The sequence below is a fragment of the Prevotella sp. SGI.167 genome (genome assembly GCF_050313615.1).
Taxonomy (GTDB): Bacteria; Bacteroidota; Bacteroidia; order Bacteroidales; family Bacteroidaceae; genus Prevotella.
Window position 1 is genome coordinate 115,343 of record NZ_JBNPLT010000002.1, and the last position, 57,671, is coordinate 173,013.

Here is a 57,671-nt window from a genome sequence, read left to right on the forward strand (position 1 = left end):
TAAATACTACAATGCTGCTATCATGGAGCAACTTAAAGGTAAGGATTTGCCTATGCTCAAGGTAACAGACTTCATCAGCGACATGGGCGCAGCTTACAAGGCAGCCGACCTGGTTATCAGCCGTGCCGGTGCCAGCAGCATCAGCGAGTTCTGCCTCATCGGCAAAGCCGTCATCCTGGTTCCAAGCCCTAACGTGGCAGAAGATCACCAGACCAAGAATGCCATGGCATTGGTCAACAAGGATGCTGCCATCTACGTCAAGGACGCAGACGCACCTGAGGTATTGCTGAAGAAAGCCGTTGAAACAGTGAAGGACGAAGCCAAGCTCGCTTCACTCTGTGAGAACATTAAGAAATTAGGATTAAAGAACTCAGCCGACGTCATCGCCGACGAAGTCATCAAATTAGCAACAAAGTAATGGAAATCAAAGATATTAAAGCAGTTTATTTTGTAGGAGCAGGTGGCATAGGTATGAGTGCCATTGCAAGATACTTCCTCAACAAGAAGTTGGTAGTAGCAGGATATGACAAGACTCCATCCAATCTGACTCATGAGTTGGAGAAAGAGGGAATGCTCATCCACTATGAGGAAAACGTAGACCTGATTCCTGAAGCTTGCAAGGATGCCAAGACTACATTGGTCGTCTATACACCAGCTATTCCAGCAGAACACAAGGAACTGGTTTTCTTCCATGAGAACAACTTCACCATCGAGAAGCGTGCACAGGTTTTAGGAACATTGACACGTACTCACAAAGGATTGTGCGTAGCAGGTACTCACGGCAAGACATCAACTTCTACCATGTGTGCCCATATCATGCACCAGAGTCACGTTGACTGCAATGCCTTTCTGGGAGGTATCTCAAAGAACTACGGCACCAACTACATCCTCTCCGACAAGAGCGACTACGTAGTAATCGAGGCAGATGAATTCGACCGCAGCTTCCATTGGTTACGTCCATGGATGAGCGTCATCACATCTACAGACCCTGACCACCTGGATATTTATGGCACCAAGGAGGCTTATCTTGAAAGTTTCCGCCACTATACAGAATTGATTCAGCCTGGCGGTGCGCTTATCATCCACAAGAATCTGGAAATGAAGCAGCACGTACAGAACGGCGTCAAGATATATGAATACAGTCTGGACGAAGGCGACTTCCACGCAGAAAACATCAAGATAGAGAATGGCGGAATCACATTCGATTTCATCTCTCCTATCGAGAACGTAACAGGCGTAGAACTTGGTCAGCCTGTGCCAATCAACATCACAAACGGTGTGGCTGCCATGGCTATGGCGCAGTTGAACGGCTGCACGGCTGATGAGCTTCGTTACGGCATGAAGACCTACGGTGGAGTGGATCGCCGCTTCGACTTCAAGATCAAGAACGACAAGCTTGTATTCCTCTCAGACTACGCTCATCACCCAAAGGAGATTTACCAGAGCGCCAAGAGTATTCGTGAGCTTTACAAAGATCGCAAGATTACGGCTATCTTCCAGCCACACCTCTATACCCGCACCCGTGACTTCTACAAGGACTTTGCCAATAGTTTGAGTCTTCTTGACGAAGTGATACTCTGCGATATCTATCCTGCTCGCGAACAGCCAATTCCAGGAGTAACTTCCAAGTTGATTTACGACAACTTGAAGCCTGGTGTTGAAAAGAGCATGATTCACAAGGAAGATGTACTTGACTTGGTAAAGAACAGGGATTTCGATGTACTTGTTGTATTAGGAGCTGGCGACTTAGACAACTACGTACCACAAATTACAGAGATTCTAGAAAAGAAATAAATGCATATCCATAACATAAGAAAATAAATGCATATCAATTGGAAGAAAATCACAATCATCACACTAGACCTTATCATAGGTACATATCTAGTGTTTGCCTTCACCAAGTTTAACAAACCTGATGAAGCAAACCTGGTATGCACTAAGGTGAACATCAACATACAAGACGAGATGACCAATGGTTTTCTGAATGCGAAGGAAATCAAGAAACGACTGGAGATAAACAAGCTCTATCCGCTGGCAAAACCACTGAACGACGTGAATGCCAGAAAGATAGAAGAATCGTTGAAGACCAGTCCTTTCGTAAAGACGGCAGAATGCTATAAGACCCAAGAAGGTCTGGTAGATATCTACCTCACCCAACGCATGCCAATCGTAAGAATCAAGAGCATCAACAATGAAGATTATTACATAGATGATCACTATCAGATTATGCCCAACACCAACTATACCAGCGATATCATCATCGCTACCGGGTATATCAACAAGTGGTTTGCCAAGAAATACATCTCATTACTAAGCAAGGCTCTGATGACTAGTGAATTGTGGAGAAACCAGATAGAACAGATAAATGTGCTGCCCGACAGAGGCATTGAGCTAGTGCCACGAGTGGGCAACCACATTGTATATCTAGGCTGCTTGCCGGAGACCAATCACATTGACAAGAGAGAAAAAAACATCAATGAATTCGTCAAGAAAAAGATGGATAGGTTGGAGAAATTCTACAAGTATGGCCTCTCACAAGCAGGTTGGAACAAGTACTCATATATAAACATCGAGTTCGACAACCAGATTATTTGCACAAAGCATCACAATAGCTAATTTAAAATTGAAACAGAAAAGATAATATAAGAACTATGCCAAAGGAATTTATTGTAGCTATCGAACTTGGTTCATCCAAGATGACAGGTATAGCAGGTCAGAAGAATTTAGATGGTAGCATCACCGTACTTGCTATCGTCGAGGAGAACTCATCTTCTTGCATCAGAAAGGGAGTCATCTACAACATCGACAAGACCTGCCAGTGCCTAACAAGCATCATCAAGAAATTGAAGAATATCTTGAAGCAAGATATTGCTCAAGTTTATGTGGGCGTAGGAGGACGATCAATACGAAGCATCAAGAATGTGATCGTAAAAGACTTGCCAGGCAACTCCATCATATCTCAGGAAATGATCAACGAAATCATGGACGTAAACCGCAACATGACATACCCTGATCAGGAGATTTTAGATGCAGCAACACAAGAATATAAAATAGATAACCAATTCCAGACTGACCCAGTCGGCATACAGTGCAACCATCTGGAAGGTATCTTCCTGAACATTCTTTGGCGCAAGAATTTCTACAATAACATCAATACATGCTTCGAAAATGCCAACATCCCTATCGCTGAGATGTATCTCGCACCTTTGGCTATGGCTGACAGCGTTCTCAACGACTCGGAAAAACGCGCTGGATGTATGTTGGTAGATTTAGGTGCTGACACAACAACGGTCTCTGTATATTATAAAGGTATCCTCCGTCACTTGTCTGTCATCCCATTGGGTAGCAGCAACATTACAAAGGACCTTACATGCCTGCAGGTAGAAGAGACTGATGCTGAAAACATGAAATTGAAATACGCCAAAGCATATACAGACATCAGTAATATTGACCCAACCCTCAACTATCAGATAGATCGAGACCGATACGTAGAAAGCAAGAAGTTTATCGAAATCGTAGAGGCTCGTGTTGAGGAAATTGTAGAGAACGCCTGGTTCCAGGTTCCTGTAGAGTACTCTGACAAGCTGATGGGCGGTATTATTCTGACTGGCGGCGGCAGCAACATGCCTGAAATCGATAAGGTATTCAAGACACATACCCATATCGAAAAGATTCGCATTGCTAAATTTGTCAGCCAGACCGTGAATTCAAAAGACCCAAAGATTACCAATCACAACGGTATGATGAATACTGTATTGGGATTGTTGGCTAAGGGTAACATGAATTGTGCAGGCAACGAAATTGGTACAGATCTCTTCACCTTTGCAGAGACGACACCTGTCAATGACTTGCATAAGACACCAAGAAATCCAAACGAAACTGTAGGTACGGGCGTTGTTCTAACCGCTGCAGAAAAACAGAAGGCAGAGGAAGAAGCCAAGCGCAAGAAAGAGTTGGAAGAGGAAGAAGCAAGAAAGGCTGCAGAAGAAGAAGCTGCTAAACAGGCAAAAGAAAGAAAAGAAAACAGCCTCCTCCACAAGATGATGAGAGGCATCAAGAGCTTCGTTAAGGACACCATCTCTGAGGAAGAATAAAAAAAGTGACTATTACAATAAATATTAAGATTATACAACTATGCTAGATAATAACAATTCACCACATATTCTCGACTTTGGTGAGCCAGAGAAAGAAAACAGCATCATCAAGGTGATTGGTGTTGGTGGTGGCGGCGGTAACGCTGTAAACCATATGTATCGAGAAGGCATTCACGATGTTAGTTTTGTGCTCTGTAATACAGACAATCAAGCACTCAACGATTCCCCTGTACCTGTACACCTGCAGTTAGGAAAAGAAGGACTTGGAGCCGGCAACAAGCCTGCAAAAGCCCGCCAAGCAGCAGAAGAGACATTGGAAGACATCAAGAATATGCTCAACGATGGTACTAAAATGGCATTTATCACTGCCGGAATGGGTGGTGGTACCGGTACCGGTGCTGCTCCAGTCATCGCTAGAGTAAGTAAGGAACTGGGCATTCTTACTGTAGGTATCGTTACCATTCCTTTCCGATTTGAGGGTCCTAAGAAAATCGACCAGGCTCTCGATGGCGTTGAGGAAATGTCTAAACATGTAGATGCATTGCTGGTTATCAACAACGAGCGTCTCCGCCAGATTTATCCAGACCTCGCTGTACTCGATGCATTCGGTAAAGCCGATGATACATTGAGTGTTGCTGCCAAGAGTATCGCTGAAATCATTACCGTTCACGGACTTATCAACCTTGACTTCAACGATGTGAAGACTGTATTGAAAGATGGTGGCGTTGCTATTATGAGTACAGGTTATGGTGAGGGAGAAGGTCGTGTCAAGAAGGCCATCGAAGATGCATTGAATTCACCATTGCTCAATGATAATGATGTATTCAACTCTAAGAAAATCCTTTTGAGCATAGCTTTTGCAAGCGAAAAGAAGGACAATCCTGGCTTGACAATGGACGAGATGAACGACGTCAACGATTTCATGGAGAAGTTTGGAGACGACTTCGAATTGAAATGGGGATTGGCCATCGACCCAGAATTGGGTAGCAGGGTTAAGGTTACCGTTTTGGCAACAGGATTCGGTCTCGAGGATGTAGAAGGCATGAACCGCCATCTCAAGAAACATACAGAAGAAGAATCACGTCGACTTGCTGAGGAAGAAGAAAAGAGAGCTGAAAGAGAAGACAGACGTAAGCGCTATTACGGTACTGACGGTAATACAACACAGTACAAACGCCATCCTCACATCTTCCTGTTCCGCCAGGAGGATCTTGACAACGAAGACGTTATCCTGCAGGTAGAAAATACACCTACCTATAAGCGTACACGCCAGACCCTCGAAGAAATCCGAAACATCGCTTCAGGCAATGCAGAACCTAAAGACGATAACAACGGAGATGCAGCAGCTGTACAGGGAGTCATCAGTTTTGCTTAAGCAATAACCGTTGACAACTAAGCGAACAGCTCTTTGAGAACAGAAAAACTCCTCATTTCCGGGAAACCAGGAACATGAAGTTTAAAATATTCCAGAATCACCTCTACACATCTGTTTCTTTCCATACGAGACATTGTGTAGAGGTGCATTGTTTTATACTCCAAACGAAGCAGGGCAACCAACCGCAAAGAATCCTCCCTATTTAAATAATGTACGTGCGTAGGAACATAGGGTACAAAACATCCATCAACCAAATCAAAATAATCACCGCTCATTCCACTTTCAATATTAGGCGAAAAACCTAAAAAGAAAGTCAGGCGAATCATAAAGACAATATGAAAGTTGGAAAAACTCCCCTCCACTCTATCCAGCCATTCAATACTATCCTGCATAAAGAGATATAGCGAGGCATTGGCTTGCTCATTTTTCGTGGTATAAGACAACAACTCAGCCAAGAACATGGAAATAGCCAATTTGTAAGGAGAGAAAGGAATATCAATAAAAGCATAACCGATGGAAGCCTCCCGGATACGTTGAAGATTAGACTTGGGACGATAATCAAATTCCAATTGCAATAACATCAAGGGCTGAAACAACTGACGCTTCAACCTTCCCTTAGAAGACTTGGGTATACGGACCATAAAAGACAGTCTACCCAACTTTTCTGTGAAAAAATCCACGATAAGTTGAGCATCCCCATACTTGATAGTTTGCAACACGATTGCCCGGGTTTTAACTTCCATTTTGTCAAATATACTAAAAAACAGGGCAAAATTACAAAAAAAAACGCATTTAGAGAAAATTTTCAGTAAAAAATTTGCAGGAATCAAATAAAAGTAGTAACTTTGCACCCGCAAAACAGCGATGGTCCCTTCGTCTATCGGTTAGGACGAGAGATTTTCATTCTCTAAAGAGCAGTTCGACTCTGCTAGGGACTACAAATAACAAGAATATAAAAAAATAACATAAAAAAGAAGATGGCAAATCATAAATCATCAATCAAGAGAATCCGTCAGGACAAGAAGAAGGCTTTGCACAATAAGTATTATGCAAAGACTATGCGCAATGCTGTCCGCAAGTTGCGCAACATGTCTGACAAGGAAGAGGCTGTAAAGCTCTATCCTACAGTTCAGAAGCTTTTAGACAAGTTGGCTAAGATCAACGTTATCCACGAGAACAAGGCTGCAAACTTGAAGTCTGGTCTTACACAGCACATCGCTAAGTTGGCCTAACTTATAAGTCGAAGCAAAAAATAAATAAGGCTGCAATCCTTCAAGAAGGGTGGCAGCCTTATTCTTTTTATCACCACCTTAACATTTTCACGATTCCCCATCTATTTCACCGCTCTATCTACCTATCATTTTGCTATCGTAAGCACAACGTTTTTCGCACTTTTTCCAGCTATTTCTTACACTTCTCAAAAAACTTCTGTTTTTATCTCTTTTTTCGCTATTTTTCACAAAGAAAACCTTCTGTATCTCAGCTTTTTTTAGTATCTTTGCACAGAAATAAGACAATACTAAAATGGCAGATAATCAAAACAACGCAAATAATTACTCAGCGAGTAACATTCAGGTCCTTGAAGGCTTGGAAGCTGTTCGCAAGCGCCCAGCGATGTACATTGGTGACATCTCTGAAAAAGGTCTTCACCACTTGGTCAACGAAACTGTTGACAACTCTATTGATGAAGCAATGGCTGGCTACTGTACAGACATTGAAGTTACCATCAACGAAGACAACTCTATCACTGTAGAAGATAATGGACGTGGTATCCCTGTGGATATGCACGCGAAGCTACATAAATCAGCCCTTGAAGTCGTAATGACCGTGCTCCATGCCGGTGGTAAGTTCGACAAGGGTTCATACAAAGTTTCCGGTGGTTTGCATGGTGTGGGTGTAAGTTGTGTAAACGCACTCTCTTCCCACATGCTGTCACAGGTCTTCCGTGGCGGCAAAATCTACCAGCAGGAATACGAAAAGGGTAAACCTCTTTATCCCGTCAAGGTAGTAGGTGAAACCGATAAGCGCGGTACACGCCAGCAATTCTGGCCGGATCCAACCATCTTTACCCACACAGTCTATAGATGGGACATCATTGCTAACCGTATGCGCGAGTTGGCATTCCTCAACGCAGGCATCAAGATAACCTTGAAAGATTTGCGCCCTGACGAAGAAGGCAAGACCAAGGAGGAGGTATTCCATGCCAAGGATGGTTTGAAGGAATTCGTCCGTTACGTAGACCGTCACCGCACTCACCTCTTCGATGATGTTATCTATCTGAAGACCGAGAAGCAGGGTATTCCTATCGAGATTGCTGTGATGTACAACACAGACTATTCAGAGAATATCCACTCATACGTCAATAACATCAACACCATTGAGGGTGGTACCCATCTGACTGGTTTCCGCATGGCGTTGACTCGTACTCTGAAGGCTTACGCAGAAGCCGACCCGACCATCTCTAAGCAAATAGAGAAGGCAAAGGTAGAGATTGCACCAGAGGACTTCCGCGAGGGTCTTACTGCCGTCATCTCTATCAAGGTGGCAGAACCTCAGTTTGAGGGACAGACCAAGACCAAGCTCGGTAACAGCGAGGTTCAGGGAGCCGTCCAACAGGCAGTAAATGAAGCTTTGGCTGATTACCTGGAGGAGCATCCAGACGAAGCTAAGCGCATCTGCGAGAAGGTGGTATTGGCTGCTACTGCACGTATTGCAGCCCGCAAGGCACGTGAAAGCGTACAGCGCAAGAACTTCATGACAGGTGGTGGTCTGCCTGGTAAGCTTGCAGACTGTTCCATGAAGGATCCTAAGGAATGCGAGATTTTCCTTGTCGAGGGTGATTCCGCTGGTGGTTCAGCCAAGCAGGGTCGCGACCGTTTCCGCCAGGCTATTCTCCCATTGCGTGGTAAGATTCTGAACGTAGAAAAGGTTCAGTGGCATAAAGTATTCGAAGCTGAGTCTGTCATGAACATTATCCAGAGTATCGGAGTTCGCTTCGGTGTAGACGGTGAAGACAGCAAGGAGGCAAACACAGACAAGCTGCGTTACGACAAGATTATTATCATGACCGATGCCGACGTCGATGGTTCACACATCGACACATTGATTATGACTTTGTTCTATCGCTTCATGCCAAAGGTTATCGAGGAAGGTCACTTGTACATCGCTACTCCACCTCTCTACAAGTGTACTTACCGTAACAAGGTGAGCGAGTATTGCTATACAGAGCAGCAGCGCCAGGCATTCATCGACAAGTATGGCGAGGGGTTGGAAGACAAGAATATTCACACTCAGCGATACAAAGGTTTGGGTGAGATGAACCCAGAGCAGCTTTGGGAAACCACTATGGACCCATCTACCCGCTTGCTCAAGCAGGTAACCATCGATAATGCAGCTCAGGCTGACGAGATTTTCTCTATGCTGATGGGCGATGATGTGGAGCCACGCCGCGAGTTCATTGAGCAGAACGCTACTTATGCCAATATCGACGCTTAAAGTTAACACGAACATATTGGGGGCAGACTAGGCAAGAGTCTACCCCCTTTTTTAGATAAGCTCATCCTATGGGCATCACTTCCAAGCATCATATTTTAACAACTAACAAAACAGAATTTATGAAGCATCTGCTTTTTACGCTTGCACTAACAGCCTCAGGTCTTTTGAACTGCCAGGCGGCAACTGTTAGCAAAATACCGCAACCCAACAAGTTGTGGTACAACAAACCTGCATACGCCTTCGAAGAGTCACTGCCGATAGGCAATGGCAAACTGGGTGCGCTAATTTATGGTGGAGCCAATAATGACTCTATCCAGCTCAATGACATCACCCTTTGGACGGGTGTTCCTGTAAATCCCAACGAAGGTGGCGATGCCTTCAAGTGGATTCCAAAAATCAGAGAGGCGTTGTTTAAAGAGGATTACAAGACTGCCGATTCCCTGCAGCACTATGTACAAGGTCACAACTCGGAGTTCTATCAGCCGCTGGGCATGATCAACATCAAAGACTGCAACCAGGGCGAGTTTACGGATTATTACCGCGAACTGAGCCTCGACAACTCCCTGGCTACTGTTCATTACAGGCGCAACGGCATTCAATATACCAAAGAGTATTTTGCTTCTCATCCCGACAAGATGATTGCCATCAAGCTGAGTGCCTCCCAAAAGAGAGCCATCAACAGCGACATCTCCCTCACCTCCCTCATTCCCCATCAGGTGAAAGCATCTAGAGGACAGCTCACCATGACGGGACATGTGCTCGGTGACGAAGCCAACAGCACGCATTACTGTGCCATGCTTCAGGTGAAGAACACCGACGGAAAAGTGTGGGCAAGCGATTCAGTTCTCCATCTGAAGGATGTGAGCGAGGCTATCATCTATCTCATCAACGAAACGAGTTACAATGGCTTCGACAAGCATCCCGTGAAGGAAGGTGCTCCATACATAGAGAACGTAGCCGATGATGCCTGGCATCTTGCCAACTTTACATACGATGAATTCAAGCAGCGCCACATCGCCGACTACAAGAAGCTCTTTGACAGAGTAAGCCTGAACCTGAAAGGAGCCAAATATGATGCCACCCGCCCTACCGACAGGCAGTTGCTCGCCTACAGCGACAACCACGAGAACAATCCTTATCTGGAACAGCTCTACTTCCAATATGGCAGATACCTACTCATCAGCAGCAGTAGAACCAAGGGCGTGCCAGCCAACCTGCAGGGACTCTGGGCACCAGCCCTCCGTTCGCCATGGCGTGGCAACTATACCATCAACATCAACCTGGAAGAAAATTACTGGCCGGCAGAAGTTACTAACCTACCAGAACTGGTTGCCCCGGTAAACGGATTGGTTGAAGGCATGTCGGTGACAGGCCGACACAATGCCCAGCATTTCTACGGCATCGATAAGGGATGGTGCGCTGGACACAACACAGATGCCTGGGCGATGAGCAATCCTGTGGGAACCGGAAACGAGAGTCCACAGTGGAGCAACTGGGCGATGGGTGGAGCCTGGCTCGTAGAAACCCTTTGGGATCACTACGACTATACGCGAGATACCGAATATCTTCGCAATACAGCCTATCCTTTGATGAAGGGCGCTGCCGACTTCCTGCTGGAGTGGCTTATCCCGAATCCACACAATCCAAACGAACTGATTACAGCCCCTTGCACATCGCCAGAGGCAGATTACATCACCGATAAGGGCTACCGCGGCAGCAGTTTCTATGGCGGAACCGCCGATCTCGCCATCATCCGCGAGCTCTTCAAGAACACCATCAAGGGAGCAAAAGCCCTGGGTATCGACAACGATTACCAGCAGCAGTTGCAATCGGCCCTCAATCGCCTGCGCCCTTACCACATCGGGAAGCGAGGCAATCTGATGGAGTGGTATCACGATTGGGAAGACCAGGATTGGCATCATCGCCACCAGTCACACCTGCTGGGACTCTATCCGTTCCATCAGATTTCGGTAGATAAGACTCCGGAGCTTGCTGCTGCCGCAACCAAGACTCTTGAAATCAAGGGCGATAATTCCACCGGCTGGAGTACTGGCTGGAGAATCAACCTCTGGGCGCGCCTGCATCGTGCCGACAAGGCCTACCAGATATACCGCAAGCTGCTCACCTACGTAAGCCCTGAAGTTTACAAGGATAGCAAGCACCATAGCGGTGGCACCTACCCTAACCTCTTTGATGCCCATCCACCATTCCAGATTGATGGCAACTTCGGTGGCACAGCAGGTGTATGCGAGATGCTGATGCAATGTGATGGCGAGACGATGGATTTACTCCCTGCCCTTCCTAAAGAATGGTCTGCAGGAGAGATAAAGGGTATCAAGGCTCGCGGCAATTACGAGGTTGCACTATCATGGAATAAAGGACAAGTTAAGAAAGCTATTATTACCAGCAAGAACGAAGGAAGCCTGACCGTCAACTACAACGGAAAGCAGAAAGTCCTCAACTTCAAGGCTGGAGAAACAAAATTGATCAAATAAATGAGATATATAACTTCTCTCATATTTTCATTACTATGGGTACTGAGCTCCAATGCACAAGAGTTCGGTACCCATTGGATTTCATATCCACTCCCCGATGAATCAGCAGAAGTATGGTTTAGAAAAAACTATGTCATGCCACATCGCCCACTACAGGCATTCGCAAATGTTGCCAGTACAGGCGACTACAAGATATATATAAATGAAAGAAACGTAACGGGAAGCTTAAAATTCGAAGGCATCAAGAATGATGTACTCCAATCACGCACTTTTGATATCACCCGATATCTGAAAGCCGGTGACAACGTCATTGCTGTATGGTATGCACCTCAGGGCAAGCCTAGCCATGGCAAACAGCTTTCACTGGAGATATACGGTTGGGATCAGGACAGCGTTCCTTTCCACCACCAAACTGATGGCTCCTGGCTCTGTCGACAACCCAAGGATTGCTATTCTGGAGAAAGTGAGCGTTTTGATGCCCGTACCAACATCATTGATTGGAAAACTGAAGAGTATCAACCGTATGGTTGGCATCGTCCTACAGGAAGCATGGACATTGACAGAAGTCTTCCTACAGAAGAATTCAAGGTGTGTCAATCTGAGAATAAATTAGGAAAAGTCCTCAAACCCATTCGTACCTATAACGACTCTTTAGGCTACAATATTGACTTTGGTCGTCCCTTCTATGGCACCATCCGTATTACCATCAGAGAGGCCCACAGAGGAGAAAAACTGAACATCAATGGGTTTCAATACGTTTGCAACGGAGAATTGGATGAACAGGCTTTCTTCCGCTTCAGATTTCAAAATCAAAGAATCTATACCCTCACATGGAATGGCAGATTCAAAAAAAGCAATATCGTAAATATTGAAGGATTAGAGATTTCGGAATAAGCTAGCAAGCTTTTCGAAATCTCTTTTTTATTATGCTAAAAAGACTTTGTTGCACCAAATAAAAAAGACTTTGGAAATCATATCTTCCAAAGTCTCAAACTAAACTGAATTTAATCTTCCAAATCGGCAAGCAACTGCTCTGCCACTTCGCAAAGCTCACCATACCATTCCTTACCGAACTTCTCAATCAGCGGACCTTCCAGGAACTTATAAACCGGAAGGTTCAACTCCTCTCCCTTCTTGATGGCATCCTTGCAGATGCGCCACTTGTTATAGTTGATGCCATACACCTCGTTGCCGAAATCCTTGGCACGGATTGGATACAAAGCACAGGAGATAGGCTTCTTGAACTTCGACTTTCCTTCGCGATAAGCACGCTCCAAGGCACAGAGACAACAGTTAGGAATCGTATGTCCATCGCCCAGGTCTTTCAAATCCTGATAGCAGGTAAACACACAATCCTTACCATTCACGATGCTCGTCACCAAATCGCCTTCAATATCGGTATAAGCCACGCCCTGCTTATCTATGATAGCCTGGGCAGAAGCCGAGAGATCATCCCAAACCACATCCAGCGCATCCTCAATCTCCATAATCTCCTCCAGGGTAACAGGAGCTCCCGCATCGCCTTCAATGCAGCATTCGCCCTTGCAGGCATCAAGGTCGCAACAGAATTTTTCGGTGATAATATCAGGTGAAACCAACACGTTGCCCACCTGCAGAATACGCAGTTCGTCTTTCTTCATAATGTTTTTTGAGATGAATAAATTTCTTTGAGTGTATAATAAAAATAATGATAGCTACCCATGAGTGGATAGCTATAAATTGATAGGTGTACCTACCATTGGATAGGCGCAATTCCGTTCTGCTGCAGATACGCATTGCAGCGGGAGAAATGATGATTGCCAAACCATCCGCCTCTGTTGGCTGATAATGGCGAAGGATGAACGCTTTCCAATATCAGATGCTTGCTTGTATCGATGAGCTTCGCCTTGCTCCGGGCATAACCGCCCCAAAGGATAAACACCAGGTGCTCCTTATCCTTGCTGAGCGCCTTGATGGCAGCATCGGTAAACTCCTCCCAGCCTTTGCGCTGATGACTCGCAGCCTGATGGGCACGAACGGTCAACGTGGCGTTGAGCAACAGGACTCCCTGCTTTGCCCAGCGGGTTAAATCGCCCGTGGCTGGCATCGGAGTACCGAGATCCATCTGAATCTCCTTGAATATATTAATCAATGATGGTGGAAAAGTGATTCCGTCCGGCACAGAGAAACTCAGTCCCATCGCCTGACCCGGCTCATGGTATGGATCCTGTCCGATAATCACTACCTTCACATCATCAAAAGGACAGAGATTGAAGGCATTGAAAATCAAGCGGCCAGGAGGATAACAGGGCGTACGCAGGTATTCCTCTTTCACGAAGTTGGTGAGGTCAACAAAATACTGCTTGTCGAACTCTTCTCCTATATGCTGTTTCCAACTTTCTTCTATCTTTACGTTCATGCTTAATATAAATTCAAAAGTATCTTAAGATACTTACGCAAGTATCCTAAGATACTTGGCCAAGTATCTTAGGATACTTTTTTGAGGTATATAAAATCGTTTTTACTTGTTGTCAGAAATCAAGTTCTCACCAGTCATATCAGCTGGCTGCTCCAAACCCATGATGTGGAGGATAGAAGGAGCAACGTCTGCCAAACGGCCATCCTTAACGGTAGCTGAGTTGTTGTCAGTTACGTAGATGAATGGAACTGGGTTCAAAGAGTGAGCAGTGTTTGGAGTACCGTCCTCGTTGATAGCGTGGTCTGCATTACCGTGGTCAGCGATGATGATAGCCTCATAATCGTTAGCCTTGGCAGCCTCGATAACGTCCTTTACACAGTTGTCAACAGCGTGAACAGCCTTAGCGATAGCGTTGTAGATACCTGTGTGACCTACCATATCACCATTAGCGAAGTTTACAACGATGAAGTCGTACTCCTGAGTGTTGATAGCACCAACCAACTTATCCTTTACCTCGTAAGCGCTCATCTCTGGCTTCAGGTCGTATGTAGCTACCTTTGGAGAAGGAACCAGGATACGGTCCTCGCCCTCGTATGGAGTCTCACGACCACCATTGAAGAAGAATGTTACGTGAGCATACTTCTCTGTCTCTGCAGTGTGGAGCTGCTTCTTGCCCTGTGCGCTCAAGTACTCGCCGAGAGTATTCATTACGTTCTCCTTAGGGAAGAGGATGTGAACGCCCTGGAAGCTTGCATCGTATGGAGTCATGCAGTAGTACTGCAAGTCCTTGATGGTGTGCATGCCTTCCTCTGGCATATCCTGCTGAGTCAATACCTGTGTCAACTCCTTGGCACGGTCGTTACGGTAGTTGATGAAGATAACAACATCACCCTCCTGAATAGTACCGTCAACCTTAGAGTTATTGATTGGCTTGATAAACTCGTCTGTTACGTCCTCATCATAGCTTTCCTGCATTGCCTTCACCATATCGTCAGCCTGCTTACCCTTACCCTCAACGAGCAAGTCATATGCTTCCTTCACACGGTTCCAGCGCTTGTCACGGTCCATAGCATAGAAACGACCTACGATGCTTGCGATGTGTGCACCGTTCTTGTCGCAGCAAGCCTGCACCTCCTCGATGAAGCCCTTACCGCTCTTAGGGTCTGTATCACGGCCATCCATGAAGCAGTGAACGTATGTCTCCTTCAAACCATATTCCTTACCGATCTCTATCAACTTGAAGAGGTGATCCAAAGAAGAGTGAACACCACCGGTAGAAGTCAAGCCCATCAAGTGGAGTTTCTTACCAGTCTTCTGAGCATAGCTGTAAGCGTTGATGATCTCCTGATTCTTCAAGATGTCACCGCTCTCGCAAGCCTTGTTGATCTTAACGAGGTCCTGATATACCACACGACCAGCACCGATGTTGAGGTGACCTACCTCAGAGTTACCCATCTGACCGTTAGGAAGACCTACGTCCTCGCCACAAGTCTGGAGAGTAGAATGTGCAGAAACTGCTGTCAAATAATCGAGATAAGGAGTTGGAGTCTTGTAGATAACATCACCCTTATCATGCTTACCGATTCCCCATCCGTCGAGAATCATTAAAAGAGCTTTTTTTGCCATAATTACATAAAATAATTTAAATTCGAATTTCAGTGTGCAAAGTTACAACAAAATAGGTGAAGGACAAAATAAATTAAGATAAAAAAACTTCCTTCTTTCAACAAAAAAATATATGGAGACAAGGTTATAAGGGATTTTGACTTTTTAATTGATTTTTATTTGGAACATAACATTATTTTTTGTATCTTTGCAACTGATAATATCTTATTATTATCCCAATGATTATGCAAGAAACGAACAATATATTAGCAATATTAGATAACTACCTCCACGACAATCCTGATGAGATTGCAAAGGAGATGGCAAACGACTTCAGAAAACGAAGAATAGAGAAGAATCTGACACGTGAGCAAGTGGCAGACAAGTCAGGCGTTGCAGTCAGCAACATCACCAGATTCGAACAAAAGGGTCTCATCTCCCTCAAAAATCTGATAGGTATCGCCATAGCTTTGGAATACACATCAGAAATCAAGAACGTCTTCTCGCAACCCAAGTACTCCACCATGGAGGAGTTGCAACAGATAAAAAGAAACGCTAATAAGAAAAAGGCTTACAGACAATGAAACGTATAGAAACTTTAGCCGTAAAATATCATCAGGAGAAAGTCGGCACACTGTCATTGAGTGCCGATGGAAAGGTATGCACCTTCGAGTATGCCAATCAGTGGTTAGCATCAGGCTTTAGTATATCTCCGTTGGAATTGCCACTGAAGCCTGGTCTTTTCATTGCCAAAGCCACCCCTTTCAACGGGAACTTTGGCATCTTCGAAGACAGCCTTCCCGATGGATATGGTAGATACCTATTGCATAAAACCTTGCTAAAAGAGGGAATCAACGACTTTGAGCTATCTGCTCTCGACCGACTGAGCATCGTGGGCAATGGAGGTATGGGCGCATTGACCTACGAACCTATAACTTCTGTCCAGACAGGACACGAGATAGAGGACTTTGACCTTTTACAAGCCAAAGCCTTGGAAGTATTGAAGGAGCAACAGGATAATGACGCAGGATTGCTATTATATAATAGTGGTAATAGTGGCGGTTGTCGCCCGAAAGCCATTTTCACGAATGAGGATGGTCATTGGTTGGTCAAGTTTCGCCATACCTATGACCCACAAGATATGGGAAAGCAAGAGTATCATTATAATGAGATAGCCAAGCAATGTGGCATCCAAGTACCCGAGTTCAAACTGGTAAACAACAAGTATTTTGCCTGCCGTCGCTTCGACATTTCTCCAACAGGCGAACGCATTCACGTAGCCACAGCTGGAGCCTTGCTCAACGTTTCCCTTTCCAACCCTATTCTCGATTATCTCAACCTTTTGGCGCTTACAGGTTATCTTACCCAAAGCCAAGAGGATGTGGAAGAGATGTTCCGCCGCATGGTTTTTAATTACATAATGGACAACAAGGACGACCACTGCAAGAACTTCTCTTTCTTGGTTCAGAAAGAGAGCGATGGCAAATGGCACTGGCATTTAGCTCCTGCCTACGACCTCACCCATTGCACCGAGGGATATAATGGAGAACACGCAACATCTGTAAATGGAACTGGGCATCCGACCGTAGAGGATATGATTGCCGTTGGCGTAAAGAATAAAATGAAGGAAAAGAGATGCCGCGAAATCTACGAAGAGATATCTTTACAGGTTAAGTCTGGTGAGAATATCTCTTAAGGGAAGATTTTCAATCTCTTCTTTCCCCATTTTTCGGGTGTTTCTTCTAGATTGCCTCGTTCTAGAGTATTATTCACATAGACTACTTCTGCTTCAGATAATCCAACTGACCGTCATTATTCTGTTTACCTTTTTCCTATCTCTGCGTCTTACTCGTAAATAAGCATCAAAAAATAAATAGAGAACATGAAGAAACTTACATTGATTTTCGCAGCCATCCTCGCCTTAGGCAGCCTGACCGCAAAAGCACAGATGAGATCGGGCGTGGACACACTCACCCTCGACCAAGTGAAGTATCGCATCACCTACGATACAAAACAGGTAAACGACACCACAGAAATGCCGTATATCTATCGCAAGGCACAGATGCGACTCGACATCGGTAGCAACATCACTCACTTCTATAACCAGTCCAAGGAGCAATGGAAAAAGCAAGTCTTACAAATGATGTTTTCAGGCTGTGTCATTGACCTAAGAAAAGCCGAACCGGTAAAATGCATGGACTTTGAATTCCTCAAGAACTACCCAAAGAACGGTCAGACCCTATTTCAGGAATCGTGGGCTTTGAGAACCTATCACTGCATCGAAAAGACCGAGACTCCTGATTGGCAACTCATCCCAGACAGCACTACAACCATCATCGGCTATCATTGCCAACTCGCCAAGACCAACTTCAAGGGAAGAACTTGGTTAGCTTGGTATGCTGAGGATATCCCTGTGTCAGAAGGTCCTTGGAAGCTCTGCGGTCTGCCTGGTCTCATACTCCGTGCCTACGATGCACAGCAACAATTCTATCTCAACGCCATCGGACTGGAAGACCTGAAAGGCAAGGAGACTCTCAAATACGCCAAGCCCGAAGAGGCAGAGAAAGTTTCCCAGTCTGACCTCACCAAAATCAAGCTGAGAGACGATGGAAGCGAGATGCTAAGAGATGAAAAGTGGACAGATGAGAATGGAAAACCTATCAAACCAAAAGCAAGGAAACGTGTCTTCAATCCAATCGAGCGATAGGGACATCTCAAAGGCTTTCCATTTCAGATTTTTGCGAGTTTCTACAAAAATCTGAAATAGAAAGCTTATTATCTTGTTCTTATCGACAATTTATTGTACTTTTGCAAAAAGATTTCTGAAACAACAAATGTAAAGTTGATAATTTGACGATAACAATATGATTTATACAAGCAAGAAAATCATCATATTTCTGTTCACTATCATGCAGCTAGCCATACTCGCCAATTGCATGGACTCAGGATATCGCCTATCCTTCCCTGAGATAGACGACCTTGCCGACGAATACCCTGCACAAGCCAAGGTATTCCTCTCTCGTGCTGACAGCAACGACAACAAAGGCTACTATAAGCTCTTAACAGCCAAGATAGAATATCAACTCAAGGGTTACATCTATAAAGAAAACGACATAGACGATGCCATCAACATCTTCGTGAACGAAAAGGATGAGCCCCTTCTTGCACGTTCCTTATATTATAAGGGAGCCTCGATACTCAACAACTATCGAGATACCGCAAAAGCCATCAATTGGTTCTCACAGGCCATCGCCTACGATAGCAACATGAGAGAAAAGGAGAAGCTGGATATGTACGACATATTGTGTCGCATTACCCACCAAAACATTTACACCGTAGAGTTAGAAGACGAGGCTCGCCAAACCAACAATATCCGCTACCGTGCCTGGGCACTACTCTATCGTAGCATCAACAACCAAGATCAGGAACTTGCCAACCAAGCTTTCGAAGTTGCTAATCAAATAAAAGAGAACAAGGACAGCACCTTGGGACCCATGTACTATCATTACTTCCAAGCCTTGATGGACAGGGACGATGTGCCTGATTCCATCTTGATAAGCTATACAAAGAAAGCGCAAGACAATCACGGGGTAAAATATGACAACAACATCGATTTCTATCGCTTGCTCACAAGAAACAGCAAGGAAACCCATGCCTTCGCCATGCAGCATATCAAAGAAAACTATAGCATGAATCAAGAATACATACAGCCATGGGGATCCTATTCCTTTGCTTTAGGATATAAGTATTATCTCCCCTTATATTTTCTCTCCCTACAAAAAGGAGATACGCTCATGGCAAAGCGTGTTGCCCACGAACTACGACAAGAAGCTCCCTTGCTTGCCAAAGGCGAAAACTCAGGAAAGGAAAAGCAAGTAAAACTGATGTACGAGGGTGGTAACACCCGTTATCGCTATGAAAAGGTTAAGACCTATATATTTGTAGGAATCATCATCGTGCTCATCATTCTCCTGACGATGACTTACCTCTCTATTTCCAGAATCCGAAAGGCTCACCAAACTATAAAAAACTTGCATGAGTCACTGCACCAGTTAAAAGATGTGGAGAACTCTTCGTTATCGGAACAATGCGAACGATTAAACCACGAAATAACCACCCAGCTTCGCAAACTGAAACGTCGTGACAAGGACATCGAAGAATACAAGGCTCAAATTACCGAGCTCACAGACATCAGCCAAGGCTTGGTGTATTATTCGATGACGATACAAAATCAAAACATCAGCCAGATCGGTAAGCAAGGCATCCGACAACTTCTCGCCAGCTTCAAGGTGATAGACGAGAAGTATAGCGAACGATTGGAGAACTACGACTTGAATCCATCACAAAGCCTCTTCTGCATCCTCTACCATATCGGCAAGAGCGATGAGGAAGTGATGCAAATCCTGCAATACTCTCTCTCGAATATCAGGGTAAGAAAGTCGAGAATCAAGAGTGACACTGGAGCAGAGTCATTTGACGACATCATCAGATAAGCACTCCCATAAGTTTTTCGCTTTACTTCATTAACTTATCGAAGCATTACAAAAAGCTTGTATTTTAAGTTTTTCCTAATCGTAACTCTCTCGTTATCAACATATCTGTACTCACTTGCATGTAATTCCGATTTGGCTATATCTATCATTTGTGTTACCTTTGCATCCGAAATTCTAAACATCAAACGACTATGAGAAGAATAACATTATTATTAGCAGCCATACTCACAGTATGCAGCTTGAATGCTCAGAAAGGCAACCAAAATGAGAAAGTGGTCAATATTGACAAGGTAAACTATCGCATCACCTACAATGGGAAAATGGTACCAGATACCACAACAGTTCCCTACAACTATTGGGAGAGCGAAATGCGACTGGACATCGGTAGCAAGACAACTCATTTCTATGATAGAACCAAGCAAATATCCGATTCTATCATGGATGAACAAGCTAAGACGGGGCAACATGACATGAGTAAAATACCTAGCGGTGGCAGAATCCGTTGGGAATTCTACAAGAACTATCCATCAAAGGGGCAAACAACTTTACTGGATAAAGTCCTTGGTAACTATTACCAATGTACAGAACAATTAGAGGTGCCAAACTGGCAGCTTATCCCAGATAGCACAACTACCATCATTGGCTATAGATGCCTGTTGGCAAAAGCACTCTTCAAAGGCAGGACCTGGTATGCCTGGTACTCAGAAGACATACCTATAAGCGAAGGACCTTGGAAAATTTCCGGACTGCCTGGTCTTGTTCTACTTGCTTACGACCAGAACAAACAATACATATTCAATGCTATCGGTATGAGCACATTGAATGGGACCGAAAGCATAACTTTCACGGAAAAGGCAAGAGAGAAAGTAACACAGAAAGAGTTAAGAGAGGCTAAGCATAAATTTGATGGCGCAGAAGCTCTCAAAGCAACAGCGAGAAAAACTGGAGTTACGTTTAAGAAATTACCCGAAGGTGCCATCAAGGCTCTAAACCGAAGCAACAAGGGCAACCCTATCGAGCTGGAGTAACTCCAGCTCGATTAACAGATCGTATCTACATCATAACAACAAACGGACAACATAAGAATGAAAAGATTTATATTCATCACTTGTTTGGTATTCATTGGAATCATCGGAATATCAGCCAAGAAAGAACAAACTCCCATCCATCGCTTGATACTGCAGGGCGACAGTTGCATGAACGAGCATGACTCGTTCCATGCCATCACCTATTACCAGCAATATATCAATGAGCATCCACACGATTTGAATGTTCTCAGAAAGCTCGCTTCTTGCTATCGTCTTCGTGGCGACAACAAAAACTGCATCGCCTGCATGGATAGCATTCCTAACGACAGTCTCAACCATGAAGACTTGCGCATGATGTTCTATTCCTATCTTAATCTTGGCGATAAAAAAAAGGTAGAATCATATGGCATGACTATCTATCGCAAATACCCATACGACGGGGAGGTATTTGCCACCCTACTTCAGCAATGGAACAACCATGGGAAGCCTGAAATGGTTTCAGCTTTCGCCTTGTCGTATGTAGAAAAACGTGACTCCACGAATATTCTCATCAACAAGGAGCTTGCCTATTCTCTCTATTTACAGCTTAGATACGAGCAAGCCATCCCTAGATACAAGAAGCTTATAGCCGATGGATTCGACAATTTTGAGTCTAACCTCGTCATAGGATTGTGCTATTATAACTTGGAAAAGTACCGAGAAGCCTATACCTATCTGAACAAGGCGGCAGAGATGAAGAAAGACAACCCAAATATGAACTGTCTCTTCTACTTGGGCATGACTTGCAAGAAGATTTCCGAACAGACTAAGAACGTCGTGGAAAAGGAAACCATGGCAAGACACGCCATCATCAACCTGGAACGGTCTATAACCGTGGCTTACCCTCGCAGCCGTGGACTATATGTAAACCAGCAACTTGCTGAGCTTTATTACTATAAATTGGAATACGAGAATGCAGGTCATGCCTTCGCCCAGTGCATCGAATATGATGACGAGGACGATCCTCACAACTATTATAATGCTGCGCAAATGTATATCGGAGCCAAGATGAAGCCACAGGCAAAACTCTATCTCCAGATGTTCTTGGCAAAAGCTGATAAGTTGAAGGATGAAAAGGAAAAAGCTAAACTTACAGCGAAAGTAAAGGAGCAACTAAAAGGAATGTAAAATAAAACAGATAACTTTTTAGTTTACTCTTCTCTAGTTTTATCGTCTATTAAAAAGCTATAAATAGCTACATTTTTTTTGCAGAGTGCCACAAAAAGTGTAACTTTGCAAGCAGATTAACAGATAAAGGCAGAATTATGAAGAAAATCATCTTAGCTTTAGCAACCTTGCTCTTTATGGGAAGTGTTGCAACAAAAGCACAAGTCACAAAAGTCACTGTGCGCTCTATCTCGGGAAACAGTAAGGAGGAAGTCGAGAACATCGACAACGCCAAGTATCGCATTACCTATGAGGGGAAATGGGTGAACAATCCTTCCATCAAACCCTTCATCTACACGGATAGCGAGATGCGCCTCGACATTGGTGAAAAGGCGACCAGCTTCTATGACAGAACGAAACAGGTAAAGGATTCACTCATGAACGAAAAAGCCAAGACTGGCAATTTCGACTTCTCAGATTTACCTAAAGGTGGAAGATTCCCGTTCTCCTACTACAAGAACTATCCATCTACTGGCAAATCCATCCAATTGGAATCTGTCGGCACTACAGATTACAAATGCACAGAGAACGTGGAGACACCCGACTGGCAACTCATCCCCGACAGCGCAACAACCATCATCGGCTATCATTGCCAACTAGCCAAGACCAACTTCAAGGGAAGGACTTGGTATGCATGGTACGCCGAAGACATTCCTTTTCCAGAAGGTCCTTGGAAGCTGATTGGACTGCCGGGCTTGACACTGAAAGCATACGATGAAAACAAAGAATATTCATTCACAGCCATCGGCATGAGTACGTTGACAGCACCAACACCTATCACGTTCCCCAAGGCTAAGAGAGAAGAGATCAGCCAAAAAGACCTCAGAGAATTCAAAAAGAAGTTTACGCCAGGAATGGTATTGGAAACATTAAACATCAAGAACATAAAAATACAGGACGAAAAGGGCAACCCAATTGACATGAAGAAATTCATGAATAAGAAGAATGTCTTCAATCCGATTGAACTTCAATAATAAATGAAGAGAATAATTATCAGTTTTATCGCTTTCTTTCTCTTGTTCTGCATCCCAATGGCGATGCAGAGCAAGAGAAACACTCCTATCTTACTCGATGACGACAACACTGCTACCGGGATTCATGGTTATGTAGAAGATTCATTGACCCATAACCGTCTAGCCAACGTCTCCATCACGCTGCTCCGCAATGGAAAGCCCTTGAAGTTTACACGCAGCAAGGAAGACGGAACCTTCGTGCTCCCTATCACCGAAAAGCAAGCCAACGACAAACTGCAGGCCACGTTTATGGGGTATAAAAAGACAAAAACATCGATTTCATCGGGAAAAGAAACCATTATCAGTATGGCTTCAACAGCTTTTGTCCTGAAGGAAGTACAGGTAAAAGGCTCTCGCATCACAGGGCGGGATACCATATCTTTCGACCTCACCCGCTTTGCCAACGAACGGGACAACAGTCTGAAGGATGTATTGAAAAAGCTGCCGGGCGTGGATATAGAGAAGAATGGTCGTATCAACTACAATGGTAAACCTATCAATAGATTCACCGTGGAAGGACTCGACCTGACCGGTGGCAAATATAACCAGCTGGAGGAAAACATCAAGGCGAAAGATGTGAAAAAGGCCGAAGTCATCGAGCATGACCAACCTATCAAGGCACTTCAGAACAAGACCTTTACGGATAATATCGCAATGAATATCGCTCTGAAGGATAGTGCCAGAGACAAACTGTTGCCTACCATCAAGCCCTATCTGCTGGTTGGGAGTCCTACCCACGTAGGCGGAAGCATCAATATCATGCAAATTGGCAAGAAGAAACAGATGATGTATGATGCAGAATACGACAGAACAGGCAAGAATCTCGGCTATGCACTTAACCAACTCGCATCTTACAGCAATCGTCTGGCTCCTGCCTCCCTTCCATCATGGCTATCAGTACCATCGCTTGACGCTCCTATCGACGAAGAACGCCTGCGCTTCAACACCTCGCAAAAATACTCCATCAACCATATCAAGAAGAACAAGGCCGATGCTGAGACTCGCATAGAAGCCAACTATCTTCGTACGGTAACCAGACAAGAACGAGAGAACATGAGTATCTATGACCTCGGCGGCGAAGCTCCCACAGTTACCACGGAGCACAACCACAAGACGATAATCAGCGATGCCTTCAATCTGCAATGGGAGAACAAGGTAAACAAGACTGAGCATTATGGCAACGAGAGCATCAGCCTCAGCACAGCACAAAGCGACGGTTTGTCAAACATCAACGACACGCTTACCCAACGTGTCCGCATCCCAAAGCTCGACCTCTCGGCAAGTATCTACCGCCTCTTCGTCTTCAAGAAAAGTCAACTCTCTTGGCGTAGCACTGCCGACTATCACCATGGTGTGGCGGACCTCTACGTTAACGACGAGCGCAATCGCATCCGCACCAACCTTTGGCATACTGCCCACGCCTTACAGTGGATGAAGAATCGCTTCCACTGGACACAGGAATATAGAATGAGTATCGACCTCAACAACATCTATGCGAAATATCAGGAAAGAAGCGATGAAATCGGCAAAAACAACGGATTCATCGAAAACAGTCACGATGAAATCGGTCAAAACAGTCTTAACATCACAGGGAAGTTCACCCCTTACTGGCAATACAAGACCGAGACGTTCCGTATGTCGTTCTCTCCCGATTTCATCTGGGAACGCTTCACCTATCCACAGAAAACTCTACTTACCATATCACCCTACCTTTACTTATATAAGAAATTGGATTTCCGTAGAGAGTTGACTATCTACACAGGATACAGTACCGGAACAGGCAATGCCACCAACTACGCCATGAAGCAATATCGCAAAAGTTATCGCTCTTGGTACACTTCGAGCGACATCATTCCGATAACTCGCTCTCTTTATGGGAAGTTGAGTTACGACTACAAGCGCCCTATCAAGGAAATCTTCTTCAGCGCATCGGTCAATGCCAGCAAAAACTGGATGAACACGGCATCCGACCTACGCATCGAGGATGGCAAATACTATACCTCTTTATATAAGCAGGACAGCAAGAGCAACAACATCGGAGGTTCGCTCTATATCTCCAAGGGTTTCTACAACCTTCATCTGAAGACCCGCCTGGAGGGCAGTTACAACTACAGCAAGGGTGAGCAATACAGCAGCGGCAAAGCCATCAGCTACACCGCGGACAACTATACTGTGAAGCCTAGCATCGACTTCTCGCCGTCCTGGTGTGCCTTTAGCTATGAGGGAGAATTCTCTTTTTACAACTCGAAACGTCAAAAAATGGCGAAGTCATCGTTATTTAATTGGCGTCTAAGCGTATCTGCCACCGCTACCATCAGCCATGTGGACCTCTCCTTCTCGCTCGTACATTATCGCAATGAACTGCAAGAGGGCAGCCACCTTAACACCCTCCTTGGCGATGCCTCGGCAGTATGGAGAATGAAAAAGCTCCGCCTTTCAGCAGAGCTTCGAAACCTTTTCAACAAGAAGAACTATATGGAAACCATCTATAGCGGCATCAGTACATTGACCGACAGCTATCATCTTCGCCCTCGCGAACTGATGATTTCCGCCCAGTATTCCCTTTAAACAAGAACTCCCATCTCAGAAAAGAGACGGGAGTTCTTTGCTTTTGAGGATAGGAAAATAGGTGCCGCGAAATTTATAAAGAAATAACTTTACAGACCAAATGAGGTGAAAAATCTTCCCTTAAGAGAAAATTTTCAATCTCTTCTTCCCCCATTTTCCGGGAGTTTTTTCTAGATTATCTCTTTCTAGAATATTATTTACATAGACTACTTCTGCTTCAGATAGTTCAACTGAACATTAGGAGCGCAAGCATTGCTTGTCTTCTCGGTATATTCTGCCACCTTCAATGTAGCAGTACCCTTAATGTTCTCCACATCGCTACCTACCTTGAAGAGATAGTTACCTGCATCTACCTTCCACTGGCTGTTGACCTCATCGAAGCTGGCAAGATCGCGCTTTTCGAGGGTCATCTTCAAAGTCTGGCTCTCACCTGGATTCAGCAACTTGGTCTTGCCGAAGGTCTTGAGTTCCTTGGCTGGCTTCTCATAAGCACCTTTAGGAGCGGTGACATAAACCTCAGCAACTTCCTTGCCGGCAACCTTACCGGTATTCTTGATAGTTACGCTAACCTCAATATTGTTGCCTTTAGCCTTGACTGATGGCTTGCCAAACTCGAAGGTAGTATAGCTCAAACCATAACCGAATGGATAAGCCACATTCTTCTTGAAGGTGTCGAAGTAGCGATAACCTACATAGATATCCTCCTCGTGGTTGCTATAGTCGTAACCCTTGATGTTGCCCTTGCTCCAATCCAGCAGATTCTTGTAGGTGTACATATCGTAATCCTTGGCAAAGTTGGCAGTAGATGGATGATCGGTAGCAGCGATAGGCCAGGTCATGGTCAACTTACCCGATGGATTCACCTTACCGGTCAGGATATCAGCTACAGAGTTACCGCCCTCGATACCTGGCTGCCAAGCTACGAGAATAGCATCCACACGGTCTCTCCAACTGGCTGTCTCCATCACAGAACCAGAGTTGATGATGACAATCACCTTCTTGCCCTTGGCATGGAAAGCATCAGATACACGGAAAATCATATCCTGCTCTATCTGACTGAGGTTGAACTCACCATTGATCTGGCGATCCATTCCCTCACCTGCCTGACGGCCGATGGTGATGATGGCAGCATCTGCCTTTGGCTCCTCGCCAGCTACACAGCGCTCAGTAATCTCGATTTCATCGAGCTTTGGCTGCCCCTGATCCAGGAACCACATCATCGGATTCTTGTCTGCCTTCAACTTAGCCTTGGCATACTTCACATAATTCTGATAGATTTCCGTAAGCTGAGGAGTAGTTGCCACGCCGATGTTCTTCAAACCGGTAACCATATCTACAGAATAGCCTACATTAACGGCTCCACTACCAAGACCACCCGACATGAAGTCGTAAGAGTTGACACCGAAGAGTGCCACGGTCTTCAAGCCCTGGATAGGAAGAGCTGCATCATTCTTCAGGAGCACCATACCCTCGGTAGAACTCTGACGGGTGATAGCTGCATGAGCCTTCAAGTCTGGCTCACCACTATATTTATATCCCTTGAATCGAGGAGTCTTCACGATATATTCGAGCATACGGCGAACATTGCGGTCTACATCCTTGATATCCAGCTTGCCATTCTTTACGGCATCAACAATATCCTGCACCTGTGCTGGATAACCTGGCATCATCAGGTCGTTGCCAGCCTCAACTTCCTGTTCCAGAGGAAGGTCGGCACGCTTACCTATCCAGTCGGTCTCCACGATTCCCTTATATCCCCAATCGTTGCGGAGAATATCAGTCAAGAGCCCCTTGTTGCCCTGGGCATAAACACCATTAATCTTATTATAGGCAGACATGATAGTCCAAGGATTGCTCTTGCGAACCATCATCTCGAAACCCTTCAGATACAACTCACGGAGAGCACGCTGGCTCAATCGCTCATCCACCTTGGTACGGTCAGTTTCCTGAGAGTTTACGGCAAAGTGCTTGGCACTCACGCCCACGCCCTGACTCTGCACACCCTGTACAAAGGCGGTTCCGATAAGACCTGTTACGATTGGGTCTTCTGAATAATACTCAAAGTTACGACCACAGAGCGGATTGCGATGCAGGTTCATACCCGGTCCGAGCACAACATCACAGCCATACTCCAGGGTTTCGTTACCGATAGCCTCACCCACCTTGCGTACCAAGTCAGTGTTCCAGGTAGAAGCCAGACAGGTTCCGATAGGAAAACCGGTGGCAAAGTAGCTACGGCTGTCACCTTTGCGATGAGCATCGATATGAACTCCGGCAGGACCATCACACTGAACAGTTGTAGGAATACCGAGACGAGGAATGGCTACTGTAGTACCCGCAGCACCCGGCACGAACTTCTTCTGGTGTCCGAGCATAGCGCCACTGCCCACGAATCCATCGTTACCACCACCCACTAAGATTTGGGCTTTCTCTTCCAAGGTCATCGCCTTGATTACTTCATCGATGTTGTTGGCATTCAACTGAGGTGCTGATTGCGCCATCATTGTTGTTGCCATCGCTCCAGCCGCAACGGTAAGAGCCAATTTCTTGTAGTTCATCATTTTGTCGTTTATTTAGTTAGTCATTACTATTCTGTTAGTTTTTTCTTCAGGTTCATGCAGTCATTTAGAATACTGCATTTCTTTAAAAACTTGCTGCAAATTTAATAAAATAAGGTGGAAACACCAAGCATTTCCACCTTTTTTTCTTGAATTCAACAAGATTATTCCCGGATTTAACAAAAGATATAGTAAGAGAATAACATACTATACATATCCCTAACCTAAGGCTAGTCCTGATATTTAATCTGGAAGTAATCAAGCAGACGCTTATAGAAGTCCTGTGCTGTAAGACAAGTATCCATCAGATAACCTTTAATATGATTCCATTCGTGCAATCCTCTATAATAAAACATTTTCAACTCATCTGTGATGATAAACGGAACGATACCATTGCTTAGGCACTCCTTGAACATAATCAGTCGCCCCACCCTTCCATTACCGTCTTGGAAAGGATGAATAGACTCAAAGCGCTGATGGAAATCGATAATATCTTCCAGCGTTATTTCTTTCTTGGCATTATACTCCTTCAGCAATCTTACCATCTCCTTGTGTACCATTTCCGGTTCACAAGTTTCTATTCCCCCCACTTCATTTGGAAAGCGTTTGTAATCTCCCACCATAAACCAATCTTTGGTGCTATCAGAAGTTCCTGACTTGAGAATAAGATGAAGTTTCTTGATGAAGTTTTCGGTCAACTTCTCATCAGCCTGCTCGATAATCAAATCGATACACCTGAAATGATTGGTTGTCTCAATGATATCATCCACCCTTACACTTTGGTCTGTAATACCTATCGTATTGGTTTCAAAAATAAAACGGGTCTGCTCATGCGACAACCTGCTTCCTTCTATATGATTGGAATTATAGGTTAAGTCTATTTGAGTACGATGATAAATGCCTCCTTTCAGCTTCATATTCTTCTGTTCCCGAAGGATAGAAAGAAGAGGAGAAACCTGTTGCTTCTTGGATTTACGCATAGGCAAGGTTGCATCGGCAGGAATATTCCATGTCTTTCCCACCAACACTACTCCCTCAATTTTCCCGGAAGCACAATAATTACGCGCAGTTCGTTCTGATACCCCATACTTCTGCGCAAACTCTTTCACTGATATATAATCCATATTTTATCGGCAAGTTTACGTTTGTATTTCGACTGCAAATATAACACTTTTTTTGCCGATAACGGCAAGAAAACAACGAAAAAAGCGATTATCCTCCCTCTTTTTTGCCGATAACGGCAAGAAAAGCGCCCAACTGCTGATGTGCGACCACATATCAGCAGTTGGGCGTTTTTAGATATATAATGCGATAACTTACTTCGCTGTATCCTTTGAGCTTCGCTTATCACGGCGATAACTGCGATAATCATCCAGCGGAATCTCAATATCAGGTTCCACCAGCTCGCCCTCACGTGGCAAGGCGAACTTCTGATACTTGATGTTCAAGCCACGCTCTATCCACATACTCTCATAATAGGTCTGAATAGAGAGAATCTTACGGGTTTCCTCATCGATACCCTCCTGATGATAGAGGTCCTCGGTACGGAAGAGCACAGGCAGATGGTTGCCATCCACCATATAAGTAGTATAGGTGAAGAGGAAGTTGGAGTCCGTCTTCAGATGGATGATGCCGCCATCCACGAGGAAGTGGCGATAACGGTTCATGAAGTATGTAGATGTAAGACGCTTGCGAGGATTCTTCATCTGAGGGTCAGAGAAGGTGAGCCAGATTTCCTGCACCTCATCCTCGGCAAAGAAGCGGTCGATAATCTCGATGTTGGTACGGAGGAAAGCCACGTTCTTCTGTCCTTCCTCTATCGCTTTCTTGGCACCGGTCCACATACGTGCACCCTTAATATCCACACCGATGAAGTTCATCTCAGGATAGAGCTTGGCAAGTTCCACGGTATATTCACCCTTGCCGCATCCCAACTCCAGCACGATAGGATTATCATTGTGGAAATACATCTCACGCCACTTGCCCTTCATATCGAAAGGCACGTCATCTACAACACTATATGGATACTGGAACACGTTCTCGAAACGCTCCATATCCGCAAACTTAGCTAATTTTCCTTTGCTCATTGATTCTTTTTTCTTCGTTTGGGTGCAAAGGTACAAAAATTATAAAAACTCTTATTACAATTACATTTATAATTTTTGATATTTAACCAAATCTACCGGAAATTCTTTTCAGAAACGGCAGAACTGTTGCCTCCATCATCAAAAATGAAAGAACATAGACATCAGTATTGTCCTACCTCGTAACTGATACTCCTTGCCCGTACGGGTCAACCCAGAATAAACAGTATAGCCGTAGGTGCGCTGATTGAAAAGATTAAGCGCAGTCAAACTCAACTCCATACCATTCCTGAAGCCATAACTGGTGGATGCATCGGCAAGAGTAAGATTCTTGTGCTGATGATCTGCTATCTGATTGCGATAATGCTCTCCATGCAACTTGATGAACCATGACTTCAATGGCTGGAAGTTGAAAGTGAGATTCTGGGCAAGATTGGTAGAGGAAGAATCAAAACCCAAATTCTTCAATACCATCTTATCCTTATCCCAGTTCAGCTCATAGGTGAAATTGAACCAATCCACAGGACGACCACTCCATTTTGCCGACAACATATAGTTATCAGATGAATAGGCTGAAGGAGAATCGTTCTGACGCAGGAAGCCATCAAACCTCAGATAATCAAAACCTACGCTAACGAGTCCATGCATGAATCCCAATCCCTTACTTACCTTTCCACCAGCCATCAGGTTTTCAGAACTGCTGCTGTTGGAGAAATAGGAGTTGATGATATAATCACCCACAAAATCACGAGCCACCGTAAGATGACTGTCGGACCAGCTCTTGCGGATGTAGGCATTGGCAAAGATGGTAGCAAGAGGACGCTTATAGTTGATGTTGAAGGAAACCTGCTTGCTCTTGTCGGCGGTATAATCCACAAAACCCGTATAAAGATTACGGTAATCACGCATCAGCAGACCCTGATAGAAATTCTGTTCATCCACTTCCCGCTGAGCGATTCCACCGGAAAGCGTAGCCTGCAAACGGGCTGTAAGGAAATAGCTCACGCTGAGTTGAGGAGCAACCTGTGTCTTGCTGGCATTCTCTTTCGCTCCCATCAACTTATCATTATAATAATAAGGTGTAAAGGTGATAGGCATCTGGAAACGGATATGCCAGCCACCCTGGTTATACTCTGCCTCCGGCGATGCATAGGCACGGAAGAAGGTCATGCCCAACTGATTGCGCATATTACCCAGGGAATCGGGTACTCCCTCCAGATGACTCTTCATCGTTCTGCTCAATACCTGCAAGCCTACCTTCATCATTACGGTAAAAGGCTTGAGGAAAAAGCCGAGCGAAGTATTGGTATGACTGAAGAATGCTGCCGAACGAACACTTTGATAAGCCATCCCATAGTTTATCGCCATTAGGAGAAGCCATCAGAGAATCACACTGATAAGTATAATAGCTATAGCATTTAGAACACTCCGCTCCGATTTGCAGATAGAGTAAATCTTCTCCTTTCTCATCATTCTTTATCGTATCTTTCGAATAACAATAATAATATGAGCACAAAAATTGCCCATGATCTATAACCTCATTCTTAGCTTGCAATAAAAGTGCATAAAAGAATAATACCGATATACTTATAAAAAATCTCTTAACAACCATATTAATATAACCTTTAAGTTTAAAGAGTCACCTTTGTCATTTACTGAGCCCACTTTAAAAAGTAAGGCTTGTTTAAAGAGGGCTCAGTAAATTAAAATGATCTCAGTGCAAAAATACCGAAAATTGCTCAAACCGCCAAACGTTTTACATCATTTCTCACATAATATTTGTTACCCAGTTTATTATATAAAAATGATGTAGGTTTCAAAAAGCCCCGACTACATCAAAGTAGCCGAGGCTTTCCTTCAAAATCTTCTATTTTTTATGTTTCTTCAATCTTCCAATCCCCTATCGTTCGCTTTTGGCTATCATAATTTCCATTCCTATGCGCACTTCCCTGTTAGGATAACCCAGCTGATAGCATTGCAACAGCGGATTATACTTCTTGATGGTAAGATAACCACTCTGGTAGAGCAAAGGAAGCGCTGAAGTCATCTGCTCTGGCGAAACATCAAAGTCATCAACCCCTACACTTTTCTGCTCAATATCCATCACTCCCACATGATACTTCTGCAAAGTCTTGATGAGATAACTTGGCGTACCGGAACTGAACCAATAAGCCGAAACCTTTTTGTTCTTCAAGGCCTGCACAAGACTGAAAGGATTGAATATATCTTCTGAATGATCACTGAAATGATAGCCATCATAATATGACGTAAGTTCACCTATTGTTTCTTCCAAGGTTCTGCCTAAATGCTTTGCCAACAACTCCACATCTGGCTTCATATCATTCAGAAGTTCCGTCTTACTAATACCGCAGATAGCAGAATACTGGTCGAACATGCTGATATTATCCAGGTTGTTGATTTCACTAAAGATACTTAATTGAGAGAACTTGGTAATACCAGTAATAAAGACGAATCGCAACCAAGGGTCCAAGTATTTAATAGGACTATAGAAGTTCTTCATGATCAAACGGAGTTCTACCAGATTTTCCTTCTCATGCACGACATCCAGCAATGGAGCATCATACTCATCAATGAGAATGATTACCTTCTGCCCCGTCTGCTTATAAGCACGTTTTACCAGACATTCCAAACGCTGATTAGCCTTAATAGCCCAATCTTCCGTACCATAGATTTGTTCCAACTGGCTTAGCTTACCTTCCAATTCATTGATTAAGTCAGCAGGATTCATGTGCTTTGCCGTACTCATATCAAAATGAAAAACCGGATACTTTACCCATTCCTTCTCATAATCCCCAAGGGCAAGCCCATCAAACAGATTCTTTCTTCCTTCAAAATAAGCCTGAAGCGTAGAGACAAAAAGAGACTTTCCGAATCGTCTTGGGCGACTCAGAAACAGATATTTGGATCCATTTCTTATGAAATCCACAATATACTTAGTTTTATCCACATACACATAGTTTTCTTCTCGTATCTCAGAGAAGGTTTGTATGCCCACCGGATATTTTCTAATCTCTTCCATAGCTTTTCTTTTTTTATATTCCGCTGCGAAGTTACGAAGAAAAATGCATATATGCAAAGGTTTTCATCGAAAAATTTCAATGTTAACAAAAACAAGTCATAGTTTTATAACTCCCAACATAAAGCTCTAAAGCAGCCAAAGGAGAATAAGAGAGGTTGGAACGTAAACAGTTGGGAATGTGTAGATTTGCACAAAGTTGCCAAATCGGCATAAAGCAAGCGAGTGAGGAATATTGAAGTAGTTCAGTTACTAAATCGTGAGCCACAGTTACCTATGCAAAGCAGGTAACAATGCGGAAAGGCAACTTTGTGCATCAACGGATTTTATTGCGCTGATTCTCAATGTTTTGCGTATCAAGGAACGCTTACAAAATGATTATATTTGCACACTCAAAATGTAAGCGTTATGAAAATCGAAAAATCCAAGGTGTTGCTCTACCTAAAAAAGAGCGGAATGGACAAGAATGGAAAGGCTCCCATCATGGGACGCATCACGGTGAACAGGACTATGGCGCAGTTCTCCTGCAAGTTGTCTTGCACTCCATCGCTTTGGAATCCTCGTGCCAGCCGATTGGAGGGCAAGAGCAAGGAAGCCGTGGAGACCAACAAGGACATCGAGCAGTAGTTGCTTTCCATCCAAAAGGCTTTCGATGTGCTTGTGGAAAAGAGAACGGACTTCGAGGCTAAGGATGTCAAGGAGGCCTTGCAGGGCTGCGTCAAGACACAGACCACCCTTCTCTCCTTCGTGGACGAGCATATCAGTGAACTCAGCACCCATGAGGGCATCGATATGTCGAAGAGCAGTGTCTGGACTTACAGAAAGATTCGCAAGAATCTCGCTGAGTTCATCGGGGAGAAGTATAGGTTGACTGATTTGGCTTTCGGACAGCTGACCGAGCCTTTCATCAGTGACTTTCACCATTACTTGCTTGACGAGAAAGGCTTTTCATCAGGAACCATCACCATCTATGTGTCGCTCTTCCAGAAGATGTTCCGCATCGCCTTTGAGGACATAGACGAGAATTTCGGGGAGGAATACAAGCTATTCCTGAAACGAGACCAGGGACGTATCGACAGCTACGTGAACCATTGCCTTCTCTGGTTGAACATGTTGATGTACAAGGCAGTGGACAGGAGCATTATCCGCTTCAATCCCATAGCCAAGATAGGGTATGAGAAGAAGGCAGCCCCGAAGATGACCCATATCAGCAAGGCAGACTTCATCAAGATGCTCTCTACCCCGATGGCTGACGAGCGAACGGAGCTTGCACGCAGATGTTTCTTTTTTGCCTCGCTCACCTCCTTATCCTATATAGATGTAAAGAAACTGTACCCTCACCATATCAGTGAGAACTCCGAGGGTAGGAAGTTCATCCGCAAGGAAAGAGAGAAAACAGGCGTGGAGTTCTTCGTGCCACTCCATCCGATAGCCGAGAAGATTCTTCCGCTCTACAATGCCACGGACGACAGCAAGCTATACAGACCATACAGAGAACACTCGGCAAACACGACCAACTCGGTATAGCCAATAAAACGAGGCGACAACCTATAACAGCCATACTCGGTAAGTTATACAAGTTGGATGTAAGACTTGGCACTGAGTATAATCGTGTATCGCCAAGATCCGAATCTATGCAGGGAGGACAACCAAGTTGTCACCAAGTAGAACTGACTCAACCAACGGCAGAACATACCCAAGACCCTTGGAGTGGTATTTCTTCCATCGGCTTGTTCGCTCCGTCTAATGCCCAAACTTATGAGCCATTCCCAGAGGATGAATCCGCCAAGAAGAAAAAGAGAAAACGCAGAAAGGGCTTCAGCCTTTGATGCAAGTTACAGACTTAAAAATAGAATCGAACATGAAAGAAGAACTATTAGAAGCCATCTACGGCACAGTTGAGAGATTGGAGCAGAAAGTTGATGAACTTTCTGTCTCCACAAAGAACGCAGGAGCGGAAACCGTTCCTGCAAGTAATGACATAACCAAGTTGGATAAGTCAATCAATGCGATGTTTATCAAAGAAGAGGAAGTCAGAGGTAAAATTTCCAAATTAAGAGATGCCATTGTCGTTTTTGCTGACCTTATTAAGGTTGAACTTGGCAAAAATGAGCAGCGAAGCAAGCTCTTGGTTGACGCTGTCAAGCAGATGAGACAAGAGAATGATGTTTCCTCGAAGGCATTGCAAGATAAACTTGAAGTGATGAACAAATCACCTCAAAAGAAGGTTGTAACCCATCGCTTCGAGCCAACCTCAAAGAATGTTCTTCTTTTCACAGGTGGCTTGGCTCTATCTCTTGTCCTCTCCATTTGGGGCAATCTCACCCAATGGCGAGAGCATCAAGATTGGGAGGAGGCAGACTTGAAATATAGGGCATTGAAAATGGTTCTTCCATCTGACGACCCGAACATTCGCTACATCGAAAAACATTTCAATGTCCAACGAGACGAAGACATAATTGATAAATTAAGAACTCAAGTTGATGTGTATGAAGATTCCGTCTATCACTACCACAAAATGATTGAGATTGCATTCTATAAAGATAGTGTAGCAAGACAACTTATTAATGATTCAAATAGAATAAAGATGCAGGTAAACCGTAAAAAAAGTAAGTGAAAATGTTGTTTTAGCGTTATTATGCAAAGTATAATCACGTACAACATAGTTTTTAGTATAATTCATGTTAATTTTGATGTTAACATCCATAAAAAGTTTTTTTAGTTCAATAAATAAAACTACTTTTGCAGGTAATTATAGTGAAACTGACCTACTTAATGTCGCATAATAAAAGAAGAATGTCATATGGAAAAGTATTCTTTAGAAGCAAAAGAGTTGTTGTCTGAATCTCAAATGTTTGAGGTAAAGGCGGGAGCTGTTGAAAATGATCATTTTCAACAAACATGTACTTTTTGCGATTCTTGTGTTGGTTGTACCAGCGCATGTGCAGTTTGCGTAAGTGATGTTGCGTAAATAATGTGAATTGGTTTTGTCAAGATGGCAGCTTAATTGCCATCTTGACTTATTTTTATTTTTATGTGCTAATTAGAAAAAATGAGATATATTACATTTAATCAAAATTATGTATTGAAACCAGATGAGGGGAGAACTCTCATTTTAGCCTCGCTAGTTGGACGAAATTTATTTGCAGAACAAGGCGATTCTTTTACAAATATTATTCATCCAATTTATGCTATGATATTATGTTTTATAGATGGAAAGGCTATGGATGATTGCGTAAATGCTGCGGCATCATACTTATCTGTCCCAAAAGAATTAGTTTCTAAATTCATTGAAACCTTGGTTGATAATCCTAACCAAGTGGTATTAAAAGGAAAGGATGGAATTTCAGTTTTTCCTCCATATACGATAGTCTCTGTCTCAAAATTACAAGTCATTAAACGATATTCTCCAGATTCTTTCAAATATGAGCATATCGATTTGGTAATGAAAAGGCATTTGACTCCTTCTACAATAACATTAATGGTCAATAATGTATGTGTAACAAATTGTATATACTGTTACCAGGATAAGTCCCACATTGCTAATTGCACAATATCACTTGACCGAATTAAAAAACTTATCCATGAGGCATACAAGTTAAATGTAAACACCTTTGATGTCATTGGTGGTGAATTTTTCTTGTATAAATATTGGAGAGAGGTACTGGCGGAATTACGAAAATATGGTTATAATCCATACCTTTCCACAAAAATGCCATTAAAAGAAGTGGATATTCAATATTTAGCAGAGTTAAAAGTTCGTGACATTCAAATCTCTTTAGACTCTTGCATTGAAGAACATTTGATAGAATCCATCAATGTAAGAAAAGGATATGTTCAAGAAATGCAGGAATGTTTGAAGTTATTAGACAAATATGGGATTCTCATAAAAGTACATTCCGTTTTGACTAGATATACAAAAGAGATTGATGATATGCGTTCTCTATATAATTTTCTTAAAGAACTAAATCATCTGGAGGATTGGCATGTCGTAAAAGGAGAGGAAACTTTATATCCTAGGACAGAGTATAGCCAGATAGAGATTGACACACTTTCTTTTAACAATATTGTCAACTATTTAGAAGAACTTTCAAAAACAACAAATATATCTATTCATTTTCCACAAAGAGAGCAAAAAAAGCCTAGCATGGATTCGAAAGATAAATTGAAAAAAGCGGAGAAGAAGTTCTTCAATAGAGCATTTTGTAGCGGTTTATTCTCTTCATTGTACATCTTACCAGATGGACAAGTTACTATATGTGAACAGCTATATTGGAATAAACGATTTATTATTGGAAATGTTAAATCCAATAGCATCTTGGAAATTTGGAATTCAAAAGAAGCTAAGTCTCTTTATGAGATTAAGCAAGAGGATTTCCCTGAAGATTCTTTGTGTCACAGCTGTGGTAAGTTCAAAGAGTGTAGAACATTTAGACAAGTATGCTATAGAGATATAATACGAAAATATGGCTCACAAAAATGGTATTACCCAGATGTAAAATGTCCTTATAATAACCAAAAGTAAGGACGAAATGATTTATTTAGATGAGAAGACTTTTAATTTTTTTATTTCATTTGGCTTGGGCACAAATCGTTCTAGCTCAGACTGGTATCGCTGACCAAAATTTCGGAAAGGATACTTTGCAATTAAGGGAGGTTGTTGTTAGAGCAACCCGCCCTTTGGCAAAGTTGAACAGCGAAGGCTTTGTGACAGAAGTCAAAGGTACCGTTTTGGAAAAACTTGGTTTTGCAAAAGACGTTATGGGTATGTTGCCTGGTGTACTGAATAATAATGGTTCCATTGAAGTTTTTGGCAAGGGAAAACCAGTCTTCTATATTAATGGACATATTGTCCGCAATAATATAGAAGTTGAGCAATTGAAGGCTAACCAAATAGATAAGATAACAGTTATAACGAATCCAAGTTCACGTTATGCATCAACCGTAGGTTCCATCATAAAGATAACAACCATTAAAAAGGTTGGGGATGGTTTCTCCTTTGATAACATCGCTACTATTGGTTATCGTAATTATCTGTATGGCAAAGACAATTTGGACTTGAACTATAGAATTGACAATTTGGATGTTTTTGGAATGTTGGGATTTGAGAAAGGCAAGAATACGAACTCTAGTAAAAATGTTCAGAATTCATGGCTCTCGTCACATCATCAGCAGAATACGACTATGAAATCGACACAGCACTCAAAGTTGATTGATGGTAAATGGGGATTTGATTTTTCCTCGTCTCCAAAACTCTCATTTGGCGCATTTTACCAAGTGTCTTATGCTCCAACAAAGACCAATTCGAGCATTATGTCATCATTATATTCTGATGATGTAATTGAAAGTGAGACTTCTGCATACAAGGATATCAAATTAAGAGATTTGGAACATTTGTTAGATGGATATTGCCATGGGGTTTGGGGAAAATGGAATTTGGAAATGACTTTTGATTTAATGTGGAAAAAAACACGTGAAAATCAAAATGTTATAGAGCAGACTGGCATCAATCAGGATTTCGGAATAAAAGATGTTGGGCATGCTAGGTTAATGGCAACGGAATTATATGCGTCACACCCATTTCTTAAAGGAAATTTTAGCTTTGGAGTAGATTTCACCAATAGTAGCCGTGAGGAAAATTCAGAAAGTGAAAATAGCATTATGGCAGGCGAGAACAATAAAATACAGGAGCTGAATATGGCATATTACGTTGAAACTATGCAGCATCTAGGCAATGTAACATTCCGTATCGGTGGCAGGTATGAGCATGTGAACAGTGAATATTTTATAGGTGGCAGAAAAAATCACGAACAGTCACATGTTTATGATAAGTTTTTCCCGACTGCTTCATTGTCTCTGCCCATTGGAAAAACTATGGTGCAGCTGAGCTATTCTAAGCAATGCTATCGTCCATTGTACTCTCAGTTGAGCAACACGGTTCACTATGTTAACAAATATCTCTATCAAAGTGGAAATCCGTATTTGCAACCATCCTATAGCGACAACATCTCTTTGAATTTGAGGTATCGCTGGCTGGCATTAACTGCTAATTATAAAAAGGTGCAAAAACAAATAATAACATCATATACATACTATGATGATGCGAAGACTATAGCTTTGCTCAAAAAGGAAAATTCTAGAAACAGTCTGTCTAACTTACAGATAATGGCTTCTTTTATGCCAGGATTCCTTTGGAAATGCTATTATCCCGTATTGGCATGTGGTGTTGTCTCGCAATTTTACAAGATTGATTACAGAGGGAATATAAAGCACGTGGACGATCCTTTGGTTGTAGTTAAGTTCAATAATATTTTCAAATTCCATAACAACTATATGGCGACTGTAAATTACAGTTGGCGTAGTGAGGGAAATAGTGAGAATATTAAGATGGGGAGTATTGGACAGATAAACCTTTCTTTGGCTAAGGACTTATCTAAAAAATGGAATGTCAAGTTGTCTGCAAATGACATCTTTAATACTGCCCGCAAAAATACTTTTACCATTTTCAGCGGAATGAATGATGTCTATATTGAAAAGGCTGCGTCTGTAAGGGCAGTGGAATGTATCGTAAGATATAAGTTTAATACAGTTAAAACAAAATATAAAGGTAAAGGGGCAGGGAAAAAGGAAATGGATAGATTGTAACTGTTTAAAAGTAAGTCATACGAAGAATGGAACGTTTTCCTATAATTTACCAGCATGATTCTATGCAATGCGGAATAGCCTGCTTGCAAATGGTATGCAAATATTTCGGCAGAGAATACTCTTTGGATTCTCTGTCGAAACTTTGTTTTGCTACTACGGAAGGAGTCTCTCTGTTAGGTATCAATGAGGCAGCAAACACACTTGGCTTGCGTACTACATGCGCTAGAGCTACAACTATGGTGCTAGGTGAAGTCCCTTTGCCTTGTATCCTTCATTGGAACCAAAATCACTTTGTTGTCTTGTATAAAGTCAAGAAAGAAAAGAACTTCTATGTAGCAGACCCAGGGAAGGGATTGATTGTTTATACGTTAGAGGAGTTCAAGCAACATTGGATAAGCACGAACTTCAATGGTGAAGACAAGGGCATTGCTATGTTCTTGGAAACCACTCCTGTTTTCTTTACTTATAAAATGCAAGGTGAAGAGAACATCAAAGAGAAGCGGTCTTTCCGCTTTCTCTTTGGATATGTGAAGAAATACCGCAAGTATTTCGGACAAATCATCTTGGGCTTGTTAGTTGGAAGTCTCTTGCAACTAGTTCTGCCATTACTTACCCAATCAATCGTGGATGTCGGCATCAAGAACCAAGACATCGGCTTTGTCTGGCTTATATTGTTGGGACAGTTGATGCTTACAATCAGCAGAACGGCAATCGACTTTATCCGCAGATGGCTTTTGCTTCACATTTCTCTGCGTATTAACATTTCATTGGTTAGTGACTTCTTTATCAAGCTCTTGAAGCTACCGATGTCTTTCTTTGACACGAAGCTCATGGGCGACTTGATGCAGAGGATGAACGATCATAGCCGTGTGAACAATTTTCTTACGCAACAGACGCTCAACATCACCTTTGCCATGCTTACTTTCGTGGTGTTCTCGGTGGTGCTATTCTTCTATAACAAGTTGGTGTTTGCCATCTTTTTGTTGGGAAGCATCCTCTATGGCGCATGGATGACCTTGTTCTTGAAACGGAGAAAGGTGCTCGACTATGAATTGTTTGAGCAGCAAGCCATCAACAATAACAAAACTTATGAGTTTATCACCTCCATGCAGGAAATCAAGTTGCAGGATTGTGAGCAACGTAGAAGATGGGAATGGGAGGACACACAAGCAGACCTTTTCGGTGTACAGATGAAATCACTCAAACTCCAACAGACGCAGGAGGCAGGAAGTATCTTCATCAACGAGGTGAAGAACATCATCATCACGGTAGTGGCAGCAACCGCCGTGATTCATGGGCAAATGACACTTGGTATGATGCTTGCCGTACAATATATCATCGGACAACTCAACTCACCAGTGGAGCAACTGATGAACTTTTTCTATTCCCTGCAAGATGTGAAGATTAGCTTGGAGCGTATCAACGAGATTCACCAGGTGGATGATGAGAACGGAAAGGAAGGCTTGCAGACTTCTATTGAGGACAAGAGTGAGGGTATTGACATTAAGAACATCATGTTCAAGTACGACCCACATGCCTTGCGCAAGACCATAGACGATGTGAACATTCACATTCCGCAAGGCAAGGTAACAGCTATCGTTGGTGCATCTGGCAGTGGAAAGACCACCCTCATTCGTTTAATACTTGGTTACTATCCTGTTTTGGAAGGACAAATCAACATTGGTAACATCGACATCAACAAGCTCAACAAGAAATGGTGGCGCAGACAATGTGGCGTTGTCATGCAAGACGGTGTCATCTTCTCGGAGAGTATCGCACGAAACATTGCTGTTGACGATGGCGACATAGACAAGGAACGGTTGTTGAAAGCTGCCGAGATAGCTTGTATCAAGGACTATGTGATGGCCTTGCCTCTGAAGTTCAACACCAAGATTGGACGAGATGGCGTGGGACTGAGCCAAGGACAGAAACAGCGTATCTTGATAGCAAGGGCGGTTTACAAGAATCCCGACTATATCTTCCTTGACGAGGCAACCAACTCGCTCGATGCCAACAACGAGAGAAGCATCGTTGAGAACTTGGATAAGTTCTATAAGGGCAAGACTGTTGTGATTGTGGCTCATCGCCTAAACACGGTGAAGAATGCCGACCAAATCGTGGTCATCGATCATGGAAAAGTGGTTGAGGTAGGCAATCATGAGTCTTTGACCGCCAAGCGAGGGGCATACTATAACCTTGTGAAGAATCAGTTGGAATTGGGAAACTAAAATGTTTTTGACATGGAACAGAAAGAAAAAGAATCAGATAATATCGAGTTGAGAAGCGAGAAGGTGAGGAACGTAATAGGCAAGGTTCCTCCTCGCCTCGTCAGCTTGGGGACTATAATCATTACCATCATAGTCCTCGCCCTCGCAGTCGCTTTCTATAAGATACCTTATCCTATATCCATAGAGGCTAATGGTGAGGTCATCAATCAAGGAACAGTGCAAGTATTTGTGCCATACAAGTATTTGTATCTTTTCGATGAGCCAAGGACGGCTCATGTTTCTTTCGAGGGCAACAACAATGCATCTTATAACTGCAACATCATAAGCCATAATGCCAAGCTCATACATAGGGAAGATGGCAACTATTTTATGGCTACAGCCTCTGTGAGCACACAGGGACAAAATACCCCAATATTGCAACAGTACATGAAAGCCGATGTCAGAATCATCGTCAGCAATAAAACGTTATGGCAACAGGTATTCGGATAAACTATATCCGAATACCTGCTGTTTGTTTTTGGATGCATATTGTGTTGCTAAGCATCAGATTTTACGCAAAAGTTCTAAATTCCATAAATTTCTCCTAGCGAGTTATGGGATATTTAGAAATTTATCGTATCTTTGTCCCCGAATTGAGGCGTTCTTTGCATATTGCAAAATACAGAAACGAGCAGAAGGTCGCTCGTTTCCATATTGTTACCTATATAATATAGGCAAACGCCCAACTTCTTGATTTTCAATCAAAGTCAAATTTAGAGCGAGTTATAATTATTAAGTCTATGAGTTCCGAAGTGGAAAACAGAGAGTTAAAAGGCAAAGAAAATAACACGGACAAATTGAATTTGTCCGGACAAACTGCCCGACAGCCCATAAGTCACGATTTTTTAACCATTTACAAACACCCGGACAAAAGAGCCGGACAAATTCAAGTTGTCCGTGTTTCTATTTTAACTCAATTATTTTAAGTTTTCTTCGTTCATACACAACGCTGATGCAACTTAGTACCGTTACCAGGCAAGAAGTAGAATAAGCCTTGTCTTAATCTTTCAAACACCCGATAGGAACAACATAAACACCATCTTTTCTTCGATAAGCGAAATCGCCAGTTCCCGTAAGTACCATCATGAAGGAGGGATCATTCATTTTTTCAGTATTTATTTTACCAGCAAGAGTTAGCAGATTTTCTGCACCCTCGTTAATGAGTTTGTCGCCACCTAACTTTACTTCAACAAGTCCATATTTACCATTACGCAGATGCACAACAGCATCACATTCCAATCCATTTTTATCGCGATAATGATACACCTCTCCATCTAATGCATCTGCAAAGACTCGCAAATCACGAATACAAAGGGTCTCAAAAAAGAGCCCCATCGTATTGAGGTCGTTAATAAGATCTTTAGGTCCCAGTCCCAATACAGCCGTTCCGATAGACGGGTCTATAAAGTAACGGGTATTTGCAGTACGAATAGCCGTCTTGGAGCGTAGATTAGGGTTCCAGGCTTCGGAATCCTCTATGACAAAAATCTTGCGCAAGGCTTCCAGATAGCTACCTGCAGTCTTAGCGCTAATTTCATTTTCGTCATTTGTCATCATATCAGCCACAATCGTTCCTATGGTGGCTTGCGAACCTTGATTCCGGGCGTATGAACGCAATAGCAATCTTGTAGTCGTTGCGTTGCGATTTACTCCATCCACCCGCGAAACATCTTTCTTAATAACAGCATCCACATAGTCGAATGCTTGTTCCAAAGCTGCTTCGCCTTGTAATCCACAAGCAAAAGGCCAACCGCCACGGCAAATCAGATATGCCAGATCATCTATCTTCAGTTTGTTAATGGCAACTATCTTTTCTGGTGTTTCAAACAAATGTACCAAACTCACCTTTCCATTTGATTCGCCTGACTCATAGAGACTCATTGGTCTCATCGTTAGCCAACTGAACCGTCCTGTTCCAGAATGGTGCATATCTTTTTCATCTGCAGGAACAGCGGAGCCTGTCAAGACAAACTGTCCCACATCATGCCGATGATCAACCTCAAATCTGATGGCATCCCAAAGTTTGGGTGCTAACTGCCATTCATCAATAAGTCTTGGTGTATCACCCTCCAGCAAGACAGAAGCATCAATCTCTGCCATCTGTAGATTGGTTTCCAATGAGGCAGGATTATCCATATACAGGATACTGCTAGCCTGTTGTTCGGCGGTGGTAGTTTTTCCACACCATTTTGGACCTTCTATCAAGATAGCCCCCTTGCTTGCCAGTTTCTTTGCCAGCATTTGGTCTGCGATTCTATGTTTGTATTCCATATTTTCAAATATTTGATTACGTGTGCAAAGATACTACTTTTTTTCGATATTTCCTCAGTTGGCCGGATTTTATTTCCTCAGTTGGCCGGATTTCGTTTCCTCAGTTGGCTACTTTTTGTTTCCTCAGTTGGCTAAATTACATTTTTCTTGAAGCATAATTTATATTAATAAGGTAAAGAAAAGACGGAAGAGTTCACAGATTGTTCAAATACCCGATGTATAGAAAGCTACTTTCAAAAACACTCTTCACTCTTCACATTCATAATGTAAGCTTTTGTGTGTGAGACATTTATGGCGGTGAAGAGTTGAGCTGACTCTTCACCACTCTTCACCACTCTTCACCCTCATCATTTTTTTAAACGCATCATATAAGCAATGGTTCGGTCATCTATTATGACCAGCTCCAATCATCTATTATGACTAGTTCCTGTCATCAATGATGGCCGAGCTTTGCAATAAGGTGAAGAGTGGTGAAGAGTGAACAAGCACTCTTCACCTCTCACAACCCCAGTGTTTATCGGGGTTTCAGGGGAATCTGTGAAGAGTGAAGAGTGAAATCGAGAGTAGGGTTTTTCTCACGCAAACCGACTCCACCTGCAACCAGAAAGCATCTGCCGAATCGTAGTAACAGTCCTATTGAAATTTATCTCCCGACGTATTATTTTATGCCTGGCAATGGCACAATATTGCCCCAGTTAAGGGCAACTTTGTGCCATTACCAGGCAAAAAGTGGAATAAGCCTTCTTTCGCATTTAAATAGGGCTCATTCGTTGATGCTCCATGCTTTACAGACAGAGAGAAAGAACTGGTTTTTAAAAAAAAGAATCGCCAGGAAGCAATTCTGTTGCTTCGCTGGCGATTCAGAGAGGGAGATTTATCTATGTAATATCGTGTTCTTATTCCGCCTGAATACCGAAGTACTCGTTGAGTTCGGCGATGGCAGCGCCATCAGCATTCGGAAGATCCTTCACCAGCTTGCCTTTCTCCAGCAGCAGGATACGAGAGGAGATGTCGGCAACGAAGTTGAGGTTATGGCTGGAGATGATGACCGTGGTGCCCTGCTCCTTGCAGATGCGCTGAATCATGTGGGCGATAGTCATCTGAGAAGATGGGTCGAGATAGTTGAATGGCTCATCCAGGAGAAGAACCTTCGGATTGATGATCATCGCTCCAATGATGCCAATCTTCTGTCGGTTGCCCTGAGAGAAATCACGGAGATACTTCTTGGTTCCCATGATTTCATCGTGCATAAAGCCCTCAAACTGCGCCAGTCGCTCCTGCAGGGTTTCATCGTCGATATTATAGACATCAGCGATGAAATCGAAGTATTCCTCAGGGGTGAGGAAGTCGATGAGGAATCTGCCGTCGATGTAACTGCCGGTATATTCCTTCCAGGTTTCACTCTCGTTCACCTTCTGTCCATTGCTTTCCACGAAACCATCATCTGCCTGAATCAGGTCGAGAATCAGGCGGAGCAAGGTGGTCTTGCCCGCACCATTATTACCTACGAGTCCTATCAACTCGCCATTTGCAACACCCAGATTATCAATATCGAGTACGGTATTGCCATTATATATCTTTTTGAGATTCTGAATCTTAATCATATTACTTTGAACTTTGAATTTTGAACATTGAACTTTATGATTACTCTCCTAGCTTTCCATGAACTTCTCCATGCGCTTGTACTTGTTCTTCTCGAAGATGGCAGCAATCTTGGCGATGAACCATTTATGGATGGCGATGCTGATGACTGCCAGCGCTACGCAGGTGATAAACCATGCCGTCTCACCGAAGAAATGATAGATGGCACAGACGCCAGCCAGCGGGAAGAGGAAGGCGATAGCATAAAGATTAATCTTCAGATTCGCTCCCTGCATGCTGAACATGGAAGTCTGGAATATCTCCAGACGGGAAGAGAAGAGTGCTGTAGGCAGATTGAAGAGATTGATGAACACCGCCAGACAGAAACCGCCGATAAGCACCTGGATTCCGATTCCTGCCTGCAGGAAAAGGAACGGAAGGGTGAGCAACAAGGCGACAGCACTCACTACCATATAATAATAGAAGCAATTCTGCAGCATCTGCTTCACCTTTACCGGCTTGGTCATCAAACCATGGAAGAAGTTTGCCTCAATACCAAAGGTCCATTGCGACAACACCACCGATGGCAGCAGGATGGCACCTGCCACATAGAGGGTAGTCATAGCCACCTTGTCCCCCATTTCCTGTCCCGGCTCTAAAGGCATCAGGGCGAAGAGATAGGCATCGAAAAGGAAGATGGCGGTAATCATAATCACCATCGTACGGACACGCTTTGCTCTCAATGTGCCGATATATTGCAGACTGAAGAGGTTGACATGGCTGAATCCACGGAACCTGGAAACCTTCTGTTTCTGCTCGTTATAAATCTTTTCGTGATAGAGATAGGCGGTAAGTCCGGTGAATACCGCTCCAGCAAGGAAGAAGAGACCTATCCATCCCATATATACCGGGAAGAAGGAAGCCACAAACATATATCCTATCAGCACGGCAAACATTCCCATCCATCCCAATATCAAGGGCCATTTCAGAATCCACTCCGTAGCCTTGCGGTAACAGGTGATGTAGATGCCGTTGATGAAAGAGAACTCCAGGAACAGGAAAAAGCTGGCTACAGCCTCACTTGCCGACAAGAGATAGATGAACACCGGAAGCGTAAGCACCGGAAGCACATAGTTCCAGAAGCTCACGAGATTGGTAGTGAGCAGGAACTTGTTCCAGATTTTCTCAGGCACAGGGCGCGACTTCACATAATCATCCATTGCCGTAATATCCCGCTTCATCACCATCTTCATGATGATGTCAGGAATCAGCATACCGATTACGATGCCCGCACCCAATAATGCCGGCATATCTTCTCCCTTCAGTTCTCCTCCACTCTCGGTGAAGCCCTGGAAGAAGCTGAAGCCCACCACCACATACAGGAAGATGATGTAGCAAGCCACGAAGGCGTCTCTCTTGCGGAAGTTACGGCGCTGTTGCAGCCACCATAACCTTAACAGTAATTTCAACATAATTCATTCTTTTCAATGGTTTACGGGCACAAAGGTAAACAAAAAACTTAGAAATCTATAACAAAACGAAAGAAATAACTTAAAAATAACATTAGATAAGAAACAATTTACAAGAAGAAACAAAAAGTTATAAGAAAAAATAAAAAAGCAGCACCTTCGTCACGAAGATGCTGCCCGTTTCTAACTAACACTAACTCATGTATCAACTATTCATCAAACTATTAAAACCTAAAAATCAATTCTATTTTACCGGCAAGATGTTACCCTCCTCATCATAGAAGAGAGGAGCCACCTTTACGCTGCGAAGCCAGGTTGTATCATTTGATGGCACGCAGTCGTGATGGAAGAGATACCACTGTCCCTTGTACTCACAGATGCTATGATGGGTTGTCCAACCTACTACAGGCTCCAGGATGACGCCCTTGTAAGTGAACGGACCATAAGGATTATCACCTACTGCATAGCAGAGATAATGGGTATCACCGGTAGAGTAGCTGAAGTAATACTTGCCCTTATACTTGTGCATCCAGCTAGCCTCGAAGAAGCGATGAGGATCATCGGCTGGCAATACCTTACCCTCCTCGTCAACGATGACAACAGGCTTTGGCATTTCAGCAAACTGCTGTACATCATCTGTCATCATAGCTACACGAGATGGCAACGGGTTCTCCTTGCCTTCTGGAAGATGCTCATCCTTCAGTGCCTTGTTGTCCTTGTACCACTGAAGCTGACCGCCCCAGATACCACCGAAGTAGCAGTAAATCTTGCCATCATCATCCTTGAACACACAAGGGTCGATGCTGTATGACTTGCGGATTGGGTCGGCATTCGGAACGAAAGGACCTTCAGGCTTATCAGCCACAGCCACACCGAGATGGAACACGCCATTATAATCCTTGGCAGAGAAGATGAGATAGTACTTGCCATCCTTCTCTACTACATCGTTGTCCCACATCTGCTTCTCAGCCCATGGCACATCCTTTACATCGAGAATCACACCATGATCGGTTACCTCACCTTCCATCACATCGTCCATAGAGAGAACATGATAGTCTTTCATCTGGAAGTGACCGCCATCATCGTCGAAGCTTTCACCGCTATCCCAGTCATGAGATGGGTAAACATACAGGCGACCGTTAAACACATTGGCAGATGGATCTGCCATATAATCCTTTGGGAACAAATATCTTGCTTTCATTGTTATCTTATATTTAAAGAGATTTATGATATTATCAGAGATTCTATTTGAAGAGATCTTATTTAAAGAGATTGACGATTTCCTTCACCACTGGCTTCACCTCGTTGTTGCGGTCGATGAGCAGCGGATAGTTGGTTCTGCCTGGGATAGGCCAGCCATTCAACCAAGAGTGACCATCGTTGACACCCCAGAAGGTAACACGACTGATGACATCCTTGTGACGCTCTACAATCTTGAAGAGATCGAGATAACGCTGGTTGAAGAGCTTCTGTGCCTTCTTGTCAAGTCCCTTCACGTATGGATTGTACTTTTTCTGAAGTTCAAACTTCTGGCTGATTTCCGCTCCGCCGAATCCTTCCGGATTAGGAAGCATGTTCATATCCAGCTCAGTCAGCATCACCTTCACGCCTTCACCAGCAAAAGCCTCGATGCTCTTCTCATACTCAGCATAATCAGGATAATCAAAACCATTGTGGCTCTGCATACCTACTGCATCGATGCGGAGACCCTTCGCCTTCAAATCGCGAACCAGCTTGCAGATAGCCTCGCGCTTGGCTGGCTTCGAAGTAGAATAATCATTGTAGTAAAGCTCTACGTTAGGATCAGCCTCATGCGCAAAGCGGAAAGCCAACTCGATGAACTCCGGACCGATAATCTTATAATACAAAGACTTGCGGTAAGAGCCATCATCCTCGAATGCCTCGTTCACTACGTCCCAGCCCTTTACTCTACCTTTATAATGAGTAACCACGGTCATGATGTGGTTATACATTCTGCCGATGAGCACTTCACGGCTTACCAGATTACCCTTAGCATCGGTAAACATCCACTTAGGTGGCTGAGAGTGCCATACCAGACAATGACCTATCAAGGTCTTGCCGTTCTTCTCAGCCCAGTCAGCGAGTTTATCGCCATCGGTGAAATCAAAGCGATTCACCTCCGGATGATTCTTCTCACCCTTCATACAGTTCTCGGCAACCACCTGGTTAAACTGTTTCTTCACTACTTCCTCACCTGCAGGGTCTTGTCCGTCAGTCAGAGAAGTATTAACCGCTGCACCAACCAGGAAATATTTGCCCATAGTTTCCTGGAATGTTGGGATTTGAGCGTTATTACCTTTCTGGGCAAAAGCTGCAGAAGCAAGCATCAAGCCCAAGGCAAAAGTCGATATTCTTTTCATTGTACACTTATTATTTTATTCAAGTTTCGCAAGTTCAGAAGTTAAAGAAGTTAAGGAGTTATCGCTCCCTACGGTCGCTGAGGAGTTAAGACAATAGTCTTTTTGGCGCAGTTTTTAAGCAGCGAGACATACGTCTTAACTCCTTAACTCCTTTAACTTCCTAATATGCTAAAATTCAGTATCTTATTTTTCTTCCTGATGACGAGCTTCAATCTTCTTGTTGATATCGTCGATGACCTCATCTGTCAACTCATATTTAGAGATGATGAACATCGCCAAACCCAGCAGGATGGCAGGAATCACGCATACAAGCCAGCGGATACCCTCCTGTGCCAGCGCACTCTGCTGCTCCAAATCGTTCATGAAGTAAGCACCGGCAGCATTACCAACCGACATCATGGCGAAGGCGGTAATAAAGAAGAGAGCCACGATACGGAGAGGACGGTTATGGAAAAATTCTGTCCACAGGTCGCTCACCTTAACGTTCTTGGTTTCCTTCTCGTCCATTACCACACGCTCCTTGGTCTGGGTAAAGCAGAATACCAGAAGGGCGAAACCTACCAGAGCATAGATCAGCATGGCAACAAACCAGGCATTACCATCGATAGGAAGCGAGTTGCTCTCTTGAGCTGCCGCAGCCTGATAACCGGTCCATGCAAGGACTGCACCAGGAACAACACCACCCAAAGCCATACCAGCCTTGTAGAAGATACCGGTCAGGGCATTGACAATACCGGCAATACGCTTGCCACTGGTATATTCAGCATAGGAAATAACCTCAGGAATCAAAGCCCACATATAACCTGTAGCCACGATAACACCTGTTGACTTGATGAACTGTGCAATATAAACCAGCGTGATATAATCCTTTATTGGTCCCATCTTGCTGATGAAATAAAGCATCGCCATACCCACGATGGCCACAGTAAGGAAGATGTAGAACATATTCTTCTTGCCTACCTTTTTCTTGATGGCAGGCACCAGCGGCATAAAGATGAAGGATGGCAGAGAACCCAAACCCATGAAGAGCGCCATTTCGATAGGGAGATCCTTGGCTGCTGCGAGCATGGCTACCAGGATTGGAACACCTGCCGATACACAGAGTCCACCCACATTTGCCATGAACATACGTACAGAGGTGAGAATGGTTATCTCATCTGTATCGCGAGTCAGCGAAGAGTTCAAGGCTCCGTAAGGCACATTAATCAATGTATAGAGCATTGACAAGCCTACGTATGTTACGTAAGCATAGATGAGCTTGATGGTTTCTGTCTGTCCCTCCATACCATTCCAGAAGCAGAGGATGGCAAGTACGGTGAGTGGCAAACCCGCCAGGACGAGATATGAACGATACTTACCCCAACGTGGATTATGCTTATCTACATAAGTTCCCACCAATGGGTCCCAAAGTACATCGACCATGCGAACCACCAGGAACATGGTGGCAGCCACACCCGGATTGAGTCCGTAGATGTCGGTGTAGAAGAACAACAAATACATACAGATGGTCTGGTAGATGAGGTTTTGTGCCAAGTCGCCAGATCCGAATCCGATGCGTTGTAGCCAATTCAGTTTGTAGAATCCCTTAGATTCCTGTGATACAGTTGTCTGTTCCATATTTTATTCAGTCATTAAGTTTACACCTTATTATATATATATAACATAAAAGATGCATATAATATATTTACTTCAATTTCTCTGCGGCAAACTTGCCCATTGCCTCATATCCCTTCGGATTGAGATGCAGCCAGTCGTCAGAATACTCAGCCTTCAGACGCTGAGGGTCTTTCGGATCGCGGGTCAGCTCATCGAAATCGATGACCTCGTCGAAGGCACCACTTTTTCTAATCCATTCGTTCACGGTCTGTCGCATCGCCTCATGCCAGAAAGAATACCATCCGTTGCCCTTGGTTGGGGTAATGGTTCCGCCATACACCTTGATTCCCTTTGCCTTGGCTTTCGCTATCAGCACCTTGTAGCAGGCAATCAGGGTATCTGTTACATGCTCATAATTTCCACCGCAGCAACCGATATCGTTGGTTCCCTCGAAGATGATGAGCTTATCTACACCTGTCTGTCCCAGGATATCACGGTCGAAACGTTTCATAGCTGGTTCGCTCAATCCACCTTGCACTACACAGTTGCCGCCGATACCGAGATTCAATACGCCGTATGGCTTCTCTGCATTCAGAGCATCCGAGAGGAAATCGGTCCAGCGGTTCTGATGGTTAGTAGTACTTCCACGGCCATCGGTAATAGAGTTTCCGAGGATAGCCACCACTGGGGTAGCCTTATCGGTCTTCACATCAATGGCAGAAAGATTGTACCAGTGGTCAGCCTTTTCCTGCTTATCGAAAGCTGCATCTGCAGGTTTCACCGCCTTGCCCTTTACATTACTTACTATATAAGAGGTAGTACGTGAACCACGATGGGATGTTGCATTCACTGGAGTCTGCTTGCCATAGTCGATGGTAATCGTGAGGCGCTGTCCACTCTTCAAGGCATATTTCAAATCATCTGAGAAGATAGCCTTGCCTGGAGCGATGGTTACATTCTTCTTGCCATTGAATTTAAGATACTTCACCGTCTTGGTCTGAATTCCCCAATTGCTTGGAACATCAGTATCTGCAATATACACCGATTTGATTTCCACCGGTTCCTTGCTCTGCTCATTGCTGAGCTTCACTCTGAGTTCCTCTCCGCCAAAGGAAACATGAACTATCTGTCGACAAGAACGGTTGCTCAAGCTTTCCTTAGGCATATCTCCTTTACCAGTCCATTCAACAGCAGTCGCCCAAGAACCCTTCCACACTTTCTGTGCGAAAGCCAAGCTACTACTTCCTGCCAGCAAGAGAGCCAACAATAAAATCTTTATTGTTTGTTTAGTCATTGTTTTACATTTTTGTTAGTCACAATTCGCTATTCACGATGCAAATGTACAAAAAACTATTGAAAGCTCTTTAATATCTAGTTACCAGAACGTTTCTATTTGTTTCATAGACAAAATAAAAGCATAAAAGACAAAGAAACAAAAGGAAACGAAACATATTATCGCATTTTTATTTGTTGCTTTCGCAGTTTTTTACTACTTTTGCAGCAACAATAACCAAACAAGAACAAGTAAACGACCAAAAATATGAAGTATACCAGGAAATGCCTTGCGGCACTTATCGCACTCCTCGCCTCACTCATGCTATGGGCTGATGGTGGCGAATTATTCACATCTGGCAAACTGTCCAGTTCGCTCATCAATTGTGTCGTACAAGATAAGTACGGATACATTTGGGTAGGTACGGAATATGGACTGAGCAAGTTTGACGGCTACAGATTCACCAACTATCTGCACGACGAGAAGGATACGACATCCATCACAGACAATATCATTTCAGATCTCCTTGTTGATAAGAAAGGTGACCTGTGGATAGGTAGTGCCAAGGGACTGATGCGCTATAATTATGAGACGAATGACTTCACTCGTCTCAATTTTCCTGATGGCAGAAAGCCACGCATCTACTCTATCGTAGAAAATCACTGTGGTGATATTCTGCTGGGAACTGCCGGCTACGGACTTTATTCCGTAAAGAAAGCAGCTTCTGACAAAGCAGCAGATAAGCAGTTCCTGATTAAGCAGGAAAGACAATACGCAGAGCGCGACTTCGACGTATTCTTTACCCATATCTATGAAGACCAGCACCACTATCTATGGCAGAGTAGTCACCTATCCACCTTTACCCGATTCATCGAAAACAAGGGAAAGGTGAACCGCAAAGACTTCAAATCGCCATACGGAGCGCCAGTGGCTTTCATACAGCATCGTCCACAAACCCTGCTCATTGTATGTATGTATGGCATCATCTATTATGACTATAAGACGGGCAGAATAGCAGATGCCGGCTACGACTTTGGCACCTACGCCAATAACGTAACCATCAATAATGCAACCTTCGACCATGAGGGAAATCTCTATATCAGTACCTCTGAGCATGGAGCATTGCTGATCAGGAAAGGAAGCAACCGGGTGGAGCAACTGGAAAGCAGCAACAGTAACTTCGATCTATCCACCGCCTTCGTTAATGACATCATCGAAGACAAGGACAACAACCTCTGGATAGGATGCTATAAAAAGGGACTCTATCTCATCAACCAACGCCAACAGGCTTTCAACTCATGGAGTTTCTCAGCACAAAACTATATAATAGGTAGTAGTGTATCCTCGATTGCGCCAGGCGATAGAGGAGAAACATGGTGTACCGTACAAAACAGTGGCGTCTTCTGCTTTGATGCTTCAGGAAAGATTATCGCTCATCCTCAATCACCAGCCGGAACCTGTATCATCTACAAAGACAAGCGTGGCAGCTATTGGATCAGCAATAGTAGTGCACTCTACAGCTATAATCCATATACTGGAGCTTACCAGCAGAAAATCAGCTTTACCAGTGCCGGCATCTATTGTATGACTGATGACAACCAGGGAAACCTCTACATTTCGGTCTACAGTAAGGGACTATATATATATAATGTGGAAACCGGTAACGTAAAGATCCTCAATATGAGTACCCGAGGTAAAAAAGGTTACCTCTGCAACGACTGGGTTCGCAGTATGGCTCTTGACCACACCGGACATCTATGGATTGGTACAGCCAACGGTGTATCCTGCCTCAACACGCAGACACTCAGCTTCAAGGATTTCGGATGGCACAATATCCTAAAAGACAAGCAGATAAATGGCATTTGCGAAGGAAAGGACGGAGACATCATGATGGGTACTGAAAAAGGACTCTATCTCTTCGACCGCAAAAAGAACAAGGTGGTAGACTTCCCTCACGCTGAAGCATTAACAGGCAAGCAGACATGTGGTATCGTAAGAGACCACAAGGGCGACTATTGGGTTAGCACAACCATGGGAATCTGGCAATATGACACAAACGCCAAACGATTCATCGGACACATCAATGGCAACGGACTCACCACACGTGAGTATGTATTAGGTTCTGCCATGCATACATCCGATGACATGGTAGCCTTCGGCACAAGCGACGGCATCACCACTTTCTATCCTAATGTGGTGAGAGCCAACAAGATGGAGATGGGTAACGTATACCTTACCAACTTCATCAAAGCCGGAAAGGCAACCAATTGTCTCAGCGACAACTTCAAGATACCATACTCAGAAAACTCATTCACATTGGAGTTCTCTCTGCTCAACTATAAGAACACTGACAATATCAGTTTCCAATATCGCATCAATGGCGGCAACTGGAGCAGCACCAACGAGGGAACTAATGCCGTATCCTTCAACAAGTTGAAGCCTGGCAATTACAAGCTGGAAGTAAGAGCCACCAGCAATGGTCAATATTCGAAGAAGCCAACTGTCATCAACATCAAGGTGTGTAACCCTTGGTATGCATCACCAGAGGCCTATCTTCTCTATTTCCTGGCCATCGTGAGTGCTGTTTTTTACGTATTCTATACTTACGAACGCCGTCGCAAAGCAGACTTAGAAGAAACCAAGATGCAGTTCCTCATCAATGCCACTCACGACATCCGTTCACCGTTGACCCTGATTATGGGACCTCTCAACAAGTTGAAGAATAGACTAGAAGACGCAGAGAGCAAACAGGATATCGACATGATAGACCGCAATGCCAAGCGACTTCTGCTCCTGGTCAATCAGATTCTTGACGAGCGCAAGATAGACAAGAACCAGATGCACCTGCATTGCCAGAAGACCAACCTTAAGGAGTTCCTGCGTGGCATAGTATCTCTCTACAACTTCAATGCCCAGGAACGTAGCATCACTCTTAGCCTGAAGGAGGACGAGACCCTAAACGAGGAAGGCAACCTGCAAGTATGGATAGACCGCATCAACTTTGACAAGGTTATTTCCAACTTACTCTCCAACGCCATGAAGTATACCTCGGATGGCGGTGATATTACGATTATCATAGGAAAGAATGAGAAGAGTGCCATCATCAAGGTTGAAGATACAGGTATCGGACTGAAGGAAGAAAAGACTGACCGCCTCTTCGACCGTTTCTATCAAGGCAATAACAACAGCGACATTCATATCGAGGGAACCGGAATTGGTCTGAACCTCTGCAGAGCCCTCGTCAAGATGCATGGAGGAACTATCAGAGCCTATAATCGCACCGATGGAATCAAGGGTTCCTGCTTCGAGGTAAACATTCCATTGGGCAAGGAACACCTCAAGCCAGAGGAGATCCTGCAGGAGGATGGCACAAAAACGGCCGAATCCACCGGTAAAAGAACGCAAGCCAACCGCAATTTCAATATCCTGATAGTAGATGACGATGCAGAGATTGCACATTATATCAAGACCGAACTGAGCGACTGGTATCGATTTGAACATGCCTGCAACGGAAAGGAGGGTCTCAAGATGTTGCTCACCAGCAAATATGATCTCGTGATAAGCGATGTGATGATGCCGGAAATGGATGGTGTTACCATGCTCAAGAAGATAAAGAGTAACACTAACGTAAGCGATATTCCAGTCATCCTGCTCACCTCCAAGAGCGAAGTAGAAAACCGACTAGAGGGATTGCGTAAGGGTGCTGATGCCTTCCTGGCGAAGCCTTTCAATATGGAAGAACTTCATATTCTCATCGACAACCTGGTAGACAATGTCCGACGCATCCGTGGCAAATACAGCGGCGCACAGGGACAGAAAGCTAAGATAGAGCAGATACAGGTGAAGGGCAACAACGACGCTCTCATTGAGAGAGTGATGAAATATATGAACGAGCACCTGGCCGACCCAGACCTCAACGTTGAAAAACTGACAGAGGATGTAGGCATCAGCCGTGCCCAACTGCACCGTAAGCTGAAAGAAATAGCAGGCGTCTCTGCCGGTGAATTCATCCGTAACTTACGATTGGAGCAAGCTGCACGTCTTATTGAAGAAGGACAGATTAACATCACGCAAGTAGCTTATTCTGTGGGATTCAACAACCAGACTCACTTCTCTACAGTGTTCAAGAAACACTATGGCATATCACCAAGGGAATATGCTGAAACAAAAAGAAAAGAGAAATAAACAACAAATAAAAGAGAATAAGGTATTTTTTCGTATCTTTGCAGCAGAAACAATAATAATACAAATTAACAATCTACAAAGATATGAAGAAATACCTTATTTTATTAATTACAGTACTTACATCACTCCATGTTTCTGCACAGAGTGATGGCTCACAGTTATGGCTAGGAAAGCAGTATGCTAACTCATGCCAAGTCATCTCACAGTTGCCCGATGATGCAACAGCCAAGATTGCCAAGCAGGAGTTGGAAAACAACTGGCGTGGCAAGAATGTTGAGCTAAAGATAGACAAGGCTCTGAATCTTGGCGAGGGCTATAACCTCTATGCCCGTCCTGCACAGCAAGGCGACAACATTCAGTATGAAGCAACTATCACCGCCAGCAATCCTATCGGCTTGCTCTACGGTGCCTACGAGCTGATTCGACTTCAGAACACCGATGCCTACAACACAGGTAGCGGCAATCAACAGAACTTCAGTAAAGCTATAGATGAAACCGAGAAACCACAAGTGGGTCTCCGCGTCCTCAACCATTGGGATAATCTCGATGGCAGC

The 57,671-nt window shown here is 43.8% G+C and carries 42 protein-coding genes and 1 pseudogene (2 of these 43 running past the window's edge); 27 read left to right on the forward strand and 16 right to left on the reverse strand.

Features of this window, described 5'->3' with window-relative positions; translation table 11 throughout:
* The 5 genes in view from murG to ftsZ are tightly spaced (at most 40 nt apart) and all read left to right on the forward strand, a layout consistent with a single transcriptional unit that may run on beyond the window.
* Positions 1-418, forward strand: the end of a protein-coding gene (murG, locus tag ACQRBJ_RS01975; RefSeq protein WP_441932759.1) for an undecaprenyldiphospho-muramoylpentapeptide beta-N-acetylglucosaminyltransferase. It extends 689 nt beyond the left edge of the window; 418 of the gene's 1,107 nt are visible here — the last part of the coding sequence; the start codon falls outside the window, past its left edge; the stop codon is at positions 416-418.
* The gene (gene murC / locus ACQRBJ_RS01980; RefSeq protein ID WP_445302727.1) at positions 418-1,794 is read left to right on the forward strand and encodes a UDP-N-acetylmuramate--L-alanine ligase; all 1,377 of its coding nucleotides are present in this window, start codon (positions 418-420) and stop codon (positions 1,792-1,794) included. Before murG ends, murC begins: the two co-directional genes overlap by 1 nt.
* Before the next feature lie 27 nt (positions 1,795-1,821).
* Entirely contained in the window at positions 1,822-2,616 is a 795-nt protein-coding gene (locus tag ACQRBJ_RS01985) for a cell division protein FtsQ (RefSeq protein WP_294967404.1), read from the forward strand.
* Positions 2,617-2,651: 35 nt separating this feature from the next.
* A complete protein-coding gene (gene ftsA / locus ACQRBJ_RS01990) occupies positions 2,652-4,094 on the forward strand; it encodes a cell division protein FtsA (protein WP_294967402.1) in 1,443 nt (480 codons plus the stop codon).
* 40 nt (positions 4,095-4,134) lie between these two features.
* The gene (gene ftsZ / locus ACQRBJ_RS01995; RefSeq protein ID WP_294967400.1) at positions 4,135-5,469 is read left to right on the forward strand and encodes a cell division protein FtsZ; all 1,335 of its coding nucleotides are present in this window, start codon (positions 4,135-4,137) and stop codon (positions 5,467-5,469) included.
* Between the two features lie 17 nt (positions 5,470-5,486).
* Here ftsZ and recO read toward each other — a convergent pair whose 3' ends face one another.
* Positions 5,487-6,212 (reverse strand): DNA repair protein RecO, encoded by a 726-nt coding sequence (recO, locus tag ACQRBJ_RS02000; RefSeq protein ID WP_217760583.1) that lies wholly within the window; start codon positions 6,210-6,212, stop codon positions 5,487-5,489.
* A gap of 234 nt (positions 6,213-6,446) precedes the next feature.
* Between recO and rpsT the strand changes: the two genes are divergently transcribed.
* From rpsT to ACQRBJ_RS02020, 4 genes are all read left to right on the forward strand, one after another.
* Complete coding sequence (gene rpsT / locus ACQRBJ_RS02005; RefSeq protein ID WP_153124144.1) at positions 6,447-6,701, forward strand: 30S ribosomal protein S20; 255 nt, start codon at positions 6,447-6,449, stop codon at positions 6,699-6,701.
* A 292-nt stretch (positions 6,702-6,993) separates the two neighbouring features.
* On the forward strand, positions 6,994-8,964 hold the full coding sequence (gyrB, locus tag ACQRBJ_RS02010; protein WP_299400279.1) for a DNA topoisomerase (ATP-hydrolyzing) subunit B: 1,971 nt from the start codon (positions 6,994-6,996) through the stop codon (positions 8,962-8,964).
* 119 nt (positions 8,965-9,083) lie between these two features.
* Positions 9,084-11,459 (forward strand): glycoside hydrolase family 95 protein, encoded by a 2,376-nt coding sequence (locus tag ACQRBJ_RS02015; protein ID WP_445302728.1) that lies wholly within the window; start codon positions 9,084-9,086, stop codon positions 11,457-11,459.
* The gene (locus ACQRBJ_RS02020) at positions 11,460-12,353 is read left to right on the forward strand and encodes an alpha-L-rhamnosidase N-terminal domain-containing protein (protein WP_441937246.1); all 894 of its coding nucleotides are present in this window, start codon (positions 11,460-11,462) and stop codon (positions 12,351-12,353) included. It abuts the gene before it with no gap.
* A 110-nt stretch (positions 12,354-12,463) separates the two neighbouring features.
* On the opposite strand, the gene ACQRBJ_RS02025 is transcribed toward ACQRBJ_RS02020, so the two are convergent.
* The 3 genes from ACQRBJ_RS02025 to gpmI all read right to left on the reverse strand — a co-directional run bounded on the left by ACQRBJ_RS02025 (position 12,464) and on the right by gpmI (position 15,483).
* Positions 12,464-13,099, reverse strand: coding sequence for a DUF3109 family protein (locus tag ACQRBJ_RS02025; protein ID WP_294967391.1), 636 nt, complete (start codon positions 13,097-13,099; stop codon positions 12,464-12,466).
* A gap of 92 nt (positions 13,100-13,191) precedes the next feature.
* Positions 13,192-13,857, reverse strand: a complete 666-nt coding sequence (locus tag ACQRBJ_RS02030) for a uracil-DNA glycosylase (protein WP_118151277.1) — start codon at positions 13,855-13,857, stop codon at positions 13,192-13,194.
* Positions 13,858-13,959: 102 nt separating this feature from the next.
* Positions 13,960-15,483, reverse strand: a complete 1,524-nt coding sequence (gene gpmI / locus ACQRBJ_RS02035; protein WP_287593663.1) for a 2,3-bisphosphoglycerate-independent phosphoglycerate mutase — start codon at positions 15,481-15,483, stop codon at positions 13,960-13,962.
* Between the two features lie 224 nt (positions 15,484-15,707).
* Between gpmI and ACQRBJ_RS02040 the strand changes: the two genes are divergently transcribed.
* The 8 genes from ACQRBJ_RS02040 (at position 15,708) to ACQRBJ_RS02075 (ending at position 25,770) form a co-directional block, all read left to right on the forward strand.
* Entirely contained in the window at positions 15,708-16,046 is a 339-nt protein-coding gene (locus ACQRBJ_RS02040; RefSeq protein WP_117587082.1) for a helix-turn-helix domain-containing protein, read from the forward strand.
* Positions 16,043-17,158 carry a type II toxin-antitoxin system HipA family toxin gene (locus ACQRBJ_RS02045; RefSeq protein WP_445302729.1) on the forward strand — a complete coding sequence of 372 codons (1,116 nt, stop codon included), beginning with the start codon at positions 16,043-16,045 and terminating at the stop codon, positions 17,156-17,158. The genes ACQRBJ_RS02040 and ACQRBJ_RS02045 overlap by 4 nt, the downstream gene beginning before the upstream one ends.
* Before the next feature lie 186 nt (positions 17,159-17,344).
* Positions 17,345-18,169 carry a GLPGLI family protein gene (locus ACQRBJ_RS02050; protein ID WP_445302730.1) on the forward strand — a complete coding sequence of 275 codons (825 nt, stop codon included), beginning with the start codon at positions 17,345-17,347 and terminating at the stop codon, positions 18,167-18,169.
* Between the two features lie 157 nt (positions 18,170-18,326).
* The gene (locus ACQRBJ_RS02055) at positions 18,327-19,955 is read left to right on the forward strand and encodes a hypothetical protein (protein WP_445302731.1); all 1,629 of its coding nucleotides are present in this window, start codon (positions 18,327-18,329) and stop codon (positions 19,953-19,955) included.
* Between the two features lie 191 nt (positions 19,956-20,146).
* Positions 20,147-20,983, forward strand: coding sequence for a GLPGLI family protein (locus ACQRBJ_RS02060; RefSeq protein WP_445302732.1), 837 nt, complete (start codon positions 20,147-20,149; stop codon positions 20,981-20,983).
* Positions 20,984-21,040: 57 nt separating this feature from the next.
* The gene (locus tag ACQRBJ_RS02065) at positions 21,041-22,150 is read left to right on the forward strand and encodes a tetratricopeptide repeat protein (RefSeq protein ID WP_445302733.1); all 1,110 of its coding nucleotides are present in this window, start codon (positions 21,041-21,043) and stop codon (positions 22,148-22,150) included.
* A 137-nt stretch (positions 22,151-22,287) separates the two neighbouring features.
* A complete protein-coding gene (locus ACQRBJ_RS02070; RefSeq protein WP_445302734.1) occupies positions 22,288-23,163 on the forward strand; it encodes a GLPGLI family protein in 876 nt (291 codons plus the stop codon).
* A gap of 3 nt (positions 23,164-23,166) precedes the next feature.
* Positions 23,167-25,770 carry a hypothetical protein gene (locus ACQRBJ_RS02075; protein WP_445302735.1) on the forward strand — a complete coding sequence of 868 codons (2,604 nt, stop codon included), beginning with the start codon at positions 23,167-23,169 and terminating at the stop codon, positions 25,768-25,770.
* Between the two features lie 206 nt (positions 25,771-25,976).
* On the opposite strand, the gene ACQRBJ_RS02080 is transcribed toward ACQRBJ_RS02075, so the two are convergent.
* From ACQRBJ_RS02080 to ACQRBJ_RS02100, 5 genes are all read right to left on the reverse strand, one after another.
* Entirely contained in the window at positions 25,977-28,328 is a 2,352-nt protein-coding gene (locus ACQRBJ_RS02080; protein ID WP_445302736.1) for a beta-glucosidase family protein, read from the reverse strand.
* Between the two features lie 230 nt (positions 28,329-28,558).
* Entirely contained in the window at positions 28,559-29,452 is an 894-nt protein-coding gene (locus tag ACQRBJ_RS02085; RefSeq protein WP_441934309.1) for a Fic family protein, read from the reverse strand.
* Positions 29,453-29,644: 192 nt separating this feature from the next.
* Positions 29,645-30,415: a tRNA (guanosine(46)-N7)-methyltransferase TrmB gene (gene trmB / locus ACQRBJ_RS02090; protein ID WP_022121261.1), complete on the reverse strand. Its 771-nt coding sequence runs from the start codon at positions 30,413-30,415 to the stop codon at positions 29,645-29,647.
* Between the two features lie 138 nt (positions 30,416-30,553).
* On the reverse strand, positions 30,554-31,762 hold the full coding sequence (locus tag ACQRBJ_RS02095) for a hypothetical protein (RefSeq protein WP_445302737.1): 1,209 nt from the start codon (positions 31,760-31,762) through the stop codon (positions 30,554-30,556).
* 550 nt (positions 31,763-32,312) lie between these two features.
* Positions 32,313-33,452 (reverse strand): AAA family ATPase, encoded by a 1,140-nt coding sequence (locus tag ACQRBJ_RS02100; RefSeq protein WP_445302738.1) that lies wholly within the window; start codon positions 33,450-33,452, stop codon positions 32,313-32,315.
* A 405-nt stretch (positions 33,453-33,857) separates the two neighbouring features.
* Here ACQRBJ_RS02100 and ACQRBJ_RS02105 point away from each other — a divergent pair.
* The 8 genes and pseudogenes from ACQRBJ_RS02105 to ACQRBJ_RS02140 form a co-directional block, all read left to right on the forward strand.
* Positions 33,858-34,946, forward strand: a pseudogene (locus tag ACQRBJ_RS02105) (phage integrase SAM-like domain-containing protein); the annotation flags it as partial.
* 137 nt (positions 34,947-35,083) lie between these two features.
* A complete protein-coding gene (locus tag ACQRBJ_RS02110) occupies positions 35,084-35,278 on the forward strand; it encodes a hypothetical protein (RefSeq protein WP_445302739.1) in 195 nt (64 codons plus the stop codon).
* Positions 35,279-35,310: 32 nt separating this feature from the next.
* On the forward strand, positions 35,311-36,066 hold the full coding sequence (locus ACQRBJ_RS02115) for a hypothetical protein (RefSeq protein WP_445302740.1): 756 nt from the start codon (positions 35,311-35,313) through the stop codon (positions 36,064-36,066).
* 186 nt (positions 36,067-36,252) lie between these two features.
* Positions 36,253-36,420, forward strand: a complete 168-nt coding sequence (locus tag ACQRBJ_RS02120; RefSeq protein WP_445302741.1) for a hypothetical protein — start codon at positions 36,253-36,255, stop codon at positions 36,418-36,420.
* 81 nt (positions 36,421-36,501) lie between these two features.
* The gene (locus tag ACQRBJ_RS02125) at positions 36,502-37,974 is read left to right on the forward strand and encodes an SPASM domain-containing protein (RefSeq protein WP_445302742.1); all 1,473 of its coding nucleotides are present in this window, start codon (positions 36,502-36,504) and stop codon (positions 37,972-37,974) included.
* A gap of 20 nt (positions 37,975-37,994) precedes the next feature.
* Entirely contained in the window at positions 37,995-40,094 is a 2,100-nt protein-coding gene (locus ACQRBJ_RS02130) for a TonB-dependent receptor domain-containing protein (protein WP_445302743.1), read from the forward strand.
* A gap of 26 nt (positions 40,095-40,120) precedes the next feature.
* Complete coding sequence (locus ACQRBJ_RS02135; protein ID WP_445302744.1) at positions 40,121-42,322, forward strand: peptidase domain-containing ABC transporter; 2,202 nt, start codon at positions 40,121-40,123, stop codon at positions 42,320-42,322.
* Positions 42,323-42,334: 12 nt separating this feature from the next.
* Positions 42,335-42,811, forward strand: a complete 477-nt coding sequence (locus ACQRBJ_RS02140; protein ID WP_294936018.1) for a hypothetical protein — start codon at positions 42,335-42,337, stop codon at positions 42,809-42,811.
* A gap of 549 nt (positions 42,812-43,360) precedes the next feature.
* On the opposite strand, the gene ACQRBJ_RS02145 is transcribed toward ACQRBJ_RS02140, so the two are convergent.
* The 7 genes from ACQRBJ_RS02145 to ACQRBJ_RS02175 all read right to left on the reverse strand — a co-directional run bounded on the left by ACQRBJ_RS02145 (position 43,361) and on the right by ACQRBJ_RS02175 (position 52,953).
* Positions 43,361-44,632, reverse strand: coding sequence for an ATP-binding protein (locus ACQRBJ_RS02145; protein WP_217762033.1), 1,272 nt, complete (start codon positions 44,630-44,632; stop codon positions 43,361-43,363).
* An 896-nt stretch (positions 44,633-45,528) separates the two neighbouring features.
* The gene (locus ACQRBJ_RS02150; RefSeq protein ID WP_295347538.1) at positions 45,529-46,236 is read right to left on the reverse strand and encodes an ABC transporter ATP-binding protein; all 708 of its coding nucleotides are present in this window, start codon (positions 46,234-46,236) and stop codon (positions 45,529-45,531) included.
* A gap of 48 nt (positions 46,237-46,284) precedes the next feature.
* Entirely contained in the window at positions 46,285-47,685 is a 1,401-nt protein-coding gene (locus ACQRBJ_RS02155; protein ID WP_445302745.1) for a DUF5687 family protein, read from the reverse strand.
* Between the two features lie 241 nt (positions 47,686-47,926).
* Complete coding sequence (locus ACQRBJ_RS02160) at positions 47,927-48,883, reverse strand: glycoside hydrolase family 43 protein (RefSeq protein WP_089544108.1); 957 nt, start codon at positions 48,881-48,883, stop codon at positions 47,927-47,929.
* 58 nt (positions 48,884-48,941) lie between these two features.
* The gene (locus ACQRBJ_RS02165; protein ID WP_441936273.1) at positions 48,942-50,063 is read right to left on the reverse strand and encodes an endo-1,4-beta-xylanase; all 1,122 of its coding nucleotides are present in this window, start codon (positions 50,061-50,063) and stop codon (positions 48,942-48,944) included.
* Positions 50,064-50,246: 183 nt separating this feature from the next.
* Positions 50,247-51,680: an MFS transporter gene (locus ACQRBJ_RS02170; RefSeq protein WP_445302746.1), complete on the reverse strand. Its 1,434-nt coding sequence runs from the start codon at positions 51,678-51,680 to the stop codon at positions 50,247-50,249.
* 67 nt (positions 51,681-51,747) lie between these two features.
* Positions 51,748-52,953, reverse strand: a complete 1,206-nt coding sequence (locus ACQRBJ_RS02175; RefSeq protein ID WP_294967334.1) for an SGNH/GDSL hydrolase family protein — start codon at positions 52,951-52,953, stop codon at positions 51,748-51,750.
* A 246-nt stretch (positions 52,954-53,199) separates the two neighbouring features.
* Here ACQRBJ_RS02175 and ACQRBJ_RS02180 point away from each other — a divergent pair, with 246 nt between their 5' ends.
* Together ACQRBJ_RS02180 and ACQRBJ_RS02185 are read left to right on the forward strand one after the other, a co-directional pair.
* Positions 53,200-57,117 (forward strand): two-component regulator propeller domain-containing protein, encoded by a 3,918-nt coding sequence (locus ACQRBJ_RS02180; protein WP_445302747.1) that lies wholly within the window; start codon positions 53,200-53,202, stop codon positions 57,115-57,117.
* An 83-nt stretch (positions 57,118-57,200) separates the two neighbouring features.
* On the forward strand, positions 57,201-57,671 hold the 5' end (the start) of the coding sequence (locus tag ACQRBJ_RS02185; protein WP_445302748.1) for an alpha-glucuronidase. 1,536 nt of this gene lie beyond the right edge of the window; 471 of the gene's 2,007 nt are visible here — the first part of the coding sequence; the start codon lies at positions 57,201-57,203; its stop codon lies beyond the right edge, outside the window.

Coding starts and splice junctions, on each gene's coding strand:
- ACQRBJ_RS02145 (WP_217762033.1), bottom strand. CDS start 44,632: ATGGAATACAAACATAGAATCGCAGACCAAATGCTGGCAAAGAAACTG.
- ACQRBJ_RS02180 (WP_445302747.1), top strand. CDS start 53,200: ATGAAGTATACCAGGAAATGCCTTGCGGCACTTATCGCACTCCTCGCC.
- ACQRBJ_RS02175 (WP_294967334.1), bottom strand. CDS start 52,953: ATGACTAAACAAACAATAAAGATTTTATTGTTGGCTCTCTTGCTGGCA.
- ACQRBJ_RS02045 (WP_445302729.1), top strand. CDS start 16,043: ATGAAACGTATAGAAACTTTAGCCGTAAAATATCATCAGGAGAAAGTC.
- ACQRBJ_RS02110 (WP_445302739.1), top strand. CDS start 35,084: ATGCAGGGAGGACAACCAAGTTGTCACCAAGTAGAACTGACTCAACCA.
- ACQRBJ_RS02100 (WP_445302738.1), bottom strand. CDS start 33,452: ATGGAAGAGATTAGAAAATATCCGGTGGGCATACAAACCTTCTCTGAG.
- ACQRBJ_RS02150 (WP_295347538.1), bottom strand. CDS start 46,236: ATGATTAAGATTCAGAATCTCAAAAAGATATATAATGGCAATACCGTA.
- ACQRBJ_RS02040 (WP_117587082.1), top strand. CDS start 15,708: ATGCAAGAAACGAACAATATATTAGCAATATTAGATAACTACCTCCAC.
- ACQRBJ_RS02020 (WP_441937246.1), top strand. CDS start 11,460: ATGAGATATATAACTTCTCTCATATTTTCATTACTATGGGTACTGAGC.
- ACQRBJ_RS02115 (WP_445302740.1), top strand. CDS start 35,311: ATGAAAGAAGAACTATTAGAAGCCATCTACGGCACAGTTGAGAGATTG.
- recO (WP_217760583.1), bottom strand. CDS start 6,212: ATGGAAGTTAAAACCCGGGCAATCGTGTTGCAAACTATCAAGTATGGG.
- ACQRBJ_RS02165 (WP_441936273.1), bottom strand. CDS start 50,063: ATGAAAAGAATATCGACTTTTGCCTTGGGCTTGATGCTTGCTTCTGCA.
- rpsT (WP_153124144.1), top strand. CDS start 6,447: ATGGCAAATCATAAATCATCAATCAAGAGAATCCGTCAGGACAAGAAG.
- ACQRBJ_RS02155 (WP_445302745.1), bottom strand. CDS start 47,685: ATGTTGAAATTACTGTTAAGGTTATGGTGGCTGCAACAGCGCCGTAAC.
- gpmI (WP_287593663.1), bottom strand. CDS start 15,483: ATGGCAAAAAAAGCTCTTTTAATGATTCTCGACGGATGGGGAATCGGT.
- ftsZ (WP_294967400.1), top strand. CDS start 4,135: ATGCTAGATAATAACAATTCACCACATATTCTCGACTTTGGTGAGCCA.
- gyrB (WP_299400279.1), top strand. CDS start 6,994: ATGGCAGATAATCAAAACAACGCAAATAATTACTCAGCGAGTAACATT.
- ACQRBJ_RS02075 (WP_445302735.1), top strand. CDS start 23,167: ATGAAGAGAATAATTATCAGTTTTATCGCTTTCTTTCTCTTGTTCTGC.
- ACQRBJ_RS02025 (WP_294967391.1), bottom strand. CDS start 13,099: ATGAAGAAAGACGAACTGCGTATTCTGCAGGTGGGCAACGTGTTGGTT.
- ACQRBJ_RS02140 (WP_294936018.1), top strand. CDS start 42,335: ATGGAACAGAAAGAAAAAGAATCAGATAATATCGAGTTGAGAAGCGAG.
- ACQRBJ_RS02125 (WP_445302742.1), top strand. CDS start 36,502: ATGAGATATATTACATTTAATCAAAATTATGTATTGAAACCAGATGAG.
- ACQRBJ_RS02135 (WP_445302744.1), top strand. CDS start 40,121: ATGGAACGTTTTCCTATAATTTACCAGCATGATTCTATGCAATGCGGA.
- ACQRBJ_RS02120 (WP_445302741.1), top strand. CDS start 36,253: ATGGAAAAGTATTCTTTAGAAGCAAAAGAGTTGTTGTCTGAATCTCAA.
- ACQRBJ_RS01985 (WP_294967404.1), top strand. CDS start 1,822: ATGCATATCAATTGGAAGAAAATCACAATCATCACACTAGACCTTATC.
- murC (WP_445302727.1), top strand. CDS start 418: ATGGAAATCAAAGATATTAAAGCAGTTTATTTTGTAGGAGCAGGTGGC.
- ACQRBJ_RS02085 (WP_441934309.1), bottom strand. CDS start 29,452: ATGGATTATATATCAGTGAAAGAGTTTGCGCAGAAGTATGGGGTATCA.
- ACQRBJ_RS02065 (WP_445302733.1), top strand. CDS start 21,041: ATGAAAAGATTTATATTCATCACTTGTTTGGTATTCATTGGAATCATC.
- ACQRBJ_RS02130 (WP_445302743.1), top strand. CDS start 37,995: ATGAGAAGACTTTTAATTTTTTTATTTCATTTGGCTTGGGCACAAATC.
- ACQRBJ_RS02060 (WP_445302732.1), top strand. CDS start 20,147: ATGAGAAGAATAACATTATTATTAGCAGCCATACTCACAGTATGCAGC.
- ACQRBJ_RS02070 (WP_445302734.1), top strand. CDS start 22,288: ATGAAGAAAATCATCTTAGCTTTAGCAACCTTGCTCTTTATGGGAAGT.
- ACQRBJ_RS02080 (WP_445302736.1), bottom strand. CDS start 28,328: ATGAACTACAAGAAATTGGCTCTTACCGTTGCGGCTGGAGCGATGGCA.
- trmB (WP_022121261.1), bottom strand. CDS start 30,415: ATGAGCAAAGGAAAATTAGCTAAGTTTGCGGATATGGAGCGTTTCGAG.
- ACQRBJ_RS02030 (WP_118151277.1), bottom strand. CDS start 13,857: ATGAACGTAAAGATAGAAGAAAGTTGGAAACAGCATATAGGAGAAGAG.
- ACQRBJ_RS02170 (WP_445302746.1), bottom strand. CDS start 51,680: ATGGAACAGACAACTGTATCACAGGAATCTAAGGGATTCTACAAACTG.
- ftsA (WP_294967402.1), top strand. CDS start 2,652: ATGCCAAAGGAATTTATTGTAGCTATCGAACTTGGTTCATCCAAGATG.
- ACQRBJ_RS02055 (WP_445302731.1), top strand. CDS start 18,327: ATGATTTATACAAGCAAGAAAATCATCATATTTCTGTTCACTATCATG.
- ACQRBJ_RS02050 (WP_445302730.1), top strand. CDS start 17,345: ATGAAGAAACTTACATTGATTTTCGCAGCCATCCTCGCCTTAGGCAGC.
- ACQRBJ_RS02095 (WP_445302737.1), bottom strand. CDS start 31,762: ATGGCTTATCAAAGTGTTCGTTCGGCAGCATTCTTCAGTCATACCAAT.
- ACQRBJ_RS02160 (WP_089544108.1), bottom strand. CDS start 48,883: ATGAAAGCAAGATATTTGTTCCCAAAGGATTATATGGCAGATCCATCT.
- ACQRBJ_RS02015 (WP_445302728.1), top strand. CDS start 9,084: ATGAAGCATCTGCTTTTTACGCTTGCACTAACAGCCTCAGGTCTTTTG.